Origin of the sequence: Rothia sp. 27098_8_29 (assembly GCF_041432785.1) — a bacterium.
Classification (GTDB): Bacteria; Actinomycetota; Actinomycetes; order Actinomycetales; family Micrococcaceae; genus Rothia; species Rothia mucilaginosa.
Map to the genome: position 1 here is coordinate 57,672 of NZ_JAPWAI010000005.1, position 57,671 is coordinate 115,342.

46 protein-coding genes (2 of these 46 cut by a window edge) are annotated in these 57,671 nt (G+C 58.9%); 30 read left to right on the plus strand and 16 right to left on the minus strand.

Annotation, left to right across the window (positions count from 1 at the left end; translation table 11 throughout):
• The 6 genes from O3649_RS07505 to O3649_RS07530 all read left to right on the plus strand — a co-directional run.
• Positions 1–927 carry the 3' portion of a cell wall metabolism sensor histidine kinase WalK gene (locus tag O3649_RS07505; protein ID WP_303970027.1) on the plus strand. It extends 738 nt beyond the left edge of the window, so 927 of the gene's 1,665 nt are visible here — the last part of the coding sequence; its start codon lies beyond the left edge, outside the window; its stop codon occupies positions 925–927.
• Between the two features lie 279 nt (positions 928–1,206).
• Positions 1,207–1,908, plus strand: coding sequence for a TetR/AcrR family transcriptional regulator (locus O3649_RS07510; protein WP_005507988.1), 702 nt, complete (start codon positions 1,207–1,209; stop codon positions 1,906–1,908).
• A gap of 183 nt (positions 1,909–2,091) precedes the next feature.
• Positions 2,092–4,905 carry an MMPL family transporter gene (locus O3649_RS07515; protein ID WP_371573569.1) on the plus strand — a complete coding sequence of 938 codons (2,814 nt, stop codon included), beginning with the start codon at positions 2,092–2,094 and terminating at the stop codon, positions 4,903–4,905.
• Between the two features lie 124 nt (positions 4,906–5,029).
• Positions 5,030–5,434 carry a CrcB family protein gene (locus tag O3649_RS07520; RefSeq protein ID WP_294603003.1) on the plus strand — a complete coding sequence of 135 codons (405 nt, stop codon included), beginning with the start codon at positions 5,030–5,032 and terminating at the stop codon, positions 5,432–5,434.
• Entirely contained in the window at positions 5,434–5,886 is a 453-nt protein-coding gene (locus O3649_RS07525; RefSeq protein WP_012902665.1) for a CrcB family protein, read from the plus strand. The genes O3649_RS07520 and O3649_RS07525 overlap by 1 nt, the downstream gene beginning before the upstream one ends.
• A gap of 225 nt (positions 5,887–6,111) precedes the next feature.
• The gene (locus O3649_RS07530; protein ID WP_371573571.1) at positions 6,112–6,753 is read left to right on the plus strand and encodes a VanZ family protein; all 642 of its coding nucleotides are present in this window, start codon (positions 6,112–6,114) and stop codon (positions 6,751–6,753) included.
• Positions 6,754–6,947: 194 nt separating this feature from the next.
• Here the strand turns inward: O3649_RS07530 and O3649_RS07535 are convergent, their stop codons facing one another.
• The 3 genes from O3649_RS07535 to O3649_RS07545 form a co-directional block, all read right to left on the minus strand.
• Positions 6,948–7,955, minus strand: a complete 1,008-nt coding sequence (locus tag O3649_RS07535; protein ID WP_070507461.1) for an MIP/aquaporin family protein — start codon at positions 7,953–7,955, stop codon at positions 6,948–6,950.
• Positions 7,956–8,472: 517 nt separating this feature from the next.
• Positions 8,473–9,702 carry an acetylornithine deacetylase gene (argE, locus tag O3649_RS07540; protein WP_315354726.1) on the minus strand — a complete coding sequence of 410 codons (1,230 nt, stop codon included), beginning with the start codon at positions 9,700–9,702 and terminating at the stop codon, positions 8,473–8,475.
• 131 nt (positions 9,703–9,833) lie between these two features.
• A complete protein-coding gene (locus O3649_RS07545; protein WP_049338626.1) occupies positions 9,834–10,376 on the minus strand; it encodes a flavin reductase family protein in 543 nt (180 codons plus the stop codon).
• Positions 10,377–10,771: 395 nt separating this feature from the next.
• Between O3649_RS07545 and O3649_RS07550 the strand changes: the two genes are divergently transcribed.
• The 5 genes from O3649_RS07550 to O3649_RS07570 all read left to right on the plus strand — a co-directional run bounded on the left by O3649_RS07550 (position 10,772) and on the right by O3649_RS07570 (position 16,349).
• A complete protein-coding gene (locus O3649_RS07550; RefSeq protein ID WP_315354728.1) occupies positions 10,772–12,775 on the plus strand; it encodes a DUF6541 family protein in 2,004 nt (667 codons plus the stop codon).
• Between the two features lie 176 nt (positions 12,776–12,951).
• Positions 12,952–13,689, plus strand: coding sequence for a glycosyltransferase family 2 protein (locus O3649_RS07555; protein WP_070678822.1), 738 nt, complete (start codon positions 12,952–12,954; stop codon positions 13,687–13,689).
• On the plus strand, positions 13,690–14,067 hold the full coding sequence (locus O3649_RS07560) for a DUF2304 domain-containing protein (protein WP_070674230.1): 378 nt from the start codon (positions 13,690–13,692) through the stop codon (positions 14,065–14,067).
• Between the two features lie 51 nt (positions 14,068–14,118).
• Complete coding sequence (locus O3649_RS07565) at positions 14,119–14,994, plus strand: glycosyltransferase (protein WP_070678820.1); 876 nt, start codon at positions 14,119–14,121, stop codon at positions 14,992–14,994.
• 155 nt (positions 14,995–15,149) lie between these two features.
• Complete coding sequence (locus O3649_RS07570; RefSeq protein ID WP_314360745.1) at positions 15,150–16,349, plus strand: hypothetical protein; 1,200 nt, start codon at positions 15,150–15,152, stop codon at positions 16,347–16,349.
• Between the two features lie 317 nt (positions 16,350–16,666).
• On the opposite strand, the gene O3649_RS07575 is transcribed toward O3649_RS07570, so the two are convergent.
• The 3 genes from O3649_RS07575 to O3649_RS07585 form a co-directional block, all read right to left on the minus strand.
• The gene (locus tag O3649_RS07575) at positions 16,667–16,891 is read right to left on the minus strand and encodes a hypothetical protein (protein ID WP_005504194.1); all 225 of its coding nucleotides are present in this window, start codon (positions 16,889–16,891) and stop codon (positions 16,667–16,669) included.
• A 194-nt stretch (positions 16,892–17,085) separates the two neighbouring features.
• On the minus strand, positions 17,086–17,685 hold the full coding sequence (locus tag O3649_RS07580) for a hypothetical protein (RefSeq protein ID WP_141754931.1): 600 nt from the start codon (positions 17,683–17,685) through the stop codon (positions 17,086–17,088).
• Positions 17,686–18,710: 1,025 nt separating this feature from the next.
• Positions 18,711–19,361 carry a peptidoglycan amidohydrolase family protein gene (locus O3649_RS07585; RefSeq protein ID WP_070687028.1) on the minus strand — a complete coding sequence of 217 codons (651 nt, stop codon included), beginning with the start codon at positions 19,359–19,361 and terminating at the stop codon, positions 18,711–18,713.
• A 396-nt stretch (positions 19,362–19,757) separates the two neighbouring features.
• Between O3649_RS07585 and O3649_RS07590 the strand changes: the two genes are divergently transcribed.
• Positions 19,758–21,050 carry an MFS transporter gene (locus O3649_RS07590; protein ID WP_070615771.1) on the plus strand — a complete coding sequence of 431 codons (1,293 nt, stop codon included), beginning with the start codon at positions 19,758–19,760 and terminating at the stop codon, positions 21,048–21,050.
• 84 nt (positions 21,051–21,134) lie between these two features.
• Here the strand turns inward: O3649_RS07590 and O3649_RS07595 are convergent, their stop codons facing one another.
• Positions 21,135–22,049, minus strand: coding sequence for a shikimate dehydrogenase (locus O3649_RS07595; RefSeq protein ID WP_070615773.1), 915 nt, complete (start codon positions 22,047–22,049; stop codon positions 21,135–21,137).
• A 240-nt stretch (positions 22,050–22,289) separates the two neighbouring features.
• On the opposite strand from O3649_RS07595, the gene O3649_RS07600 reads away from it, so the two are divergent.
• From O3649_RS07600 to O3649_RS07620, 5 genes are all read left to right on the plus strand, one after another.
• On the plus strand, positions 22,290–27,179 hold the full coding sequence (locus O3649_RS07600; protein ID WP_303966819.1) for an NAD-glutamate dehydrogenase: 4,890 nt from the start codon (positions 22,290–22,292) through the stop codon (positions 27,177–27,179).
• 476 nt (positions 27,180–27,655) lie between these two features.
• Complete coding sequence (locus tag O3649_RS07605; protein WP_070507430.1) at positions 27,656–29,011, plus strand: hypothetical protein; 1,356 nt, start codon at positions 27,656–27,658, stop codon at positions 29,009–29,011.
• Between the two features lie 33 nt (positions 29,012–29,044).
• Positions 29,045–30,760, plus strand: coding sequence for a GT4 family glycosyltransferase PelF (gene pelF, locus O3649_RS07610; RefSeq protein ID WP_371573578.1), 1,716 nt, complete (start codon positions 29,045–29,047; stop codon positions 30,758–30,760).
• Positions 30,750–31,946: a putative glycoside hydrolase family 15 protein gene (locus tag O3649_RS07615; RefSeq protein WP_371573580.1), complete on the plus strand. Its 1,197-nt coding sequence runs from the start codon at positions 30,750–30,752 to the stop codon at positions 31,944–31,946. The genes pelF and O3649_RS07615 overlap by 11 nt, the downstream gene beginning before the upstream one ends.
• A gap of 119 nt (positions 31,947–32,065) precedes the next feature.
• A complete protein-coding gene (locus O3649_RS07620; RefSeq protein WP_005504206.1) occupies positions 32,066–32,650 on the plus strand; it encodes an NAD(P)H-dependent oxidoreductase in 585 nt (194 codons plus the stop codon).
• A gap of 266 nt (positions 32,651–32,916) precedes the next feature.
• On the opposite strand, the gene O3649_RS07625 is transcribed toward O3649_RS07620, so the two are convergent.
• Positions 32,917–34,353, minus strand: a complete 1,437-nt coding sequence (locus O3649_RS07625) for a glyceraldehyde-3-phosphate dehydrogenase (protein ID WP_049345935.1) — start codon at positions 34,351–34,353, stop codon at positions 32,917–32,919.
• A gap of 287 nt (positions 34,354–34,640) precedes the next feature.
• Here O3649_RS07625 and O3649_RS07630 point away from each other — a divergent pair, with 287 nt between their 5' ends.
• The 3 genes from O3649_RS07630 to O3649_RS07640 all read left to right on the plus strand — a co-directional run bounded on the left by O3649_RS07630 (position 34,641) and on the right by O3649_RS07640 (position 37,094).
• Positions 34,641–35,576 carry a carbohydrate kinase gene (locus O3649_RS07630; RefSeq protein WP_314928723.1) on the plus strand — a complete coding sequence of 312 codons (936 nt, stop codon included), beginning with the start codon at positions 34,641–34,643 and terminating at the stop codon, positions 35,574–35,576.
• Positions 35,577–35,659: 83 nt separating this feature from the next.
• Positions 35,660–36,205, plus strand: a complete 546-nt coding sequence (locus O3649_RS07635; protein WP_294603462.1) for a YbhB/YbcL family Raf kinase inhibitor-like protein — start codon at positions 35,660–35,662, stop codon at positions 36,203–36,205.
• 76 nt (positions 36,206–36,281) lie between these two features.
• Positions 36,282–37,094: an HAD family hydrolase gene (locus tag O3649_RS07640; protein ID WP_005507952.1), complete on the plus strand. Its 813-nt coding sequence runs from the start codon at positions 36,282–36,284 to the stop codon at positions 37,092–37,094.
• A 291-nt stretch (positions 37,095–37,385) separates the two neighbouring features.
• On the opposite strand, the gene O3649_RS07645 is transcribed toward O3649_RS07640, so the two are convergent.
• From O3649_RS07645 to O3649_RS07660, 4 genes are all read right to left on the minus strand, one after another.
• Complete coding sequence (locus O3649_RS07645; protein ID WP_005507942.1) at positions 37,386–38,720, minus strand: uracil-xanthine permease family protein; 1,335 nt, start codon at positions 38,718–38,720, stop codon at positions 37,386–37,388.
• A 256-nt stretch (positions 38,721–38,976) separates the two neighbouring features.
• Positions 38,977–40,062, minus strand: coding sequence for an acyl-CoA dehydrogenase family protein (locus O3649_RS07650; protein WP_314364432.1), 1,086 nt, complete (start codon positions 40,060–40,062; stop codon positions 38,977–38,979).
• Between the two features lie 30 nt (positions 40,063–40,092).
• Positions 40,093–40,617 (minus strand): DUF4242 domain-containing protein, encoded by a 525-nt coding sequence (locus O3649_RS07655; RefSeq protein ID WP_005507939.1) that lies wholly within the window; start codon positions 40,615–40,617, stop codon positions 40,093–40,095.
• Between the two features lie 470 nt (positions 40,618–41,087).
• Entirely contained in the window at positions 41,088–42,548 is a 1,461-nt protein-coding gene (locus tag O3649_RS07660) for an oligopeptide:H+ symporter (RefSeq protein ID WP_314364434.1), read from the minus strand.
• Positions 42,549–42,858: 310 nt separating this feature from the next.
• On the opposite strand from O3649_RS07660, the gene O3649_RS07665 reads away from it, so the two are divergent.
• From O3649_RS07665 to O3649_RS07690, 6 genes are all read left to right on the plus strand, one after another.
• Positions 42,859–43,191 carry a rhodanese-like domain-containing protein gene (locus O3649_RS07665; RefSeq protein ID WP_005504230.1) on the plus strand — a complete coding sequence of 111 codons (333 nt, stop codon included), beginning with the start codon at positions 42,859–42,861 and terminating at the stop codon, positions 43,189–43,191.
• Between the two features lie 27 nt (positions 43,192–43,218).
• The gene (locus O3649_RS07670) at positions 43,219–44,799 is read left to right on the plus strand and encodes an anthranilate synthase component I family protein (protein ID WP_371573586.1); all 1,581 of its coding nucleotides are present in this window, start codon (positions 43,219–43,221) and stop codon (positions 44,797–44,799) included.
• 65 nt (positions 44,800–44,864) lie between these two features.
• Positions 44,865–45,446, plus strand: coding sequence for an orotate phosphoribosyltransferase (pyrE, locus tag O3649_RS07675; protein WP_005504234.1), 582 nt, complete (start codon positions 44,865–44,867; stop codon positions 45,444–45,446).
• Between the two features lie 123 nt (positions 45,447–45,569).
• The gene (locus tag O3649_RS07680; RefSeq protein WP_371573588.1) at positions 45,570–46,331 is read left to right on the plus strand and encodes a TrmH family RNA methyltransferase; all 762 of its coding nucleotides are present in this window, start codon (positions 45,570–45,572) and stop codon (positions 46,329–46,331) included.
• 262 nt (positions 46,332–46,593) lie between these two features.
• Positions 46,594–47,409 carry a hypothetical protein gene (locus O3649_RS07685; RefSeq protein WP_371573590.1) on the plus strand — a complete coding sequence of 272 codons (816 nt, stop codon included), beginning with the start codon at positions 46,594–46,596 and terminating at the stop codon, positions 47,407–47,409.
• Between the two features lie 87 nt (positions 47,410–47,496).
• Positions 47,497–48,312, plus strand: a complete 816-nt coding sequence (locus tag O3649_RS07690) for a hypothetical protein (RefSeq protein ID WP_049346186.1) — start codon at positions 47,497–47,499, stop codon at positions 48,310–48,312.
• Positions 48,313–48,502: 190 nt separating this feature from the next.
• Here O3649_RS07690 and O3649_RS07695 read toward each other — a convergent pair whose 3' ends face one another.
• The 3 genes from O3649_RS07695 to O3649_RS07705 all read right to left on the minus strand — a co-directional run bounded on the left by O3649_RS07695 (position 48,503) and on the right by O3649_RS07705 (position 52,154).
• Entirely contained in the window at positions 48,503–49,555 is a 1,053-nt protein-coding gene (locus O3649_RS07695; RefSeq protein ID WP_005504242.1) for an ornithine cyclodeaminase, read from the minus strand.
• Positions 49,556–49,859: 304 nt separating this feature from the next.
• Positions 49,860–51,461 carry an amino acid permease gene (locus O3649_RS07700; protein ID WP_371573592.1) on the minus strand — a complete coding sequence of 534 codons (1,602 nt, stop codon included), beginning with the start codon at positions 51,459–51,461 and terminating at the stop codon, positions 49,860–49,862.
• A 306-nt stretch (positions 51,462–51,767) separates the two neighbouring features.
• Positions 51,768–52,154, minus strand: coding sequence for a cobalamin ABC transporter ATPase (locus O3649_RS07705; RefSeq protein ID WP_311655860.1), 387 nt, complete (start codon positions 52,152–52,154; stop codon positions 51,768–51,770).
• Between the two features lie 263 nt (positions 52,155–52,417).
• Here O3649_RS07705 and fbaA point away from each other — a divergent pair, with 263 nt between their 5' ends.
• Positions 52,418–53,443 (plus strand): class II fructose-bisphosphate aldolase, encoded by a 1,026-nt coding sequence (gene fbaA, locus O3649_RS07710; RefSeq protein ID WP_070483145.1) that lies wholly within the window; start codon positions 52,418–52,420, stop codon positions 53,441–53,443.
• A 166-nt stretch (positions 53,444–53,609) separates the two neighbouring features.
• Here fbaA and O3649_RS07715 read toward each other — a convergent pair whose 3' ends face one another.
• The gene (locus tag O3649_RS07715; RefSeq protein ID WP_070616255.1) at positions 53,610–54,197 is read right to left on the minus strand and encodes an arsenic metallochaperone ArsD family protein; all 588 of its coding nucleotides are present in this window, start codon (positions 54,195–54,197) and stop codon (positions 53,610–53,612) included.
• Positions 54,198–54,535: 338 nt separating this feature from the next.
• Here O3649_RS07715 and O3649_RS07720 point away from each other — a divergent pair, with 338 nt between their 5' ends.
• From O3649_RS07720 to O3649_RS07730, 3 genes are all read left to right on the plus strand, one after another.
• Positions 54,536–55,048, plus strand: a complete 513-nt coding sequence (locus O3649_RS07720; RefSeq protein WP_049326797.1) for a PTS glucose transporter subunit IIA — start codon at positions 54,536–54,538, stop codon at positions 55,046–55,048.
• 392 nt (positions 55,049–55,440) lie between these two features.
• A complete protein-coding gene (locus O3649_RS07725; protein ID WP_102033609.1) occupies positions 55,441–57,045 on the plus strand; it encodes a glycerophosphodiester phosphodiesterase in 1,605 nt (534 codons plus the stop codon).
• 350 nt (positions 57,046–57,395) lie between these two features.
• Positions 57,396–57,671, plus strand: the beginning of a protein-coding gene (locus tag O3649_RS07730; protein WP_371573595.1) for an NAD-dependent succinate-semialdehyde dehydrogenase. 1,392 nt of this gene lie beyond the right edge of the window; 276 of the gene's 1,668 nt are visible here — the first part of the coding sequence; it begins with the start codon at positions 57,396–57,398; its stop codon lies beyond the right edge, outside the window.

The window sequence follows — 57,671 nt, forward strand, 5'->3', positions numbered from 1 at the left end:
GCCGGCGTGGCGGGCTCCTACATTATTCGTGGCACCATGAAGCCCCTGGAGCGAGTCTCCGCGGTGGCAACCGATGTGGCGCACCTGGACCTGGAAGAGCACACCATCTCCTCGGCGGTGCGCGTGGATCCGAAAGATTCCGACCCGCGCACTGAAGTCGGTGCCGTAGGCTACGCCCTCAATCAGCTGCTCGATAACGTGAACTCCGCCCTGGAGGTGCGCGAACGCACCGAACACCAGATTCGCGCCTTTATTGCGGACGCCTCCCACGAGCTGCGCACGCCCCTTGCCGCCATTAAGGGGTACTCCGATATGCTCCGCTGGACCGAGCCGCTCAGCGAATCCGGCCAGTCCTCCCTGGCGCGTATTGATTCGCAGACCGAACGTATGTCACGCCTCGTGGAGGATCTTCTGACCCTTGCCCGCCTGGACGAGGGTCGCGAACCCAAGCTGGAGCAGGTTGACCTGACCGAGCTGGTGCTTGAATGCACCTCCGACATGCAGGCGGCAGCGCGCACCCACGAATGGCACCTGAACCTGCCCGACGAGCCGGTTGAGGTTGTTGCCGATCGCTCCCAGATTCAGCGCGTGATTCTGAACTTGCTCTCGAATGCTCGCAAGCACACCGATGAGGGTACGCGCGTGACCGCGGGCCTGTCGGTGGATGCTGCACGCCGTGAAGCTGTGGTGACCGTGGCCGATAATGGTCCGGGTATTGCCCCGGACTTCTTGCCGAAGATTTTTGACCGCTTCACCCGTGCCGATAAGGCGCGTTCCGGTTCGGATGGAACGACTGGTCTGGGTCTGGCGATTGTGCAGGCGATTGTGCAGGCGCACGGCGGTTCGATTCAGGTGCAGAGCCAGCCTGGACATACGGTCTTTACGGTGCGCTTGCCCCTGGATGCGCGTCTTCAGCCTGTCGCCTAGTTCCGTTGTCACCTAGTTCAGTACTTGGTCTACCGCCTGAGTTGCGCGTGTCCATTCTGTGAATGGCTGCTTGAGGGGGTGGGGTGTGCTGTGTGCGCATTCTGCTCCCCCGCGGTGTTTTTGAGGGTTTATAGCGCCTTGAGGTGCTAAAACGCTTAATTACTTGTTGAGTAAACATTAAATCTGCACTTCAAGTTTATTACCTAGAGTGCAAATATGTGGTGAATCTAACCCCCAAATAGTTACCCCCAGTGAAACAATGCGCGTATTGTAAAAAGCATGGCTAATCTTGTTGAATCCCCCGCAAACATCGCGGACAAGCGTTCCGCCCGCAAGGCAGAGAACCGTATCGCAATCGTTGAGGCAGCAGAATCCCTCATCCTCGAGGGCGGCTACGGCGCCCTCAACGCAGAAGCACTCGCAGAACGCGCAGGCGTCTCCCGCCGCACCATCTTCAACCACTTCGCCTCCGTAGATGACGTACTGGTCACCCGCATGAACCAGTACTTCAACCGCATCTTCGAAGAATGCGACTTCACCGTCTCCGGTGAAAACGCAAGCATGGAAGCCGAAATGCTCTCCATCGCCCGCAAGGTCTTCAAGAGCAACACCCTCGAAGAGTACATCGCACCCTTCGCGCACCTGCTCTACGCCCTCGAAATGGACAGCCCCGCGAAGTTCGAAGAATACTCGCACGTCATCCTCGAGCGCACCTACGACATCTTCCTCGAACGGTACCTCGCGGCATACCCCGACCTGCCCTACCTGCGCGTGGCAGTCTTCGCCTCCAACCTCGCCGAAACCATCGGTGAAGGCGTCTACTACTACCTCACCCGCGCCGAAGAAATGACGGTCAAGGTTGCAGCAGAAGCCCCCGAGGGCACCCACCCCGAAGCACTCGCCATTGAAGCAATGCGCCAGTGTGTCCTCGAAGCACTCGACTACCTGGGCCGTCTGGTTCAGGGCGAATTCGCAAGCTAAGCCCCCATAGCGTCAACGCTCAAACACTCTCGCTTCGGGCACCTCATCTGCAGGTGCCCGGGGCGGGGTGTTTTTTGCCCAAAAACAGGACACAGCGTTCGCCGTACAGGGCAAACCACACGCCGTATTCACACGCACCCAACACCCAAACTCTTCACTCACTTAACTTCAAAGGACTGAATCATGGCTACATGGCTCTACCGCATCGGTGAAGCTGCCGCCCGCCGCGCAGGGGCTGTCATCCTCACCTGGGTACTCATCGTCGCCGGTGTAGCGGGTGCCTACACCGCGTTCCACGGCAAGCTCAGCAACACCTTCACCATGCCCGGAACGCAGACCCAGCAGCTCTCCGACGAGCTCGCCCAACGCTTCCCCAGTGCCAACCGCGGCTCCGGCCAGATCATTCTCACCACCGGTGACGGCACCGCCCTCACCGAAGAGCAGAAGCAGGCATTCTCCGCCGCACTGAGCGCACTGCCCAGCGAGGTGCCCTCCGTGGATGCGGTCACCGACCCGTTCACCACCACCTCCAAGCTTGCAGAAGCGAAAACCCAGCTCGACGAGGCGCACGCCAAGATTGACGCCGCCCCCTCCCAGATCGAGGACGGCAAAAAGCAACTGAACGCCGCCACCTCGCAGCTTGAGGACGGCAGGAAGCAGATTGCCGACAACGAGAAGAAGCTTGACGACTCGCAGGCACAGATTAGTGCTGGTCAGGAGCAGCTCGCATCCGCGCAGAAGCAGCTGGATGACGCGCAGGAACAGCTGAAGGACGGCTACGCCCAGGCGGAGGCGGCAGGCTCACCCGCTGCCATGATGGAGCAGCTCAACGCCCAGCAGGCGCAGCTGACCGAGCAGCAGAACGCGCTCAATCAGCAGCGCGATACCCTGACCGAGAGCCAGAAGCAGGTTGACGCGGGTCGCGCAGAAATCGCCTCCAAGAAGGATGAGCTGGCTGAGGGCAAGAAGAAGCTGGACGAGCAGCGCAACCAGCTTCAGAAGACTGAGAGTGAGCTGCCGGCACAGCGTGAGCAGCTGGAGCGTCAGCAGAAGCTCTACGACTTCACCTCCGGCTACCGTATGGTCTCTGAGGACCAGTCCACGGTGATTGCGACTGTCTCGTTTAAGAAGAAGATTTACGAGGTGCCGTCCGCCGAATTGCAGAAGGTCATGTCCGACATTGAGTCGGCGAACCTGCACGGGGCGACCGTCCAGTTCGACGCGAACCTGAGTGAATCCGCGCTTGGCGGCGGCTCGCACACCGGTGAGGTTGCGGGTATGGCCATCGCCTTCATCGTGCTCATGGTTATGCTCGGCACCCTCGTGGCTGCCGGCCTGCCGATTCTGATGTCTCTGGTGGGCGTGGTGGTGGGTGTGCTCGGCACGCTCTCCCTCTCGTCCGTCGTGGAGATGAGCTCCACCGCCTACACCCTGGGTCTGATGCTTGGTCTGGCGGTCGGTATCGACTATTCGCTGTTCATTCTGAACCGCTACCGCATGAACCTGCTGGACGGCATGCCGAAGGTCCAGGCGATTGCCCTGGCGAATGGCACGAGCGGTAACGCCGTGATTTTTGCGGCGAGCACCGTGATTATTGCGCTTGTGGCGCTGAACGTGACCGGTATTCCCTTCCTGGGCGTGATGGGTAATGCCGCCGCGTTCTGCGTGGTTGTTGCCGCCCTGATTGCGGTGACTCTCACCCCGGCGGTGCTGTCCCTGGCGGGTACCAAGATCATGTCGAAAAAGCTGTGGGCTTCCATCGATACCCCGCAGAAGATTGCGGAACGCCGCGCGCAGGATGCCGAACGCACCGAGAAGCCGAACGGCTGGTTGCGCCTCGTGCTGGCGCGTCCGCTACTGACCCTGGTGGCCGGTACGCTGGCGCTGCTGGCGGTTGCCGCCCCCATGTCTCAGATGCGCCTGGGCCTGCCGGACGCTTCGAACTACCCCTCCGATAGCGCCGCGTACAAATCGTATGCGCTGGTCAAGGACAAGTTCGGTGAGGGCATGAGCGCCCCGCTGGTCGCGGTCGCGCACACGCCTGCGAACATGAGCGAGGAGCAGGCTCAGCAGGCACAGATTGATATCGTCTCTGCGGTGAAGGAGCGCGGCGGCGCGAACGTGCAGGCTGTGGTTCCCGGCGGTATGACCGATGACCGTACCCTGATGATTTTCCAGGTGATTCCTGCCCACAGTGCAAGTTCTGTGGAGACTGAAGAGCTCGTCCACGAGCTGCGAGCCGTGACCGTTCCGGTTCAGGGCTCTGAGGTGTCTCTCGGCATTGCGGGTCAGACCAGCGGCAATATTGACGTCTCCGAGGTGCTCGCGCAGAAGCTACCCCTGTACCTGGGCGTGGTGATGGGCCTGTCCTTCCTGGTGCTGATTCTGGTGTTCCGTTCGATTATGGTTCCGCTGGTTGCCTCGGTGGGCTTCCTCTTCTCGGTGCTGGCGAGCTTCGGTGCCGTGGTGTCGATTTACCAGTTGGGCTTCATGAGCTCCCTCTTCGGCGTGGACCACCCGGGTCCGGTGCTGTCCTTCTTGCCGACCCTGCTCATCGGTATTCTTTTCGGTCTTGCGATGGATTACCAGATGTTCTTGGTGACCGGCATGCGTGAAGCGTACGTGCACGGCAAGGATGCGGCGACCGCCATTGTGAGCGGTTACAACCATGCGGTGCGTGTGGTGGTGGCTGCCGCGATCATTATGATTTCGGTGTTTGGTGGCTTCATCTTTGCTGATTCGACGATGATCCGCCCGATGGGCTTTGGTTTGGCGTTCGGCGTGCTCGTGGATGCGTTCATTGTGCGCATGACGCTGACCCCGGCGATTATGGCTCTGCTGGGCGATAAGGCGTGGTGGATGCCGAAGTGGCTGGATCGTCTCACTCCGAATATGGATGTTGAGGGCGCCGCCCTGAGTGAGAAGATGAGCGAGAATATTCAGCACGAGCGTGAGTCTGCTGCCGCCGAATCGGGTAGCAAGCTCGGGTCAGAGTAAAGTATTAGTGTGCGTTTGTGCGCTACGGCGCACTCTGAAGACTAGTACGAGACGAAAGGGCAGGTGTACGGCGATGAAGAACCGCGCGAGTATCCGACAGTGGATAGGAGGCGTTCTGAGCCGTGTGCCTGCCCCTTTTCTTGTCTTTTTGGGAGGCGGTACGGGGGCGCTGTGCCGCGTGCACACTCCCGGCGGCGTGCTGGTGGCGAACCTGCTGGGTTCGTTCACGCTGGGCCTGCTGACGATGGTGTGGAACGCCTACGCGCGCCGTGACGGCGAGGATCGGATTCATTCGTTCCGTCTGCTCTTTGGTGCCGGCATGATGGGCGGCTATACGACGTATTCGTCGATTGCGGCGGTTTTGGCGCAGACGATTTTTCTGCCGTATACGGTGCATGCTCAATATATGGTGCTGGCTGTGGCGGTGCTGCTGGTGGGTGGTTTGGTTGCCGCCGCGGCTGGCATGCTGACGGGTCGTTTTGTGGCGTCCCGCTTGGTGCCCGCCCGTGATGTTGAGGAGGGCCGCTAATGTTTTTCGCTCTGATGGTTTTTCTGTGCGGCGGTTTGGGTGCGATGACCCGTTTCTTCTTGGATAAGGCGATGTCGCCTCGCCTGCGTACGGAGTCGTCGATTATTAGCCCGGTGTTCGTGATTAACCTGGTGGGCTCGTTCCTGTACGGCCTGCTGATTATGCCGGTGTCTAATCCTCGCGCGCTGGGGGTGCACTATAACGCCACGGATCAGGTGGCGTTCTGGTGCACGGTGATTACGACCGGTCTGCTGGGTGGTTTTACGACCTTCTCGACCGCCATGGTGGAGGCGCTGACCGCCCGCTCTGAGGGCAAGATGGTGAAGTTCCTGATGCTGTGGCTGGTGCAGGTTGTGGGTGCGATGGTGGCAGCGATTGCGGGTGCGCTCTTGTTTGTGCTGCTGTTTGGTCGGTATATTGCGCCGGTGTTCCCGCCAGATGTTCTGTACTGACGGCGCCGGCTGTGGTGGTTCTCACGGTGTGTTTGGGTGCGTGTACAGCTTTTTCACAGTTTCGCCTAGGGTGAGCCATAGAGCGGTCTTTTACACTGGTGGTGAACGATATGCGGCGGGTATGAACGGTAACCCGCTATATACCACCGGGAATATATATTAGAACAGGCATATATGCAGGTGGAGTTCATATAACTCACTCTCACGACCTAAGGAACACACGGCATGCAGGAACTACTGAATAAACACATGATTGGCACCTTCGCCATCGAGATTGCGGCGCTTACTGTCGCGCTCTCCATCATCGGATTTATTGGTATGCGCCTGCGCACCAAGAAGACCGGTCGAGCGCACAGCATCCGCCAGTACCTGTTGACCGCGTCCTTTGCGCTGTTCCTTGCTTCTATTCTTTCTCTGACGCTGACCCCGATTGGCTCTTCCAATAGCGTCACGAACCCCGAGCTGTACTACCCGCGTTTCTATGTGGGCTGGAGCTGGCAGCAGGCGTGGGATCTGACTGCCGGCATGGGTCTGCGCCGCTTCGCAACGACCGTGTATGCGCAGCTCTTCTTCAATATCGCCATGTTTATCCCCTTGGGCTTCTTTACTGCGGGCTGCCTGCGCTGGGGTCTGCGCGCCACGGCGCTGAGTGGCTTCGCGCTGTCGAGCTTCATTGAGTTGAGCCAGTTGACCGGTAACTGGGGCCTGGCGGGCTTCACCTACCGCACTTTCGATGTGGATGACATTGTGAATAACACTGCTGGCGCGGTTCTCGGTGCGGTCTGCATCTGGGTGGTGCGCGCGATTCAGAAGCGTCGCGCGGCTAAGCATGACCGGGCGCTGGCAATGGCTACCGCCGCCGCGTAGGAGCCTCTGAAAGTCCCCATGTGCCTTCCGTGAGGTAGACGCAACGAACCCCTCATTTTCATAACCTGACCGATATTGTGCAGGTTATGAAAATGAGGGGTTCGCTGTTTTTAGATGAAACCTCGCCGGATAAATCTATTCAGATAAACCCGGCTCGATGAAACCCTAGACAGGGAAGTTCTCGGGTGGGAAGACTACTCGTCCTCGGTCAGCCGGTTCACGACGCGGGTGCTACGGTTGCCCTTCACCTCTTCGGGGAGCAGAATCGGCATGGAGCCGGTCGGCGTGTAGGTTGCCGCGCGTGCCGCCGCGGTAGCGTGGGTATCCTCAAACTCGGGGATAACCTCGGAGCTGGGTGCACGGTACAGGTGGCTATTAGCCCACCACGCGAAGAGCAGAACCGCAATCGCCAGGGCGCTGGAGACGAACAGCCACGGGCTGACCTGACCCTCGTAGTAGAGCTTGAAGAATGCGCCACCCATGAAACCGCCGGCAATCGGGCCGCAGATCGGAACCCACGCGTAGAACCAGCGCGAGGAGCCCTTATCGTGGATGGGCAGCAGGGCGTGCATGAGGCGCGGACCGAAGTCACGGGCGGGGTTCAGAGCGTAGCCGGTCTGACCGCCCAGACCGATCACGAGTACGGTGACCATGAAGCCGAAGGCGAGGGGCTTGAGCACGTCGTTGAGGTTGAGAGAGAGTTCCACACCGCCGCTGATGGACGGCTTGAAGTTCACGCCGGTGTACAGTGCCGAGAAGACCAGCATGAACGTGCCGATCATTTCGGAGAGGGCGTTGGTGAAGTAGTTGTGAATAGCGGGGACGGTGCCGAAAACGCCGAGCTTAATCTTCTTGTCGGCGGTTGCTTTCCAGTGCGGCAGGTAGTTGAGGTAGACCAGTCCGGCGCCGACCATTGCGCCGAGTACCTGGGCGATGATGTAGCCGGGGACCTTCTCCCAGGAGAACTCGCCGAACGCTGCCAGGCCGATAGACACGGCGGGGTTGAGGTGGCCGCCGGAGTAGGCGTGGGAGGCGTAGACGCCGAAGGTGACGGCGAAGCCCCAACCGAAGGCGATGGTGAAGAAGTTGTCGCCGTGGCCTTTGGATCGGCGAAGTTCGACGTTGGCGATGACGCCGCAGCCGATGGTGCACATGATGAGCGTGCCGAGGAATTCGGCGAGGTAGGGGCTGATGGTGTACACGGGGTGTCCTTCAGGTAGTGAACTGCGGGTGGTAAACCGGGATTCGGTCGGGTGCGCAGTGCCGAGCGTGAGGGAGGTGTGGTTTTGTGTGGGGTTATGCCGCCCGAGTGGCGTGTTTAAACCTTTGGCATCTATGGAACCCTGAATGCCCTAGAAGGGCAATACTTTTGTGTTATTTCACCCTTAGACATAAGCGGTTTTTCGGGTTTTTCGTTTAAAAATAAATGTGGCGAATGAGGGGAAAATCGGTCATAGTCCACACCTTGGACTCATTCCATAAACTCGCGGTTGAACCCATGGAGAAACTCACGAATAAACCCGCGATCAAACCAACACTCACCCCCGCCATCAGCACCCGCCCACACCACTTGCCATCAGCATAAAAATGCCCGGGCACCTCACGGGGTACCCGGGCAGTTTCTGTAATTTTTATGCGGCTCTAACTGCGGCTCTTGCGAACCGCGGTGGACTGGCTGTTACGCCGCTACACGGTTGTTACATGGCCGCTACACGGCTTCTACTTGGCGCTCGCCCAGTCGAGAATCGCCTCGAAGAAGCGCTCGCATTCGCTCAGCTGCTCCAGCTCAATCCACTCGTTCGGGGAGTGCGCCTGGGCAATATCGCCGGGACCGCAAATGATGCTCTGCACGCCGGCGCGCTGGAACTGGCCCGCCTCGGTGCCATAGGTGACCTTCTGTGGTGCGTCATTGGTGCCCAGCCACTCGTGGGCGAGGTGCACGATGGGTGCGTCGTCCTCGGTACCCAGACCCGGCACGGCTGCGAGCAGTTCGTGCTTCACACCCACGCGGGAGGTGAGGCTACCGGGCTCTGCACCGGTCAGCTTTTCGGCGCGTGCGGCGCGTGCCTGCAGGTTGGGCAGGATCACCTCCGAAAGCTCGCGGTCAATACGCTCCACGAAGGACTCGGTGGTCACCTGCGGCAGGGTGCGCACATCGTACTCTACGACCGCCTGCTCAGCGACGATGTTGTACTGCAGGCCGCCGGTTGCCAGGTTCACGCTACCGGTGGAGTGGGGAATGATGAACGACTCGTCGAACGGGCCTTCTTCTTCCCACTGGTCCGCCATGTCGGTGAAGAAGGTGATGAACTCGCCTGCTGCGGCAACCGCGTTCACGCCGTGGGTGGCGAGGGAGCCGTGCTTGGGCACGCCGGTGAAGGTGACGCGGCCGCGGTGTGCGCCCTTGTGCGCGTCGATAATGCGCATGCTGGAGGGCTCACCAACAATCGCGTAGTTGGGGGCGAGGTCGCGCGCCACGAACTCCTCGATAAGGGAGGGTGCACCAATGCAACCGATTTCCTCATCGTAGGAGAACGCGAAGTGCAGGGGAGTGCGCAGCTTCGCTTCAGCCACGCGCGGCAGCAGCCAGAGCGCGACGGCGAGGAACCCCTTCATATCGCAGACACCGCGGCCGTAGGCGCGGGTACCCTCCACACGCAGGGTGAAGGGGTCGGCGTCCCACGCCTGACCGGCGACGGGTACGACGTCCGTGTGGCCGGAGAGAATGAGGCCGCCTCGGGTGGTGCCGTCAGCGGCAGGGACGGTGACCAGCAGGTTGGCGCGGGTGCCGTCCTCGTTGTAGGTGCGCACGCCGCTGTAGCCGTAGCGGGCAAATTCGGCTTCGATGAGCTCAATAAGTTCCAGGTTGGAGGTTCCGGAGATGGTGGGGAACGCGATGAGCTTTTCGAGCCAGGGGAGGGATGCGGGCTGGGTGGTTTGAGCCGTCATAACTATTCCTTCTGCAATGTAATGCTGTGCGCTGTCATGTGCTGCGTGCGCTTTTATGTTCAGGGTACGCCGCGGGGCGGTATTCGTCGCCTCATGGTCGTCGAATACCGCCCCGTGACCCCTGTGCGGGGTTAGATGCTGTAGTTGTTCACGTTCGAGTGGTCGCCCAGCGCGTGGAAGTTACGCGAGTGGTAGACCAGCGGGGTGCCTTCGCAGTCGTTGCGGATGAACTCTTCAACCTGTGCGGTGAAGACGAGTGCGGGGCCTGCCTCAACGCGGCTGAGCGGGGTTGCACGCAGTACGCGGCGTACGCCGTGGACGAGGGGCTCGCCGGTGTGGACGAATTCCCAGGTGCTGGGGTCGTCGAAGCGGGGGTAGTCGTGGGTTGCGAAGTTCTTCGCGAGGGTCACATTCTCAGCGTCGAGCATGTGCACGAGGAAGGAGGACGCAGCCGCGATCTTTGCTGCGGAGCCGCTGTTTGCCTTGAGGGAGAAGGCGATAATCGGCGGTTCTGCGGCGACGGAGGTCAGCGAGGAGGCGGTGAAGCCTGCGGGTTCGCCGTTTTCGTCGGTTGCGGTGATGATGGCGACGCCGGCGGGCTGGTGTCCGAAGGCGAGCTTGAACTGCTCGGAGGTGTCGGCGATGGGTGCCTGTGCTGCAATGGTTTCGGTCATGATCGACCCTTTCTTCTGCGGCTGCGTTTGAGGGTTCGTCCAGATGTGTATGCGTTGGGCGACCCTTTGTTAAGGGGAGATATGTTTCAGGGTAAAGCTAAAGGGTGGTGAACACCTTATTTATTGCCCTATGTTTCTTAGGTGCACCTTTCATGACGTAGGGTGTGAAATATTACGTCATATTCTTCGCCGTTTGGGGGTGTGCCGGTGGTGTCCCATAGGGTTCCCGGTGAAAGGTTCCGAACGGCGGGTTGTGGGTGCTGTCCCTCTCTCTTCTGCGGGGTTTCGCCGGGTTAAAGAAGCCTCTGGGGTATCCTTGCTAGGTACTCGAAAGCGCGCCGCGCCCCGTATTTGAGGGGTTTTTCGGTGCGTGAACTGTGGGGAGAAGAGGGTTAATGAGCTGGTTGGCAACTATTCCGCTGCTACTTTTTGCGGTCGTGTTGGCTTTCGGCCCCGGCTATGCGATGGGCTGGGCGTTGCGTGTTCCTGCACGTCTGCGCGTTTTTTATGCGCCGCTGCTGACTTTTGCCCTGGTGGCTGTCTCTGCGATTGTGCTGGGTAAGACCGGCATTCCGTGGAGCCTGATTTCTTTTGTGCCGGTCGCTGCCGTGATGGTGGCTGCGGCTGCTGGTCTCATGTGGCTGGTGGGTCGCCGTTGGCCTGCTCTGGCGTCTGCCTCGTGGCCGGGTAATGATGTTCCTGTGGCATGGCCGGTGGTGGGTGCTGTGTTAGGCGGATTCCTGGTGCTGCACATGACCGAGGACATGGTCTACGGGCCTGAGGCGTTCTCGCAGAGCCTGGATAACTCATTCCATATGAATGCAATCCGCTGGATTCAGGAGCACGGCGACGCTTCCAGCCTGACGATGGGTGCTGTGAGTGCAGCGGACCAGGAGCCTACCTTCTACCCGGCGGGCTGGCACGACTTTGTATCGCTGATTTACAGTACGACTGGCACTAGCATTGCGACGGCAACGATTGTGACGGTGCTTCTGACAGCAAGTTTCGTGTGGCCTTGCTCGCTGGTAGCGTTCAGCTTGAGCATTCCGAAGCTTCGCCGCCTCCAGGCGCTTGCCATCCCTGCAATAATTGGTGGTTTTGCAGCGTTTCCCGGTCTCCTCCTGCGTTGGGGTGTTCTCTTCCCGAACCTTCTAGGGTACGCTCTGCTACCTACGTTTGTGGCATTAATGGCGCATTTGGTTCAAGCTCTGTTACGTCGCGAGTTCTCGGTTCTACTCTCTCTGGGGCTATCAGCCCTGGTGAGCATCGCGGGTCTAGCGCTCGTACATCCGAATGCTGTGGTGTCCGCCGTGGTCTTTGCTCTACCGATGTTGCTAGCTGGTGTGGTACAAGTAGTGCGCTCGCACGAGTTGACCTCGCGGCAGAAGCAAATGGGTAGCCTTCTGCTGGTAGGTATATCAATCGGATGCGTGGGTGCTTGGGTAGTGCTACGCCCCGATAACGCGGCTAGTAGTTCGTGGTTCCCCATCTTGAGCGAAGGTGATGCTCTTTATCAGTTCCTTTTCCTGGGCCTGGAGAATGGTAATCAGCTGGGTGATACTTTCAATCCTTCTCATGTAGTGGGTTTCCTGGCGTTATGGGGTGTCGGGTATCTGCTATACAAGCGCCGTAACCTGTGGCTGATTGCTAGCTGGGCACTGATTGGTTACCTGTGGATTATTGCGGCTACTGTGCCGCGCGGTGACTTCCGTTTGCTGATGGTGGGCCCCTGGTACACTGACCACTTCCGCTTGGCGGCGCTAATCGTATTCCCCTCAGCAGTTCTGGCTGGTATTGGATTGGGTGGTTTCGTGGAGGGGCTGCTCACCTGGATAGTCCGTCGCGTTCCACGTACGGCGCGTCTGAATGTGGCGACGGCCGGAATGGGTGTTGCCGCGGTGTTGGTTTTGGTTCTTGCCGGTCTGACTTCGCGTGTTCCTTCGGTGCAGGAGACAACGTTGGCTGTGTCGAAGGAATATCGGGTAACGCCGTCTTCTGTGGTTGTGACCCAGGATGAGTTGAACGTCATTAATGAGATTCCGAAGATTGTTCCCAAGAGTGACACTATTGTGAATAATCCCTGGGACGGAAGCCCCTTTATATACGCACTGGCTGATCGTCACTTGACCAGTTACCACTTTGAGTTCCAGACCTCTCCGAAGTACGCGGCAATCATCAATGATTTGAAGGATGCCGCCACGAACCCCGAGGTGTGTCGTGAGGTAAAGCAATACCGTGCTTATTGGTACGTACATATGGAGAACCAGCTGAACTTCGGCCCTGGTGCCCAGAAGAATTACGATGCTCTGGTGGAGGCTAGCGCCACTGATTTGATGACACCGGTATATTCTTCGGGCCCTATTGTTCTGTACCGTATCACCGCGTGTGATAACTCTTAGCATAGGATTTCTATCCTCGCGGGTGTAGGTTTAAATAATTGGGGGGCGGCGTGTATGGCGTCGCCCCTTCGTTATCCTTTAAACCTGTACCGTCTGTACTGATAAGATGGAATTTGGTATGCCCGCAGTGTATGCCGACATACACATACACGAAAGCAGGAAGGTATAAGCACTGCATGAACTCTGAGGTACTTTCGCAGACTCCTCGAACACTCATTATCATGCCAGCATGGAACGAGGAGGAGGTGATTGGCGGGACGATTGAGGAACTTTTCCGCATGATGCCTGAGGTCGACCTGGTGGTCGTCAATGATGGGTCCACCGACCGCACCTCTGAGATTGCGCGCGCTGCTGGCGCTTTCGTGATTGATCTTCCCTACAACATGGGTATCGGTGGCGCTTTGCGGACCGGTTACAAGTATGCTCGCCAGGCCGGTTATGATCGCGCAATTCAGGTTGATGCCGATGGTCAGCATGATCCGAAGGGTATCCGCACTGTGCTTGCTGGCCTGGAGGATGTCAACATCTCGATCGGTTCCCGCTTTGCTGAGGCGACGAACTATAAGGTGTCTGGTCCGCGTAAGTGGGCGATGGTGGTTCTGGCCCGTATGTTTACGATGATTTCAGGCGAGAAGTTCACCGACGCCACCTCCGGCTTCCGTGCGGCAGACCGCAAGGCGATTGAGCAGTATTGCGAGCATCTACCTGCTGAGTATCTGGGTGACTGTATTGATGCCTGCGTGATGGCGATTCGTTCTGGCTTGACTGTTAAGCAGGTGCCGGTTGAGATGCGTGAGCGTCAGGGTGGTACTCCTTCTTCGAGCCCGTGGAAGTCTGCGGTGTACCTGGTTCGTTCTTTCTTCTCGTTTGGCATGTCGATGACTCGCCAGAAAACGAATGTGGGGTCTAAGTAAATGAGCGCAAATATTTTTTTCCTTCTCATCGTGGTGGTGATGGAGGTTCTCGTTCTGGCACAGGTACGCAACCAGAAGATGAAGGAAAAGTACGCTGCACTGTGGCTTATTGTTGGCGTCATCATGATTGTGCTAGCGCTTTTCCCGAAGCTTTTGGATGCCCTCTCGCGTCTGGTGGGTATTGAGACCCCGGTCAACCTGCTGTTCCTACTGGCGATTATTATGCTGATGGGTATTAGCTTGCACTTGACCCTGGCTATCTCGAAGATTACGGATGATATGCGTACCCTCGCTGAAGAAGTTGCGATTTTGAAGGCTCTTCAGCGTCAGCCGCAGGGCGCTTCCCGCGCTACGGAGCGAGAGCAGAAGAAGCCCTAAAGCCCCTGATTTTTATACGTTTCTACACGTTTGAGCTTGGAGTAATACCTCATGACCGTTGATATTCTGTTCCCCTACTACGGCGACGTCGCCATGATGAAGCAGGCTGTGCTGTCTGTGGTCGGTCAGACCAACCCGGACTGGCGCATGATTGTTGTTGATGACGGCTACCCGGACGACTCGATTCCCGGCTGGTTCGAGTCGCTGAAGGATGAGCGCATCACCTACATGCGTAATGAAACCAACCTGGGTGCGAACGCGAACTACCGCAAGTGCCTGACCTTCGTGGAGAACGAGCTGGTCACCGTCATGGGTGCTGATGACGTCATGCTCCCCAACTATGTGCAGTGGCTCGTGGATGCGGCGGCTAAGCACCCCGAGGCGTCCATTTTCCAGCCCGGCGTGGTCGTCATTGATGAGAACAACGGCCTGTCGAACACTCTGGTGGAGCAGACTAAGGCGTTCTACCGTCCCAAGGGTGAGGCTGTTCTGCAGGGTGAGGAGCTGGCTACCTCCCTGCTGCGCGGCGCGTGGTTCTACTTCCCGTCCTTGGGTTGGCGTAAGGACGCTATCGTGGGCACCGGCTTCCGTGAGGGCCTGAACGTTGTGCAGGATATGGCGCTGATCCTCGACATTACGATGCGTGGCGGCTCCCTGTACTACGACCCGCAGGTTGCGTTCATGTACCGCCGTCACGGTGGTTCTGACTCGTCTTGGCGTGCCCTGGAGGGTACCCGCTTTGATGAGGAGCGCCGTTACATGAACACCATTGCTGATGAGATGACTGCCCTGGGTTGGACGAAGGCTGCCCGCGTGGCTCGTATTCGCTTCTCTTCGCGTGCTCACGCGCTCACTCTGCTGCCGAAGGCAGCCCTGGCGAAGAAGTGGCAGGGTGTTAAGAACCTTGCCGAGCACATCGTAAAGTAAAGACTTCAATCTTATAGGTGCGACCAGTAGAGAACGGAGATAGCGTGGAATCATCGGCAGAGTCCCAGCCGAAGAAAATGACTCGTGGTCATTCGATGGCAATTTTGGGATCGTCCGGTTTAGCTGCACTATCTTCTCTAGGAATTACCGTTGTAGTGAAACGGTTTCTGGAGGGCGAAAGCCTGACGGAGTTCCTTCTCTTCTGGTCGCTTCTTTTTGCCCTCTACGGTGTGGTGGTAGGTATCCAGCAGGAAGCTACCCGCGCTGTGGGCACTGCACGCCGCGACGGTAAAACTGGTGCACGTATTGCCCCCGTGGGTGCTCTGGTGGGTCTTATTGTGGGCGGGTTGACCTTAGTGACGAGCCCTCTGTGGGCTCCTGCCCAGATTCCTTTGAGCGGGTTTAGCGGTGTGCTGCTCCTGAGCGCCGGTGTGGCCCTCTACGCCATGCACATGACTCTCTATGGTGCGTCTGCTGGCCAGGAAAGCTGGTACCTCTTCGCGAGTGTGTCGGGGTTCGACGCTATTTGGCGTATCGTAGCTATCTGTGCGGTCGGTCTGGTCTCTGCACATCTAATCGGTCTTGAAGCCGCAACGGTTTCTCCGGTACTTCTGTGGCTGCTGATGGTGCTTCTGCTTCCAGAAGCTCGGCGAGTTTTTAGCTCTCGTGCGGATGTTTCCTCGGGCCGTCTGCTGTATAACTACACGCTGTCGATGGGGTCGTCGACTGCTAACGCGGTTCTTATGATGGGCTTGCCGCTTCTGCTGAACGTTAGCATCGATTCAAACGACCCGCTACAGCAGGTTATTTTGGCGGTTCTGATTCTGGCGATTTCGATTACGCGCTCGCCGATTATGATTCCTTTGCAGGCTTTTCAGGGCGTGGCGGTGTCTGCTTTCTTGAAGCAACAGAACCATCCGTTGCGTGCTTTTGCGAAGCCTGCTGGTGCGCTGTTGGGCGTGGGTCTTGTGGGCGCTGCGGCGGCTTATGTGCTTGGCCCGTGGCTGTTTGGTCTGCTTTACCCGCCGAAGCCTTCAGAGGTTGGAGCGTACGTCCATGTGGTGACTTCTCCGGTGCTTGCGCTTTTGGTGTTTGCTTCTGCTTTCCTGGCGCTTCTGGTGTTGTCGGGGTCGCTGGTGATTGCGTTGAATATGCACCGGTCGTATGTGGCTGGTTGGGTGCTGGCGGCTGTAGTTGCTTGTGTGGTGGCGGTGTCGCCGTTGCCTCTTCTGACTCGCACTCTTCTTGCCCTGTATGTGGGGCCGATTCTTGGCCTGCTAGTACATTTGGGTGCGATGGTGTGGCAGGCGCGTTCTGTGTCGAATAGCGGCAATGCTGAGCTGGAGAATATTTAATAAATAAATGATGAGGGGTTGAGCAAACGAGTAGTTATGCTCAACCCCTCATTTCTAGTAGAGTGAAGAACCTCTAGGTCTCCGGGTTATACAAAGTAACCTTATGCTGTGGTGAATCGGCTGGATGCTTCATCCGTCGCGTAGGAGGGCATCTACTGTGGTCAGTATTCACCCATGCCATCCACAACCCCCAAAGGGCTATCGCGAGACCAGCCCACACACTAGCCTGCTCCTGCGATAGAATGCCGTAGGTTTGTAGAACAGCAGTGGCTGCTGGAATCACTGCATAGAGTTGCTTACGCCACCCCGGACGATGCCTAAGCACGACGCTTCGACTTCACAAGGTTCTCCAAATCTGCAATTTGCTTGTGAAGACGTAGCATATTCTCATCGAACCATTCCACGATAGCTCGAGTGCTGACTTTTGCCTGGCCGAAGCGCTGTACGGCAGGGTCGCCTTCACGCACAAAAGGCGCATCATACACATCAGTCAGAGCTCGATGAGCTGCCTGGTATGCAGTATTTTCAGAAATAGGTGCCATGATAATCTCCTTGGCGGTTGGGCAGCTATGATAGCTGCGGTTTAACAGAAAACCCCGCCAGGATAAACCTGACGGGGTGAACTACAGCAGATAAAGAACAGCTTCCTGCGGTAGCTTTATCTGCCTGGGAAAATGATGTAATCCTACTGGAACGGTTACCTATTTTCACAGGCAGAAGTTTAATACGGACGGTATCAGTCCTGGCTATGAAGTAATAGGGCTAAGGCCTTCATACCTTCTAACCCTTCCCACATAGCAGAGCAAGAACGACAAGATGCCCTTTCAGCGGTGTAATACAGTGCAGATCGGCGTATTGATGTTGAGCCGTCGCAGCTTGTTTTCATGACTTCCTGCTCCCCGCAGTTAGGACAAAATCCCTGCAAATCATGACTGGGATGGCGCAACGCGACGATGGCCCGAATCCAACTGGTCGTCGTTGCTAACGCCTCATCATGAAGCTCCTGATGTAGGTGATTGCGAATCCACGCAGAAACCTGATTTTTCAGCGGTGCACCTGGGAATGAGGACATTACAACGGAACGAATAGACTCTTGAATTTCTAATGCATTAGCAGAAATAGGTATACGACATCCAAAACGGCTGGTGCTGGATGCTCCTCCGGTACGTGAACCACCGGCTACATAATCTGCCAGCTCATCCAGTAATGCCTGATGGCGTGGAATACGGAACTTTGTGCGATGTAGACACTGACGGTCTGCGTCCTTCACTGGCGTGCCCACAGTTAGAGCGATTAGATGCTGCTGCAGTTGCTCGCCAGACGAAATGGTAGCCATATGATGTAGCCTCTCTGCTAAATGAGTGAATTATTGATATCCGCTACAGTGCGGAAGGTGTGTGAACCATAGTGTTGGCTCTACAAAGGGTTGCTCTGCTTCTGCTTCTTGGCAGGGAAGTTGAAGCATGTGACAGGCGTTTTCTCCGTGCGCGTAGGAATGATGCTAAACCAGCATCATGAACGGCCCATTCATCCTGTCCGCTCTTCTTGCCGATTGGAGCTTCAGTATCCTGGTGCGCATTCTGTTGCTTCATTTGCCGGTAGTGCTTGCGGCATAAGGGATGCCCGGCATGTCGAGAATCCGCATCTATTGGTTTCTCGCAACGCGTGCAATGAGAAAGCGCAAGAAAAAGAACCGGATTTGCTCGCGAAGGGTAAATTCGCTGCTTTGAAGTTCGTCGAGCTCGAGGGTTGACAGGAAGATAGACCCGCGGTGAATCAAGAGGTACGGTACCCTCTGGTGCGTGGATACATGCACGGCAGATGGAATATATGGGATTCCACTGATTCTCTATTGCGATGCGTTGTCCGTAATTTTCAGGTTGGATACTACAGGCTGGAAGAGAGATGCCAGCGGTTCTCCAACATCTAGGACAAATAGGTTGCCCTGATGATATGCGGGGATTCTTGTGGAGGCGTATCGCCCTATGCCGCGCTTGGCATGTGCGGCAACCAGTGCGATATGTGTCTGTCGGCTCGTGGCATCCTTTGCATAGCCGAGATGGGTACTTCATGAGTCCTCCTTGGAATCAAAACCTAGCAGAAGATTAATCCGATGTTTATAAAAGACGTAAATTAGTCTTTAATATTCATCATGGGGGGGGGGTAACATTTAATAAATATTTTTTGTATTTAATTGAAAGTCAACTCATAGAAGTTTATTTTTGCTCAAATAATTCACTAAGTGAAAATATGCTGATAGTTGAGTGTGTTATATATGGGAATTTAACTTGTTTTGGGTAGGGTCCATAGACCCTACCCAAAACAAGTTTTGATAGTTATATATCTATGAGGCTCTATGCATTAGAGAGCTCGGATTGCATTCTCCAGCTCCTTCAGACTGGTCTCCAGGCGGATCATAGAAGTATCAAACCAATAAACTACGGCACGTAGGCCAATGGTTGAATTACCGTATCGCGCTTTAGCGAGGTCGCCCTGGCGAACAAAAGGCTCATCAAAAATTGCATTCATTGCATTCTTAACTGCTCGATAGATAACCTCTTCTTCGTTTACTTCTGCCGGGGGACGATAAATCGTGATTGCGGGACCACCGTTGTACGACCAAATCGTGTCGTGTGGATTGATGGAAATACCATTATGGCCAGCGTTGCAGTGGATAATCGTGTCGTGGTCATCATAGAAAATGCCAGTATGACCGGCAGCGCCATAACTCTGTCCGCGCTTACCCCAAATAAACACGTCGCCACGTCGTGCCGGGTAATTACCCGATGCATCCGGTCGAACCTGAGTCCAACCGTACTTCTCCAAATCATTAAACAGAGACTCTGTACTACCAAGTCCCGTACTCTTCGGAAGAAGTCCCGCCTCATGTAGGGCCGAATAGACAGCCGAAGAACAATCGTAAGAATGCGGGCCAGTTCGATAATTCATCGAATAGGTCACCTTGCCCTTACGCTGCTCCATCCATGCAATCGCCTGATCAATCTTGGACATAATAAAATCCTTTCGGAAAGGCAGTAGCCCCGCACTATGAACCTCCCGGGAAGTCAATAGTTCGGGGCTACCGCAAATGAATTGGACACTAAAAACGCCGACCAGCTTTATCTTGGTCGGCGTGACTGCTCGGTAGGCACACTCCTGCCGAGGTGATATTCACTTTACGTGGGTTGGGGTGCGAAAGTCCTGTCGCGTATTTTTGAAATTACAAATTTCTTTATTGTTCACTCGGTCTCCGTGTTTCTACCTACTTCAAACCCTGGGAACTTAGGTAACCCTATGGAAAACAGGCGGGGTGCTCCCTACACTGGAAGGACACAATGACAAACCGCACGGGCCGCCCACACCGCGGCCCCGCCCCTCCCAACGGGTATAGCACCGAAGGAGCCACCCATGAGCCGACGCACCGACGCGCCCGCCCGATCACCACGACGAGCCGCCCTCGCCAGCTGGATAGGCTCCGCCCTCGAATACTACGACTTCGCCGTCTACGGCACCGCCGCCGCAATCGTGCTCAACCGCATCTTCTTCCCCGAAGACACCGCCGCCATCGGCATCCTCAAGTCCATGGTGGTTGTGGGCGTTGCCTACGTTGTGCGTCCCTTCGGCGCCATGATCGTTGGACCCCTCGGTGACCGCTACGGCCGCCGATTCGTCCTGATGCTCACGCTCTTCCTGATGGGCTTTGCCACCTTCGCAATCGGTTGCCTGCCGACCTACAGCGAGGCGGGTATCCTCGCCCCCACCCTGCTGGTCATCTGCCGCATGATTCAGGGCCTCTCCGCCGCCGGTGAGCAGGCAAGCTCCATCTCCATCTCCCTGGAGCACGCCAACGAGCATCAGCGCGCTTTCACGACCAGCTGGACCCTGCAGGGCACCCAGTTCGGCTCGCTGCTGGCAACCGCCGTGTTCATTCCCTTCGCCGCTCTGCCGGACGAGCACCTGCTCAGTTGGGGCTGGCGCGTACCCTTCTGGCTCTCCGCCTTCGTGGTGGTGACCGCCTGGCTGATTCGCCGCACCCTCTCCGAGCCGCCCGCATACCTGCAGCGCGAAAAGCTCACCGAATCCCCGCTCATGCTGGTCTTCAAGCACCACAAGCGCGCCGTGCTCACCATTGCCGTATGCGCCATGGTCAACACCGTGAACATGGTCTTCACGACCTTCGCGCTTTCCTTCGCCACCAAGGGTTACGGCCTTGACCGCAGCACTATGCTGCTGGTGCCGGTCGCCTCCAACACCCTCGGCCTGATTGCGATTCCGCTCGCCGCCATGCTTGCCGACCGGATCGGTCGTAAGCCCGTGTTCATTACCGGTGCGGTTGCATCGTCCCTGGTGATGTTCCCGTACCTCGGCGCGATTACCGAGGGCAACTGGGTGGGTATCTTCACCTACGGCGTGCTCATGCACGGTGCGCTGTACTCCATGGCGAACGGCGTGTGGCCCGCCTTCTATGCGGAGATGTTCCCGACCCGCGTGCGCGTGACCGGCCTGGCGCTGGGTACCCAGATTGGCTTCGCAATTTCTGGAGGCGTGGCGCCCGCCGTGGCGACGAGCCTCGCCGGTGCCGACCTGCATAACGCGGTGCTGCCCGCCATGTTCACGGTTGCCATGTGTGTGCTCGTGGCGTTGGGTGCGCTGACGGCTCGTGAAGGGTACAAGAAGTCCCTGGCTGAGCTGGATGCATAGCCCACAGAATATATTCCGAATATAGAATAAATACAGGTGGGGTTGGATAGATATCTATCCAACCCCACCTGCGTGTTTAACCTTCTAAGCCCCCTGCTGAGCTGCAATCAGCGCCTCAAAATGCGCCGCCATACGCTCAGCGTTCGGTTCCAATCCGGTGAAGAGACGGAACGCATCCACTGCCTGACCCACCGCCATGTAGCCGCCCGTCAGCACCTCGCACCCGGCGGCACGCGCCGCGCGCACCAGCTGCGTCTGTTGCGGCAGGTAGATGACATCCGCAACCCATAGGCCCTCACGCAACACCCCGGCGTTCAGCGCCGACTCGCTCAACGGCATACCCGGATGCACGTGCATACCCACCGGGGTTGCGTTCACTAAACCCTGAGCTTGTAGTAGAGCTTCAATCAAGCGCTCATCGTCGCTCAGCACCTCGACCCGGGTCTGCGGGAAGAGCCCGCCCAGCTGCTCCGCAAGCTCCTGCGCCTTCGCCGCGTCACGCTCAAAGAGACTCAGACGGCGCACCCCCAGGCGGCACAGCGCGTACGCCGTGGCGCTACCGGCACCGCCAGCACCCAGCTGCACCACGTGCTCCAGGCGCGCCGGGTTCTCCGCCACCTGCGGCAGGCCGCGCTTCAATCCCGCAATGAACCCGGAGTAGTCCGTGTTGTCGCCGTAGAAGCTGCCGTCCTCGCCAATCACTACGCAATTGACCGCGCCCAGGGCGCGTGCCGCATCCGAAAGCTCGTGCAGGTGCTCCATGACCGACTGCTTGCACGGGTGCGTGATGTTGAAAGCGTTGAAGCCGAGTAGCGCCGCCGCATCCAGAAGCGCCGGGGCGGAGGCGCCATCCAGGTTCAGGGCGTCCAGGTCGACGGGGCGGTACAGGTAGCGCACCCCGTGCGCGTCCGCCTCCGCCTCATGCATGGGAGGGGTCAGGGAGGAGGTGATGCCGTCACCAATGAGGCCCACCAGGAAAGATTCAGTACGCAAACTCATAGTTTCACTGTACGTGTCCGCCTCGTAAGATGCACCTACTTTCTTGAACCCGTACCAAATGCGCGCTGGAGTTGGGAAGAAGATAAAAATAATTTCTACGCCCACAAGAGCGATATGTCTGACAGAAACACCTCGAAGGTATAAGCTTGGTATAAGTGCTCGCGCGCCACGGCGCGCACATGAGACCACACAGACACCGTCACAGTGAAGTGATACCGATATTCGGAGGATAGATTGTCAATGACTGACAAGGCTATGGCACACTTCGCTGGCGCCGATGCATGGGTCGAGCAGTATTTCCTGAACAGCCCCGAAGATGAGCGTGAAGAGTTCACCCCGGCAGAGTTAGAGGATTTGGCTCGCACCCACCGTGCGCTGGCTCAAATCCGCCTGCCCAAGACCCCTGTCGTTGCCGCACGCAACGACGAGTACAACACCACCCTGTACGTCGCGACCGACGACATGCCGCACATCGTCAGCTCCCTGACCGCATGCCTTGCCACGCACTTTGGTGGTTTCGTCACCATTCTTCACCCTACCTTCCTCGCTGAACGCGGCCCGGACGGTACCCTCCTGAGCCTGCGCGGCACCGGCATGCGCGGCAACCTTGCCAGCGGTGATACCGCCACCCTTGGCGTGCCCTCCCTCAAGCTCAGCGAGAACGCCCCGGCGGGTACCACTGTCGCTATTGAATCCTGGATTGCGGTTCGCCTGACCCGCTACCTCACTGAGGAAGAGCAGCGCCGCTGCGAGAAGGAAGTTGAGCGCGTCCTCGCTGACGTTCGCGCCTGCCACACCGACCTGGATGCCATGGTCGCCCGCGTTTTCGACCTGGCGCAGTCCATGTACGACCTGCGCGGCGCAACCCTGGGTCATGGTGAGGAATCCTACGCCGCCAACCCGCGCGGTGTGGAGCCTGCATCCCGTGTGGAGGTGGCACAGGACTTCCTGCGCTGGCTGGCCCGCGGCAACTTCGTGTTCATGGGTGTTAAGGAGCGTGTGCTGGACGGCACCTCCGGCGCTATTTCTCTGGTGGACCGCCCCGGTTCGGCGCTCGGTATTCTGCGCACCACGGAGGGTAGGAGCCGCATCCCCCTTTCGGGTGAGACCCTGGAGCGTGCCCTGTTCCCGCGCCCCCTGTACATCACGAAGGCGAATTCCCGCTCCACTGTCGCACGGAACGACTACCTGGACTACATTGGTGTGCGCCGCTTCGACCTGAACGGCCGCGTGATTGGTGAGTACGTCATTCTGGGTCTGTTCACCCGCCAGGCGTACGCACTGCCCGCTATTGAGACTCCGCTGGTGCGTGAGCGTATCGCGATGGTGCGCCGCCGCCTTGGCTACCACCCCGGTTCTTACTCTGACAAGGCGCTTCTGGGTGCCTTGGAGGATTACCCGCGCCTGGAGCTGCTGCACGCTTCCGCTAATGATCTGACCGATACGTTCGGCGGCATCATGGGCCTGGAGGAGCGCCGCAAGACCCGCCTGTTCCTGCGCGCTGACCGGTTCAACCGGTTTATTTCCGCCGTGGTGTACCTGCCTCGGGATCGTTACAACACGAACGTGTGCTCCCGTATCCAGAGGGTGTTCCAACAGGAATTTGATCTTAGTGCCATCGACCATGAGGTGTACCTGTCCTCCTCATCGTTGGCGCGTCTATTTTTCCGCATTCGGCTCACCAACCCCAACGATGTGCCGAAGACGGATCATCAAGCTCTCGAAAAGCGACTGCAAGAAGCCGCCCGCTCCTGGGTGGAAGCAACCGCAGCTGCTATTGAGGCATGGAAACCCGGAGCGGCAGGCCGCCGACTCGCATCAGCCTGGGCAGATGCGACTAGCGCAGCCTACCGAGCCGATTACACAGTAGAACAAGCAATCGAGGATATCGTGATTCTTGAATCTCTCTCGGGCCAGAAGCCCGCCGCAATCAAGGTTGAAGCCGGCGAAGCCAACACCACCCGACTGAAGACCTACCTGTCCGCACCTCACACCCTCACCGAGCTTCTGCCGGTTATGCAGAATATGGGTCTGGTCGTTGTTGATCAGAAGCCCTACGAGTTCAAGCCTGAGGACGGCGAAGACTACGGCTACCTCTACGACTTCGGAGTTGAATTCCCCGAGGGCGTGGACGCAAACGCTGTGGCTTCCCTGTACGAGGATGCCCTGAACGCCTACCTGCTCGGTGAGCGCGAGTCCGATACCCTGGACCGCCTGATCCTGGCTGAGGGCCTGACCTGGCAGGAAGTACGTCTGTTCCGTGCCCTGAACCACTACCTGATTCAGCTGGGCCTGGGCTACACCCCGTCCTTCATGTCGAACACCCTGCTCGCTAACCCGGCCATCACCAAGCACCTGGTCGAGTTCTTCGAGGTCAGCTTCGACCCGAACAACGGTCTCAACGATGAGCAGCGCAATGCACGCCGTGACGAAATCGAAGCAGCCCTGGTTGAGGAACTGAACCAGATCCCCACCCTGGACGCTGACCGCTACCTGCGCTCCCTCGGCAAGGTTATCCGCGCTATCCTGCGCACCAACGCATACCTTGCTGACCGCCCCGCACTCGCGTTCAAGGTGGCACCGCAGGAGATCGACTTCGCACCCCTGCCCCGCCCCAAGTTCGAGATTTTCGTCTACTCCCCGCGCGTTGAGGGTGTTCACCTGCGCTTCGGTAGCGTTGCACGTGGTGGCCTGCGCTGGTCGGATCGCCGTGACGACTTCCGCACCGAGGTGCTCGGCCTGGTCAAGGCCCAGATGGTGAAGAACGCCGTCATTATCCCCACCGGCGCGAAGGGTGGCTTCTACCCCAAGCAGCTGCCCGACCCCGCAGTGGATCGTGACGCATGGATCACCGAGGGCCGCGAGTCCTACAAGGTCTTCATCGGCTCCCTGCTGGATGTCACCGACAACCTCGCAGTGGGCACCGACGGCTCCGAGACCGTTGTCCGCCCCGAAGGTGTTGTAGCACGCGACGCTGACGACTACTACCTGGTGGTTGCAGCGGATAAGGGCACCGCAGCATTCTCCGACACCGCAAACGCAATCAGCCTGGAGCGCGGCTTCTGGCTGGGCGACGCCTTCGCATCCGGCGGCTCCGTCGGTTACGACCACAAGGCTATGGGCATCACCGCACGTGGTGCATGGGAGTCCGTCAAGCGTCACTTCGCTGAGCTCGGCCACGACGCTCAGACCGAAGAGTTCACCGCAGTCGGCATTGGCGACATGTCCGGTGACGTGTTCGGTAACGGTCTGCTCCGCTCCAAGGCAACCCGCCTGGTCGCAGCATTCGACCACCGCGACATCTTCCTGGACCCGAACCCGAACGCGGCAGTGTCCTTCGACGAGCGTCAGCGCCTGTACAACCTGCCCCGTTCCTCCTGGCAGGACTACAACCGCGACCTGATTTCCGCCGGTGGTGGCGTGTACTCTCGCGGTCTGAAGTCCATCGAGATCACCCCCGAGGTGCGCGAGGTTCTGGGCCTGGATGAGTCCGTCACCGAGCTGGCACCGACCGAGCTGATTTCCGCAATCCTCAAGGCACCGGTCGACCTGATCTACAACGGCGGTATCGGTACCTACGTGAAGGCATCCACCGAGACCAACGCACAGGTAGGCGACAAGGCTAACGACGCACTGCGCGTCAACGGCAAGGACCTGCGCGCCAAGATTGTTGGCGAAGGCGGTAACCTCGGCTTCACCCAGCTGGGTCGTATTGAGGCTGCGCTCAACGGCGTTATCCTCAACACCGACGCAATCGACAACTCCGCAGGTGTGGAAACCAGTGACCGTGAGGTCAACATCAAGATTCTGGTGGACCGCCTCGTGGCACGCGGCGAACTGCCCGTTGAAGAGCGTGCTTCCTTCATCGAGTCCCTGCAGGACGAGGTCGGCGGCAAGGTCCTCGAGACCAACGTTGAGCAGAACGTTCTGCTGCAGGGTGAGTTCCACGGCTCCTTCCTGGGCACCAACCTGTACAAGCGCCTCATGCACGACCTGGAAGAGCACGCCGGCCTGAACCGCGCCGTCGAGTTCCTGCCCACCGACGAGGAGCTGGACGAGCGTCTGGAGACCACTGGCGACCGCCTGACCCGCCCCGAGCTGTCCGTCCTGGCTGCGTACGTGAAGATTTACCTCACCCACGCACTGGAGCAGACCGACTTCGCGGACGACCCCTACCTGGAAGGCGTTCTGCGCAGCTACTTCCCGGCAGCACTGGTCGAGCGTTTCGGTCAGCACCTGGACTCGCACCCGCTGCGTAAGGAGATCATCTGCACCCGCGTCGCTAACGAGCTGGTCAACATCGGCGGTATCACCTTCGCATACCGCGTGATGGAGGAGTTCAACGTCGGTATCGATTCCGTCGCACGCGCCTTCATCGTCGCTCGCGAGCTCTTCGAGCTGGGCACCGCAGCTAAGCTGCACCGCGAACTGCCCCCGAAGACCCCGCTGGATGCATGGTTCACCGTTCTGCGCGACAACCAGCGCGTTCTGGATCGTGCTGTCCGCTGGTTCATCACCGAGCGTGGCGTGGTTGCTGGCACCAGCATCTCTGAGCTGCTGGAGACCTTCGGCTCCGTCGTCGAGATGCGCCACAACCTGCCCGAGTACCTCTCCGGTACCTCCCGCGAGCGTGTTCGTGCAAAGCGCGACGCAGGCGAGGCATGGGGCCTGCCCGAGGAACTCATCGTCATCTGGATTCGCGGTTTCGAGGGCTACGCCCTGCTGGACGTCATCCGTTCGGCACGCGACCACGACTTCGAGGCAACCTCGCTGGCACCGGTCTACTTCGCAACCTACGACCGCTTCAAGGTGGACGAACTGCTCGGCCTCATCTCCGACCTGCCCCGCAGCGACCGCTGGGAGATTCTGGCACGTCAGGCACTGCGCGGCAGCCTCTACGAGACCGCTGCAGGTCTGGCACTGTCCGTGGCAGAGGGCGCGAAGGGTGACTTCTCCACCGTGGACGGTGCGCAGAAGGCACTGGCTACCTGGATTGAAGAGCACCCGACCCGCGTGGGTAACATCGACCGCATCCTGAAGGAGATTGGCGAGGCCGCTCTGGACGTCACCGGTCACCCGCGTCTGGCTGTAGTGTCCGTGGCACTGCGTACTCTCTCGAGTGCATCCTAAATAGCTAAGGCCCGTTAGGGTCGCTTAGAGCATCCCGGTTTCCTCCCGGTGGGAGGGGCCGGGATGCTTTTGCGCAGGGACACATGGTGCGTGCACAGGTAGTGCGGGGGATCCTTGGTTGGGTGAACCTTGTGCCGGTGTGCCAGCGCGTCAGCACCTCGCGTGGAGCACCCAAATCAAGGTTGTTGCACCCCGCGTATATTGCATAGAATATTGCTCTCACTAGATGTTTTGCATTCTTGTGTGACGCGCATTATGTGGGTGTGTCCTAAATCCCTCCAAATATCAAGTAGAGGGTTAAGGAAACCAAAGGTTTTAGTTGATATATGCCGTATATTGATTCACGGCGGCATCAGCGCAAGCCATGGGGACCCGGCACTTCTCGGTACGACGACTCTTTCCCCTGGCGCGTCACACGGTGCTGTTCAAACACACTGCCCCTAATCTTTACGATTATCGACTGAAAGTCTGCAAGATTGTCTACCAACCACGGTACTGAGGAAAAAAGCAACAGCGCATGGCGCCTCCTCATTAACTTTCTGCTTTACGTCTCTCCGGTCGCCCTGCTGACCACCGTCTTCCCCATGGTCACCCCGACCATTAACCGGTACAACCTCGATGGTGTACCCCTGATCCAGGTGATTCTGGCGGCGTCCATTACCGTTCCTTGGCTCAGCCAGGCAGCCTGCCTGCCCCTTTACCGTGCTATCCAGATGGAGCACAAGAAGATTGCAGACGCCCGCGAAGGCCTGCGTATTCACGCTGAAACCCTTGAACACCAGCTCAAGCGTGCCGAAGCACGAGCCGTACGCGCACGCATGTCCGAGCCGCAGTTCCAGGACATTACCGACCTGACCGCGTTCACCCGCAACTGGCTCTACCTCTTCTTCATGACCATGCCGCTGGTGCTGCTCTTCGCAATTCCGGTCGCCCTCGTTCTTCACTGGAGCCCGACTGCATTCGGTGCGTTCTTCGTCCTGGGCGTTCTCAACATTGCGTTCGCGCAGCTGCTGGTCATCCCGAACCTCGCGAAGAACCGCATCATCTGGTTCATCGCGTGGCTTGGCTACACTCTTGCCCTGTACTGCTACCCCGTCATCTGGTTCCTGCCGCCGCTGGTTGGTTCGCTCATCCTGCTTGTGAGCCTCGGTAAGGACCTGGTGCACCTGCTGCACTTCGCGCGCATCCCGCTCAAGGACATTGCGCTCGACGCCCTGCGCGGCTTCTTCACCGGCTCCATCATCTGGGCTGATAAGTACATGCTCTTCCTGGTCACCGGCGGTGAAATCAACGTTGTGGCAATCTACCTGAGCCTGATCCCCTGCGTTATCGCCTACAACTACTTCTTCGTGGTGGAGGCAGACCGCGTCAACGCAAGCATCCAGCACCTGTGGACCATCTTCGACCGCCTGCCCTACAAGGGTGTTCAGGCGGAGTCATCCAAGGCTCTGCGCACCTCCAACCACGCTATCCGCAACTCCCTGCTGATTTACATCGCCAGTGCTATCGTCACCGGCATCCTGATGTTCATCTTCCTGCCGCAGTCCTACCCGCTGGCGCTCTCCGGCCTGGTCGTGGCGTTCCTCTTCGTTGCAGTGGCACTGCTGATTTACCAGATCGAGTACATGACCATGTACGTCACCGTGCAGCTGCTCTCCGCAGCGCACCTGGTGCTGCTCTTCATCTCCTTCATGATCCTGCCCAACGAGACCGGCTACCTGCCCATCATCGTGGGCGAGACAGTGCTCGCCTTCGCATGCTACCGCGTCTACCGTCAGGCGTGGGCAGCACCCGAGTACTCCCTCTTCTGGCGTCGAGCCCTCGCCTGGTAAGAACCGCACGGTCCGCGAAAGATACACACGACAATGACTGAACAGATGTACCGAAACCACTACGCGCCGCTGCAGCTTCCGGCTCCCGGCCCCCACTACAACGACCCCGAATACCCGGACGTTGACGTCGCCATCATCATGGAATCCACCTACCCCTACCTCAAGGGTGGTGTGTCCGCGGTGGTGCACGATATCGTCTGCGAAAACCCGGATCTGACCTACGGCATTATTCACATCGCCTGGGATAAGAACTCCCCCCACGAAGACCTCTACGGCATGCCCGAGAACGTCAAGTGGGTCAAGGTGCTGTACCTGAGCCTGGAAGTTAACCGCGACGCCTTCGCGGAAGCCTGCGACCCCTCCGCACTGCGCATGAACTTTGCGGAGCGTCAGGCACTCACCCAGCGCCTCATGGACGGCTTCAGCGCCCTCATTGCAGGCGACGTGAACCCCCTCTGGAAGCTTTACGACGAGGGCATCAACCCCGCAACCCGCAGCTACAACCTCTTCGGTCTCTTCGGAACCCGTGAGTTCATGCAGGCGATTGCGGGTCTGGGCTTCTTCTCCGAGGTGCCCTTCGGTGAGCTCTTCTGGAAGGTGCGCGACTTCGTCTCCATCCTCTTTGCAATCCTGCACGAGCGGATGCCGCACGCCCGCGTCTACCACGCCCACACCACCGGCTACGCGGCACTCATCGCCGCCGCAGCCGCACGTGACCACGGCACCAGCTTCCTGCTGACCGAGCACAACCTGTACATTCGCGATACCGTGAACACCAAGCTCGAACGCAACATGGCGAAGCCCGTCGCCACCGACTACGCCTTCCTCAATGAGGAGCGTGAGCACCCCGGCCTGGGCCCGGTCACCCTCGACGAGCGTGCCTGGTCCGTCTGGTTCGTTGAAATGGGACGCTTCTGCTACCCCAGCGCCGACATGGCAACCTACCTGTACCCCAAGGCTCTGGAAGAGGCACGCGGTATTGGTGCGCCCATCGACCAGATGAACGAGGGTGAGAAGGACCGCGCAATCATTCTGCCCAACGGTATGCTCATCGAGTCCGTGGCGGAAGCCTACTACGCCCGCCAGGCGGCGCGTGCCCGCATCCTCGCTGAGGGCCGCGGCCACGTGTGGCGCTTCGTGTTCATCGCCCGCGTGGTGCCCATTAAGGGCCTGACCGACCTGATTCGCTCCCTCGCGGTGCTGCGCGATCAGGGTCTGGTGAACTTCCACCTGGACGTGCTCGGCCCCAAGGACCACCTGCCCGAGTACTACGAACTGTGCCTGCGCACCATCGAAGAGCTCAACATGGGCGAGTACATCACCTTCCACGGCACCGTGAACGTGCGTGCGATGCTCGACCGCTTCGACCTGCTGCTCATGCCCAGCTACAATGAGGGTCAGCCGATTGTGGCGCTCGAGGCGATGGCTGCGTCCATCCCGCTGGTCAGCACCGACGTGGGCGGTATGTCCCAGCTCATCGACGATGTGCTGGTCGCCCCCGATGGCCACGAAATCGGTAACTGCGGTATCTTGACTATCCCCGGCGATATTCATGGCTTCGCGGCGGCGCTGCGCACCCTCATGGAGGAGCCCAGTATCTACGAACGCTACTGTGTGAACGCCTACGACCGTATCGTCAGCTTCTTCCAGCTGCGACTGGTCATGGACCGCTACAACACAATCTACCGCGAGCTGGGCAAGTTGCCTCCTCGCGCCCCCGAATTCGACCCGGAGTACGATGGCGAATAAACTCACCCGTTTGGGCGGACCCGGCAAGTTTGGTGCCTGGGTCCGCTACGGTGGTAAGCCCATTACCCAGCAGCAGCTCGATTTTGCGGTCAAGAACTACTCTGTCGCAATCCTGCAGCCCTGGGAACTGGACGCGGCACGCTACCTGAAGAAGCGTGCACCTCAAATGGTGGTGCTGGCGTATAAGTGCCTGTCCTCCACCCGCTCTTATGAGCCCGGCCCGATCTATTCTTCGGGTGTGTCTTACCCGCTGGCGCAGTCGATGGCGAACTCCGGTAAGGATTTCTTCGCCCACCGCCTCAACGGCGACCGTATCGAGTGGAAGGGCTACCCCAAGCACTTCCAGATGCAGGTGTGGAACGCCGACTACCGTTGGCACTGGGTGGACGCTGTGGTGCGCGAAATGCGTAACTCACCCTTCGACGGGGTCATGGCGGATAACGACGTGGAGAACGACTACTACGGCCTGGACCTGCCCATCCAGGGCGTGGAGTCCATGACGAAGATTCGTGAGCACCTGGATTTTCTGGTCGCATATGCCGGTATTGAGCTGAATAAGATCGGCAAGATTCTGGTGCCCAATATTGCTGAGTCGCGTCTGCGTTACGGCAAATGGGAGCGTCACAGCGCCTACGGTGGCGGCTTCGAAGAAGTGTGGCTCGGCTGGGGTCCGAACGACTATCTAGCCTCGCCGTACGCCGTGATGCAGGGCCGTGAGATTGCGAACGGCTCGGCGGGCGATGTGAACCTGGGTACTACTTTTGCGGGTTTGGGTGGCCGTAGTGCCGCCTCGCAGAAGAAGGTGACGATTCTGCGCACCCCGCTCAGTGACCGCAAGGCTCCGATTACCGGCACAGATGAGAATTTCCTCTACGGTTTGGCGGGCTTCTGGGTGTTCGGTGGAGGCGCCTTCACCGGCATCAGCGCAACCCACCACGATGCCTACGACGAGATTCCGCACGCCCCGGAGCTTTCCTATGATCTGGGCGATTCGGTCGGCGGTATTATTGCTCAGCAGACCGCTCAGACTCGTGCCTTTACGCGCGGTTGGGCTGCCCTGAACGCCGGCTCGAAGGATGTGACCGTGAAGGTTCCCTCCGGTCTGGTGGATGCGGCAAACCGCCCGGTGCCCTCGAGCTTCACGCTACGGGCGCATCAGGGTGTGGTGTACCGCCGTAAGGCGTAATTTACCGTAAGCGGTAATTTTAAGGGCTGATTCACAGCGTAGTAGCCCTGTACTATGAAACAAGCGGCTGGAATATAGCCAACCGTTCTCGCGGTGTTGAGTTTAAGGAGTGAACTACAGTGAATATTCTTTTGATTGACGGCGGTAAAGCATTCGCCCACTCGGCGGGTCGCCTGAACCACACCCTGCATCAAGTAGCCCGTGATACGTTATCGGCGCTCGGTCATCATGTGCGAGAAACTGTGATTGACGACGGGTACGATATTCACCAGGAAGTAGAAAAATTCCAGTGGATGGATGCGGTCATCTGGCAGATGCCCGGTTGGTGGATGCACGAGCCGTGGACCGTGAAAAAATATATGGACGAGGTGTTTACCGCGGGCGCGGGTACCCTGTACGCTAATGATGGTCGCCACAGGGTCAGCCCCACTGAAGGATACGGCACGGGCGGTCTTCTTCAGGGTCGTCGGCATATGCTGTCGCTGACGTGGAACGCGCCTCGCGAAGCTTTTACCCGGGAGGGCGACTTCTTTGAGGGACTCGGGGTAGATGCCCTCTATATGCACTTTCATAAGGCCCATGAGTTCATGGGTACTACCCAGTTGCCCACCTTTATTTGCTATGACGTGATTAAAAATCCGCAGGTCGAACAGTATCTCGCTGACTATACTGCCCACCTCAACGAGGTCTTCGGTCAGGCGTAAGGGTTTTAAGCCTGCATGCCTTCATAAGCATGTCTGAGGTGGATGCGGCAAACCGCCCGGTGCCCTCGAGCTTCATGCTACGGGCGCATCAGGGTGTGGTGTACCGCCGTAAGGCGTAATTTACCGCTCACGTAGTTCTTCGGAGCCTCTGTGCGGCACCGCTTATTTGCGTATATAACCTCATAAACAAACCCACCGGCAATATAACCAATTGGCTATATGTACCGGTGGGTTTGTTATATGTGTGCTAGATGAGCTGGGGTAGCTTACTTAGCAGGGTAGGAGGGGACGTCGTAGCCGCCCATACGCTCCAGAACGCGAATCACCTGGCAGGAGTAACCGAACTCGTTGTCGTACCAGACGTAGACAATTGCGGAGTCATCGGTCACCACGGTAGCCAGCGAGTCCACAACACCTGCGGTGCGGGAACCCACGAAGTCGGTGGAAACAGCCTCGGGGGAATCCGAGTAGCCCACCTGGCGGCGCAGCTCGCCGTCGATGGACTCGCGGCGGAACAGCTCGTTCAGCTCCTCAGCGGAACCTGCGGGCTTGGTCAGCTTCACGTTCAGGATTGCCATGGAGACGTCCGGGGTGGGAACGCGGATAGCGTTACCGGTCAGCTTGCCTTCCAGCTGCGGCAGAGCCTTCGAAACAGCCTTTGCAGCACCGGTCTCGGTGATGACCATGTTCAGCACAGCGGAGCGACCGCGGCGGTCACCCTTGTGGAAGTTGTCGATCAGGTTCTGATCGTTGGTGAATGCGTGAACGGTCTCAACGTGGCCGCGCTCAACACCGTATGCGTCATCCAGAACCTTCAGTGCCGGAGTAATCGCGTTGGTGGTGCAGGATGCTGCGGATAGGATCTTGTCCTCATCGGTGATGACGTTGTCGTTCACACCGAACACGATGTTCTTCATGTCGCCCTTACCGGGAGCGGTCAGCAGAACACGAGAAATACCGGGGCAGTTCAGGTGCTGCTCGAGGCCCGGAACGTCGCGCCAGCGGCCGGTGTTGTCCACCAGCAGAGCGTCCTTGATGCCGTACTCGGTGTAGTCGACAGTGGTCGGGTCGGAGGAGTAAATGAAGCGAACCGGAACACCGTTAGCGATGATGGTGCTGTTCTCTTCGTCCACCTCAATAACGCCCTTGAACGGGCCGTGAACAGAGTCGCGCTCCAGCAGGGATGCACGCTTGACCAGGTCCTTATCGCCGTTCTTACGGACCACAACAGCGCGCAGGTTCAGGCCAGAACCCAGCGGCGAGGAGGAGCGCTCCAGCAGAATACGAGCCAGCAGGCGACCAATACGACCAAAGCCGTACAGCACAACGTCCTGCTCCTTCGGCTGGTCACCCTGGTGGTTCACGGAGGAACCCAGCTGCTCGGGCAGCCACATGGACAGCTCGGGGGAGCCCGCCTCGTGGTGTGCCTTGTGCAGAGCAGCAATGTTAATCGAGCACGCGCCCAGGTTCAGCTCAACCAGGGCGCGAACCAGCTCGAGGGAGTGCGCGGGGTTCAGGGGCGCACCGTCGATGTGGGATACGAAATCGTGCAGCTTCAGCAGCTCAATGACAGACTTGTTGACCAGGCTGCGGCCGTGAATGCTCAGCACCACGCCGTTCTCGCGGTGCAGCTTACCGATGAGGGGGATCAGCTCCTCTGCGGTAGCCTCACGGTTAACCCAGGTAGCGGTTGCAGTCGTCACGTATGACCTTCTTCCTAACTTCGTCGTTGGAGGGTAGGCGCGACGATGCTGTCGCGTCAATACCGTGCCGGGCGTTAAGACCCGGCGTCGGTTTAAGTCTAACCCGTGCGAACCCCTCCGGAGCCTCAAAATTAGTGATATTGGGGCTAAAAGTCAGAAGAGACAGAAGGCAGTTTGTGAACCCACACGACAAGCCAACATAAGCCCTCAAAAGGAAAAGTAAAACCACTTTAAATACCCACAAAAACACACTCCACGGCCCGGAAAACATGAGTAGAATTGAAACCATGTTGACTGTAATCGGTGAAGCACTCGTAGACGTCGTCCACCAGCACGACGGAGAAACCCGCGCCTACCCCGGCGGATCGCCCATGAACGTAGCCGTCGGCGCACGCCGCCTCGGCCACCCCACCAACTTCGTCGGCCACTACGGCCCCGACGCCTACGGCAAGAGCATTGACGCACACCTGGAAGCATCCCAGGTAACTCTGCCCTTCGAGCACAGTGCTGAACGCACCTCCGTCGCCCAGGCAACCATCGGTGCCGACGGCGCGGCAGAGTACGAATTCGACATCACCTGGTCCCTCGACTCCATCGCTGAGAAGCTCACCGAACTGGCACGCACCTCCGATGCAGTGCACACCGGCTCCATTGCCGCCATGCTCGAACCCGGCGCGCACGTGGTCGCCGCGGCCTTCGAAGCTGCCCGCGACAGCGCCCTGCTCAGCTACGACCCGAACTGCCGCCCCACCCTCATCCACAACGTCGACGAGGGCCGCGCCTGGGCTGAAAAGTTCGTGTCCCTCTCCACCGTCGTGAAGGCATCCGACGAGGACCTGCAGTGGCTCTACCCCGACCGCTCCCTCGACGACACCGCACGCGCATGGCTTGACCTCGGCGCTGAGCTGATGGTCATCACTCGCGGCGAGGACGGCCCCATCGCCTTCACCAAGAAGTACCCCGAGGGCATCAGCCAGCCCGCACACCGCGTTGAGGTTGCGGACACCGTCGGTGCCGGTGACTCCCTCATGGCGGCACTCATCGCGGGCCTGCTCGACCGCGGTATCGTCGGTGCTGAGGCGCGTGCCAAGGTCGCTGCACTGACCGCCGAAGACATCGCCGACCTGCTGCGTTTCTCCGCAACCGCAGCCGGCATCACCGTCTCCCGCGCGGGCGCTAACCCGCCCACCCGCGAAGAACTTGACGCCGTACTCGACGGCTAAATAATCTACGCCTCGCCGGCGGATAGCTCACTCTGTCCGCCGGCGTCACCATATCCACCCGCACCCCAACGCTGAGGAGCACCATGACCAACATCGGCACCGCACCCCTGCCCCGCGAACCCTACGCGGGCTTGCCCGAACTGCCCGAATTCACCCTGACCTCCACCGACATTCAGGACGGCGGCACCGCCCCCGAATGGATGCGCTCCGCCCTCTTCGGCGTGGCGGGCGGTCAGGACCGCTCCCCGCAGCTGTCCTGGAGCGGATTCCCCGAGGGCACCAAGTCTTTCGTACTGACCTGCTTCGACCCGGATGCGCCCGTCCCCAGCGGCTTCTGGCACTGGACTGTCTCCAACATTCCCGCCAACGTGACCAGCATTGACACTGGCGCGGATGCACCCGCCGGCGCCCTGACGCACCGCAACGACGCCGGTGTGGCGGGCTTCCTGGGTGCTGCCCCTCCGGCTGGTCACGGCCCGCACCGCTACATCTTCTGCGTCACCGCCGTGGATGTGGAGAAGCTCGACATTGACGAGAACACCAGCCCCGCCGTCGTGAATTTTAACCTGCTCGGCCACGGTCTGGGTCGCGCGTTCCTGACCGTCACCTACGCGGAACCGGCGGCATAGCGGCACGCCGGCACAGTCTCACCAGACCTGCGCCCTGACCAGCACCGATACACCCCACCACTGAAGGCATATCTGCATGATTAAACTCATCGCCAGCGACCTGGACGGCACCCTCATCGGGCACGACTTCCGGTTCCGTCCGCGTACCTTGCGCGCCCTTGAGGCCGCCCGCGCCGCCGGGATCGATATCGTCTTCGTCACCGGCCGCCCGAGCCGCTGGCTCACGCCCCTGCGCGAGCAGACCGACTTCGACTCCTACGCCATCTGCTCCAACGGTGCCGTGGTGTACCACCTGGGTGCGAACGAGGTGGAAGAAGTCAATGGCGCTGATCCCGCGGTGATTGCCCGTACTCACGAGCTGCTGGAGCCCATGTTCCCCGACGCCACCTATACCCTCGAAACCGTGGACACCGTCTACATTCAGGGCCCGCACGAGGGCGGTGAGGTACTTGAGGGCGCCCGCGTGGTGGAGGCGAAAATCGCCGAGGCGCTCGAACGTATTGGTTCAACCCCGGTCATTAAGTACCTGATTCGTGTGCCCGGCATGGACCCGGATATTCTGCAGGCGCGCGTGCATCAGGCGGTGGGTTCGCTGGTGTCGGTGACCCGCGGTGTGGTTGGTGAGCCGCTCGTCGAGATGGGCTCTAAGACCGTGAATAAGGGGCGGATTCTGGAGAAGTTCGCGGCACGCCACGGCATTGAGGCGCACGAGGTGATGGCGTTTGGTGATATGCCGAATGACGCGGAGATGCTCTGCTGGGCGGGTGAGGGCTTCGCCATGGCGTCGGGGCAGCCGGCGCTCATTGCGAAGGTGGGGCGTACCTGCCCGCCCTTCCATGAGGACGGTGTGGCGCAGACGATTGAGGCGATGCTCGCCGAACGGTCCTAGCCGCCTAGCACTAGCTATCCAGCACGAGCCATCCGGTGCTAGCGGCTGGGTGAGCCTCCGCAGACATAACTCAGACATAAACTTTTATGTCTACACATAAAAAACATTTGAGTCTAGACTCAAATTTTTGTGTCTGATTTATATCTGATTTGTGTCTAAGTAGGGTGGTAGCTGTGTGTAACGTCCAGAAGACGCAAAAGCGGCCCGGATGGAAACCAATCCATCCGGGCCGCTTTTCTACAGCCTACGCCTCAGGAACATCACTCCCAACGGGCGTAAGCGTATGGAGCTCTAGTGTCCCTCAGTGCTCTTCTCAGGATCGAAGGGCTCCAGCGGGTCGCCAGCAGCCTTCGTGTACTTCGCGATGAAGGTCATCAGGTGGAAGATAATCAGGGTCGCAGCGGTACCCAGTGCAATACCGGCGAAGGACAGCTCACCGAAGGTCCAGGTGTAGTCCGCAATACCCACGATCAGCGCCACAGCGGCGGTGGTCAGGTTGATCTGGTTCGAGAAGTTCACGCGGTTCTCGCTCCAAATACGTGCACCGAGCATACCGATCATGCCGTACAGCACGGTTGCGGCACCGCCCAGAACACCCGCGGGAACGGTCGCAATTGCCGCACCGAATGCGGGGAACATGGACAGCGCAATCGCGAAGATAGCCGCCACCCAGTACGCCGCGGTGGAGTACACCTTGGTCGCAGCCATAACGCCGATGTTCTCAGCGTAGGTGGTGGTACCCGAACCGCCGCCGAAACCGGCGATGGTGGTTGCCAGGCCGTCCGCCATGAGGGCACGACCCGAGTAGTCGTCCAGGTTCTTGCCGCTCATCAGCGCAACAGACTTCACGTGGCCGATGTTCTCAGCTACCAGCACCAGAATCACGGGGATGAACAGGCCGGCGAGCTCCCAGTGGAACTCGGGGGTCTGGAACTGCGGCAGACCAACGATGCCCTGAGTCTCAACTGCCTTGTCAATCTTGGAGAAGTCCACCTCGCCGCGAATCACGGCGGTGATGTAGCCGATACCCACACCCAGCAGAATGGACAGGCGACCAATGATGCCCTTGAACAGGACCGAAATCAGGATGATGGAGCACAGGGTCACCAGCGCGGTTACCGGTGCCACCATGAAGTTGTCCTTAGCGCTCTTCGCCAGGTTGAAGCCAATCAGCGCCACAATCGAACCGGTTACGACCGGGGGCATGAGCTTGGTCAGCCAGCCGGTGCCAGCGAACTGAACAATCAGACCGACCAGGAACAGCGCCACACCCGCCATGACGATACCGCCGAGGGCACCAGCGGGGCCGTGCGAGTTCATGGCAGCCGCCAGGGGCGCAATGAACGCGAAGGAGGAGCCCAGGTAGGAGGGGACGCGTCCGCGGGTAATCAGCAGGAACAGGATCGTGCCGATACCCGAGAAGAACAGGGTGGTTGCCGGCGGGAATCCGGTAATGATCGGCACGAGGAAGGTTGCACCGAACATTGCGACCACGTGCTGCGCGCCGATGCCGATGGTAATCGGCCATGCGAGGCGCTCGTTCGGGGCAACAAAGGAACCGGGCTTGATGCTGCGGCCGTCGCCGTGGATCGACCAGTCAAAGCCGAGAAGCTTAGAGATGCTCAAAGGGAGCTCCTGAGGTGAATGTGGTGGTGTATAAAATTCCACATAATTCTACGCGCATATGGGTTTAGGTCTCAGCTAAACGGGTGTAAATATGAGCAGGGATACGTTGAACAGGGCATATATTCTCTTATCGTGGGCTCTGTATCCCGTTATATAGCCCAGAAAGCATCAATACCCCGTATATGCAGTTCAAGGCATATACGGGGTATTGATGCAAAGAGCGAATAAAAACACTCGCTACACACAGCTCAATGGTTTAGAGAGCGTCACGCAGGTTCTCCAGGTGATCGTAACGCGCCAGCTCATAACGCAGGTGACCCTCGGTCGGGGACTGAACCGGCAGGAACGACGCCTCACGCAGGCGACGAGCGGTCGGGGAATCAGCCACGTAACCGGCGCCTCCAACGACCTGCAGCTCAAAGTGAGTAGCAATGGTCGCAAAGTGAGACACACCCAGACGCAGGCTCAGCAGGTCACGACGCTCAGCACGCTCCGGCTCAGAAGCCAGGCGAACCAGTTCCTCACGCAGGCTCTGGTACTCCGTCAGAATCAGCGGGAACTCAGGGCGGAACACGCCCTGCGAGACGTCCAGGTGCTTAGCAGCCTCCTGTAGAGCACCAGCAGCAAGACCCAGGCAGAACGACGACTGAACCAACAGGAACGGCGCGGTCACATCGTGCAGGAACGCCTCAATGTTGTCGCTGAGAACGTCCTCGCTCGGAACGAACACGTCCTCGAACTTCAGGGTGCCGGACTCGGTGCCGTTGAGCGCCAGCAGGTTGCGGTGGTAGTCAACACTCAGGCCCTCGACGTCCTGGCGGACCGTCACAATGTAGCGGTTCGGGTGGCTTTCCGGGGCGTTCTGCACAGCCACCGGAAGAACAATCACGCCGCCCGGGTACAGGTTCGATGCCCACGACACAGAACCGTTCAGCTTCAGACCGCCCTCAACGAGGGTACCCTCCACCTTGATCGGTGCCAGACCCGAAGCCTCCTTGTACGCCGCCGCCATGGCGGTAGTGCCGCTGACGGTCGCATCCGCCAGACCGGCGGGCAGCTCGCGGCCCACAGCGTCAAAGAACGCAATGGTCGAGCGGTGAGCCCACAGGGAGAACGCCGTGGAGGCGTCCTCGGTGGCAAGGTCGAAAGCCACCGAAACCTGGGGTACCAGGGAACCGCCGTCGCGGCCCAGGGTAATCAGACCGTCCTTAGCGATTTCGCGCAGGTTTTCGAAGGGGGAACGCTCGCCGCGGTCAACAGCATCTGCGTGGGTTCGGGCGAGTGCGAGCACCTGCTCGCGCTGGGGGTAATCGTAGAGGGGTTCGAGAGTGAACTCGGACATGGGGTTTCTCCTAAGCGGGGAGCATCGCGTCTATGCGTGCAGCTTGAACAGTCGGTCAATGGGGGTGCTGACGGCCTTACGGGCGCGAACAACAGCTTCTTCGTCGGGTGCGTCGTAGAAGCAGAGGCACTTTGCGGTGTCTTCGCGAACGTAGGTGCGCAGGAAGGAAACCTCGGGTACTTCAGCGTACTTGGGGGCGTTTGCCTTCTTGCGGGTCAGGTACTGTTCCATAGTAATCTCTGCGGGGATGTCCCACTCAACCAGGTAGTCTGCGTCCTTCTTGAGCTTCTTGATGTCTTCGAGCTCTGCGCCAACCAGGCGGACTGCGTCGGGGCCTGCGACGGCTGCGCGCTCACCGATTGCTGCGGCGAGGTCGGGGCCGAATGCGGTGTTCTCGGATTCGACGATGACGAAGACGATCTTGTGGTCTGCGGAGACCTGGGTTTCGATGAGCTCGGCGCCGTTGGTCAGGGACGAGTTGACGGTCTCGATGAGTGCGGTTGCTTCGTCCTTGGACGGCTGTGCGGGGGTCAGTTCTACCAGGTAAAGTGCCATGATTTTCTCCTCGGCTAAGGGTTGAAGGGTCGTGCCGGAAGGTTTTCCGGCTCGTTCTGGAATCACCTTAGACCTGTGGTTGAGGGCTGTCTAGTAGATTTCTGTTCGTGGCTTAATGCGTCCCTTTTTGACCCTGTGTTTCGTCACGCGCGTTCACGGGGAGACATAAATCGTCACAGTTCCGCGTGCGGCAACCCGCCTGTCACAGAAGGGATGCTTATTGAGACAATTGCCCTCGATTTTCTTATTAAGGCGCTTAATAAGAAAATCTGCGCGGATTGTCTCATTAAGGAAAACGCCCCTGAACCTGTCGTTACTTCGGCTGCCGGGAGCATACACCAGGGCGTACAGCAAGGGCCCCGAGCCCTTGATAATTCAAGGATTCGGGGCCCTAACCTATATGCGCTCGCCTATACACGCTCACGCCACCTGAAACAGCGAGTCAGCAGTGCAGGCAAGTAACTTTGTGGCTACTTCACGCCGCGCATGAGCTTCTGAACCGGCTTGTGCACCAGGAACAGCAGCACACCGGTCGCGATGGTGATAATACCCATCCAGGTGAAGTAGGGAACCTCAGTCTCCATGCTGTAGAACGGAGCCAGCCAACCGGAGAGCACGGTACCCATTGCCACGGAGGTGAAGTACAGCGCCATCATGTTCACGCGGTGCGCTTTCGGTGCGAGCTTGGTCGCCAGCGAAATACCCACCGGCGAAATAATCAGCTCAGCGATGGTGCAGACGAACAGAATTAGCACGATCCAGCCGACGTTCACGCTCTGGACGCCCGCCTGAGCGAGGAAGATCCAGAACGCAAGACCAATAATGATCAGCGCTGCGGAGAACTTCAGGGTGGTGACCGGCTGGCGGTCACCCCACTTGGTCCACAGGGCGGAGAACATCATGCCGAAGACGATGATGAAAATCGGGTTGATGGAGTTGACCAGGTTCGGGCTCAGCTCCATGCCCAGGATGTTCCAGTTGAGGCGCTCATCCGAGTACACCGCCATGACGGTGAACTGCTGCTGGTACAGTGCCCAGAACACGGCGTTTGCAATCCACAGGGGGATGAATGCGGTGACGCGGGAACGCTCATCGGAGGTTACGTCCTTGGCGCTCAGCAGCTGAGCGAACAGGGCGATAGCGCCGATGAAGATGAAGCCCATGACCCAGTTCTTGAGGTTGTCTGCGGTCATCAGACCGGTCGCCAGCAGGATGCCGAGAACGACGACGATACCGACCAGTGCCAGGAAGAAGTTACGCTTCTGGGCGCCGGTGAAGGGGGTACCCACGTGGTGCACGGAGGCGGGCAGGTTCTTGCGGGTCAGCGAGTACTGAATCAGGCCGGCAGCCATACCGATTGCAGCAAAACCGAAGCCCATGTGGAAGCCCCAGGTGCTCCAGCCCCAACCGGTCAGGATCGGGCCGATCAGTGCACCGGTGTTCACGCCGATGTAGAAGATGGTGAAGCCTGCGTCACGGCGTGAGTCGTTGTCGCTGTAGAGCGAACCGACCAGCACGGATGCGTTACTCTTCAGACCGCCGGAGCCGATAGCGACCAGCAGCAGACCAATCACCACGCCGGGGATGCCGGGGATGAGGGAGAGGGAGATGTGACCCGCCATAATGCCGATGGCGGAGTAGAAGAGGGTACGCTCGGGGCCGAGGATGCGGTCACCGAGGATACCGCCGAGGATTGCCATGAGGTACACGACTGCACCGTACGCACCGATAACGCCGGTGGCGAGGTCCTTGTCGAGGCCCAGGCCGCCCTTGTTGGCGGTGTAGTACAGGTAGTAAATCATGATGCCCTGCATACCGTAGAAGGAGAAGCGCTCCCACATTTCTACGGTGAACAGGTTCGCGAGCATGCGCGGGTGGCCGAAGAAGGTCTTGGTGTCCTTGGGTTCGGCACCTGTGATGGTGTGAGACATGGTGGTAATTCTTTTCTGTGCAAGCCCGGGGTTCTATGTGACCCGGGCAATATGTGTTTAAGTCTATACCCTTATAGGTGCATATGTATACATGGTGTGTGCCTGTATTTCAAAGATTGAACTATCAATCAGTGCATGAAAAACCATTTCGATTTTTTCGTATGCATCATTTCCGAATCTCACAAACCCCCAAATACCGGGCTAGATGCGCCACACACCCCCAACGCGCTAGAGTGGAACCACGACTATGCCCACCCGGCACCCCACCGTGCCGACCGGCCCGTCCTCATTCAATTCAAAGGAGAACCCCATGACTGCTGTACCCCAGGTTGACCCCCGCGACGTTCCTGCCGGCGCAACCATCATCGACGTGCGTGAAGACTACGAGTGGGAGGGCGGCCACGCCACCGGCGCCAAGCACATCACCCTCGGCACCATCGCTGAGCGTCTGGAAGAACTGCCCGCACCCGGCGAGGACTTCTACGTCATCTGTCACGGTGGCGGCCGTTCGAACCGCGCGGCAACCTTCCTGCGCGAACACGGCTACGCCGCACACAACATTGCGGGCGGCACCAGCGCATGGTTCGCTGCCGGTCTGCCGATGACCAGCGAAAACGGCGAAGCACCCGCAGTCGTTCACTAAACCGCCAGTTCGCCTGTACGCCATACAATGGAGTCCGTGACTGAAACTTCCGCGGACCGTACTTTTTCTACCCCGAACGCTCCCGCTTCTGCGTCCCCTCATGCCCTGCCGAGTATTCTGCAGAGCATCCCGTGGGATGCGCAGACGCGGGAGCTTATCGTGCGCCCGCTTCCTTTCGCGGTGAACTGCGAGGAGGCGTACCCGCTGCTGAGCGGTGGCGCTGAGTATTCCTTCTGGCTGGATTCGGCGCGTGAGGAGTCGCCTATGTCGGTTGCCTCGTATGTGGGTGTGGTTCCGGCGCAGCTGTCGCCCTTGCGCGTAGATTCGGCGCGTGCGGCGGCTGAGTCTGGCAGGGAAGACCCCTTCGCCCAGCTGGAGGCGGCGCTCGCCTGCGCACCGCGCGTGCATCCGGATACCGCGGCGGCAACCGGTCTGCCTGTGGGTTTGCGTGGCGGTTACGTGGGCTATTTCGGCTATGAGGCGCGTGCCGCCATGGGCATGGAGCACGGCCACCCGGTGCCGGGCTACCTGCCGGCGCATGAGGCGCCGACCCCGGATTCTCTGTGGTTGCCGGCGGTCCGCTACCTGGTGCATGAGCATGCCCGCCCGGGGGTTGCGGCGCGTAGCTGGCTGGTGGGCGATGAGTCGTGGTGTGAGGCGGCGGAGCGGCTGCTGGCTCCGGTGCTGAGTGCGGCGCTGAATGCGGCGGGGAAGCGTGCCTCCGAGGGAACCCCCGTCAATGCCCCTGAGCTTGCCGAGCTCCTGCTCTTCCCGGCACCCGCTGCGGAAGCCTACATGGACTCCGTGCGCGCTAGTCAGCACGAAATTTACGAGGGTAACAGCTACGAGGTGTGCCTGACAGCGCAGACGGTCGCGCGCATCCAGAATCCGAGCCCGGAGCTTTTCTTTGAGCTATACCGCCGCCAGCGCGCCCACAATTCGGCGCCGTATGCGGCGTATTTGCGGTGCGGTGATTTTTCGGTGCTTTCTTCCTCGCCGGAGCGTTTTTTGAGTGTGGATACGCACCGCAACGCGCAAACCAAGCCAATTAAGGGCACGATTGCTCGTGGCGCCACCCCGGAGGAAGACGCCGCAGCAGCGGCATGGTTGCGTACCGATGAGAAGACCCGCGCTGAGAACCTCATGATCGTGGATTTGCTGCGTAATGACCTGTCTACGGTGTCTGACCCGGCGTCCGTGCGCGTGCCCGTGCTCATGGGCGTGGAGAGCTATTCGACGGTGCATCAGCTGGTGTCTACGGTTAGTTCGCGTCTGCGCGAGGGAATTTCCGCGGTGGCTGCCGCGCGGGCGTGCTTCCCGGGCGGTTCGATGACGGGTGCGCCGAAGCCCTCGACCATGCAGATTATTGAGGGTCTGGAGGGTCGCGCTCGCGGTGTGTATTCGGGTGCTCTGGGTTTTGTGTCGGTGGATGGTTCGGCGAACCTGTCGATTGTGATTCGCACGCTCGTGGCGCATGATGAGGGCACGGTGACTCTTGCCGCGGGTGGCGCTATCGTGGCTGATTCCGACCCGACCGCCGAGTATGAGGAGATGCTGACGAAGCTGCGTGCTGCGTTGCCGCCGTCGGTGGGCCGCGTGGTGGAATAACCTAGCGCTGGAATAGCACAGGGAATAGCCTGCGCCGCTTGTACGTGAGCCGCTACACTTGAACTATGACTAAGCTTTCTGAAAACCTCCCCATTGAAGAAGCCCGTGAACGCCTGCGCCAGCTGATTATGGAGCTGGCTGTGGTGCGCGGGCACGTGGTCCTCGCCTCCGGTAAGGAAGCCGACTACTACGTTGACCTGCGCCGCATCACCCTGCACCATGAGGCTTCTCGCCTGGTGGGTCAGGTCATGCTGGATCTGCTGGATAAGAACGGCATCGAGTTTGAGGCTGCTGGCGGCCTGACTATGGGTGCTGACCCGGTGGGTACCGCGATTATGCGTGCCGCTGGCGATCAGGACCGTGCGATTGACGCGTTTGTGGTGCGTAAGGCTCAGAAGTCTTACGGCATGGGCCGTCAGGTGGAGGGCCCGAGCGTTGAGGGTCGCCGCGTGGTTGCTGTTGAGGACACCTCCACCACCGGTGGTTCTGCGCTGACTGCTGTTGAGGCACTGCGTAAGGCTGGCGCTGAGGTTGTGGCGGTTGCTGTGATTGTTGACCGTGCGACCGGCGCTAAGGAGCATGTGGAAGAGGTTGCGGGCGTCCCGTGCCTGTACGCATACTCGAAGGATGAGCTGGGCCTGGACTAGTCTCTACTGGCTTGGACTAGGACCTCGTGAATTTTTAAGACGTTCCCGTTGCGGCGGGTGAACCCGTGCCGCTGGCTGCTGTGTGTGGCTGGTGGCGCGGGTTTTTGTCTGTAAGATGGCTCTGTGGGCGCCGGAGTGGCGCTGGTTGTTGGCGTGAAGGTGGTTGTGATGGTTGAGAATCGTGAGGCGGCTGAGGCTGTACCTGCTGAGGCTGTGCCTGCGGAGGCGACTGTAGCTGAGGCTGTTGAGGGTACTGAGCAGGGTACTGCCCGTTTTGAGGTGGGTGTGGGCCCGTGGGAGGGCCCGTGGCCTGAGGGTGACCATTGGGATGAGGAGCTGCTGCGTGAGGGCGACCGCCGTAACGTGGTGGATAAGTACCGTTACTGGTCGATGGACGCGATTATTGCTGACCTGGATACGCGCCGCCATGATTTTCATGTGGCGATTGAGAATTGGCAGCATGATTTGAATATTGGCACGGTGGTACGCACGGCGAATGCGATGTTGGCGAAGGAGGTCCATATTATTGGGCGTCGCCGTTGGAATCGTCGTGGTGCGATGGTGACGGATCGTTATCAGCATGTGCGTCATCATCCGACGATTGAGGATTTTGTGGCGTGGGCGCAGGCTGAGGGCCTGGAGATTATTGGTATTGATATTTTTCCGGATTCGGTGCCCCTGGAGACGTATGACCTGCCGAAGAAGTGTGTGCTGGTTTTTGGTCAGGAAGGCCCGGGCCTGTCGGAGGAGTTGCATGCGGCGGCTAGGGATACTCTGTCGATTGAGCAGTTTGGGTCGACGCGTTCGATGAATGCGGCGACGGCTGCGGGTATTGCGATGCATGCGTGGGTTCGCCGCCATGTGTTTGGCCAGATTCCGTCGTAGTTTGGCGGCTGTTTATGAGGTGTTTAAAGGTTCCGATGCGTTGTGTGCGTCGGAACCTTTTTCGTTGTGGTTTGGGCGGCTTAAACCACGCATGAAATTATCTAGGCGTGTTAGTGTTAACGCAAGTCACAGAGGATATGAGAATTGCACGCTCGATTTCTGCCGGAGCGTACGATGGATTTCCTGGCTTCGGCTCGCCAATGGTTGCGGGTTGTGGATATGAATGACCGCGGCGTCATTCCCCTGAAAGGAGTCGGTAACAATGAAGAAATCTGCTGCTCTGTTCGCCTGCTTTGCTTTAGCTTTAAGTTCCTGCGCCGCTGCGCCTAAAGACACTAGCCTCAAAGCCCAGCTGGATTTTGAAAATAACTATATTACTCTTCCGCTCGACGAATACGACATGAGTGACCAGGCCGAAGATATAACGGGTAGGGCGTATTTGTTGATTCTTAAAGAGTGCTATGCAAAAAAAGGATACGATTTTGAAATTCTAGAAAACGGCTGGGTTTCTGGCAACGCCTCCCAGTACGGCTCCTGGAATGTGAAGCATGCGGCGAATCATTTTACGTCCAGCAAAGTCAGAGATGAGCAGGAAAGGATTTATGAGAGCATCCCTGAAGACGTCAGGGCCAGCTGCCGCGAAGAGCATCGGGAAGAACTGGATATGCTCTATTTTGATGAGGATGATGAGAAAAAGTACCGCCCCGTCGAGCGTATCCGTGGCGAAGCGTACCAGCGTGCGCAGGGTGACCCTGAATGGAAGAAAGCCCGCTCAGATTGGTGGGACTGTCAGCGTCAGGAAGGGTTGACGCCTCGCACCGGGGACGGTGAATGGTCGAGCAAAGAAACGGCCAGTCTGAATGCTGATGATCCCAAAGTGTTGGAGGAGGTTATTCGCCTGGCGATCATTGAAGCTCAATGTAGCGAGAAGGTGAGGCTGGCTCAGCGTTTGGGTGATGTTGAGGCGTCCTATCAGGGGCCTCTCATTGAGAAGAATCAGGCGAAGCTCAACCAGCTGAAAGAGGAGAAAGAAAAGCATGTGGCGAGGGCGCGTGAAATTATCGCCACCCACCAGTAGATATCAGTAACAAGAAGATAGGAGCTCTTGGGATAATTGGGGTAACTCCGTTTAACGCTACAACGAGGTATGGAGGAGGAAAAGCCTATGCGTAAGGCTCTCTCTGCGGTAACAGTATTCTGCCTGCTGGGGGCGTGCGTATCCTGCTCCAACAGTGCCGAGCGGGACACCTCACGAAAAGCTGTTCTCGATTATTCAAAGAACTACATACACCTTCCACTGGACGAGTATGCCTTCGATGAACTAACAATCCGTACGGTGAGCACGGCATGGCACACGCTCATGTCCGAATGCTACGCGCACCACGGGCAGTCCTACGCCGTACCCTCAATAGACACCCCGCAACCGGGAGGCCTATACGGCACCTGGAACGTCGAGTACGCCAAAAAGTACGGGTATTCCCATAAGGAGGAATCCCGAGGCTCGGACGATTCAGCAGCGGACGACATCAATGCCCAGTGCCAAGAAGAGGTGAAAGCCGCATTCTCTGACGTCGAACTGGACGAAAAAGAATACCGGTTTGTAGGAGAGCTAAACTCACAGGCATACACCTACGCCTCCCAAACCGATGAGTGGAAAAATATCCGCTCAGAATGGTGGACCTGCCTGCGTGAACGTGGGCTAACCCCCAGAGAAGGAGAAAGCGACTGGATGTCCGAAGAAAGCGCACATTTCATGGCCTCCTCCCAAGGCAACGAAGAAACTAAGCCGGAAGAAATTCGCCTCGCAACCATCGAAGCTGAATGCAACCAGAAGGTGGGTATGGCTCAGCGTTTGGGTGATCTTGAGGCATCCTATCAGGGGCCTCTCATTGAGAAGAACCAGGCGAAGCTCAACCAGTTGAAAGCAGAAAAAGAAAAGCGTGTGGCGAAGGCGCGCGAAATTATCGCCACCCACCAGTAGCCACACCCGCTGAAGGGCAGAACGGGGTGAACCACCCGCAGAATGCCCACAAGCAAATTTCACAAGAAGGAGCCGGGGAGTGTCACCACTCCCCGGCCCTCACTTTATTCACTCTCAACCTCGCAGCCTACGCCGGCGCACCTACATGCCCGCCAGCTCAAGGCCACTCAGCGTCAGGTTGCTTAGCTCTTTAGCCCACCGGAACGTTAACGTTCACCAGCGAGTACAGATCCTTCGGATCATCCGGGCTAGCAACCAGGTCAATGAACTGCTGCAGGTCGGTGTCCTGCGTAGCCGCACGGGCATAACGCAGACCCGAGAAGTCAGCAATCGCGAAGCCCACCGAATCAAACAGGGTAATCTGCTCATCCGAAACGCGGCCCGGCTCCTCACCGGTCAGAACCTTCCAGAACTCCACCACCGGGAAGTCCGGGTCCTTCTGCTGAATCTCGCCCTCAATGCGGGTCTGCGGCGGGAACTCAACAAACACGGTGGAGCGGTCCAGAATTTCGCTTTCCAGCTCAGTCTTGCCGGGGCAGTCGCCACCAATAGCGTTCAGGTGCACGCCGGGCTTCACTTGGCGGTCCAGCAGAACCTTCGCCTGCTGCTTATCGGCGGTGCAGGTGGTAATAATGTCGGCGCCCTCAACAGCCTCGTCCACGTCCTTAGCCAGGTGGATGCGGAAGCCCAGCGGCTCCAGGTTACGGCGGAACTTCTCCATCGCGTGCGGATCAACGTCATAGACGGACAGGTCCTCAATGCCGAGCACAGCGCGCATACCCAGCGCCTGGAACTCAGACTGCGAGCCGGTACCAATCATCGCCATCTTCTTCGAATCCTTGCGTGCCAGGTGCTTAGCAACCATGGCGGACACGCCGGCGGTACGCAGCGCGGTCAGCAGGGTCATCTCAGCCAGGAACACCGGGTAGCCGTTATCCACGTCAGCGAGCAGACCGAACGCGGTCACGGTCTGGAAGCCGCGTGCCGGGTTGGAGGGGTGGCCGTTCACGTACTTGAAGGAGTAGGTGATGTTGTCGGAGGTGGGCATCAGCTCAATCACACCGAAGGGGGTGTGGGAGGCGACGCGCGGAATCTTGTCGAAGCTCTGCCACTTCTTGAAGTCTTCTTCGAGGAAGTCGACCATGCCGGCAATGATGTTGCCTACGCCGTCCTTCTGAATCCACTTCGCCATCGAGGCGACGTCAACAAATTCCACCGCGTGTGCGCTAGGACGTTCAGTCATGATTTTCTCCTTTGAATATCTGCACAAAACTTCTTTGTGCATCTGGTGGTCACTGCGGATATCTATTATCTCAAAATATATTGCAGGACACACTGTATTAGAAATGCTGTAAATATGTACTTTGCTTTATGTATTACACGGATGTAATACGGAAGCGAACACGGAAGACGTGTAGGGAGGGGGTTCTAGAGTCTAGAGCTCCTGGAACCTACGGGCTAGGGTTTAGGACTAGCGTCTAGAACCCCCTCATCGCCTTCACCGGGATTGCACTGGGATATCACGGGATTGGAGGCTGCCGGTCGGGTTAGTTGCCCTTCGGCTTGTCCTCGTCCTCAGCGTCCAGCTCACCCAGGTCAATGTGGGTACGAGGCTCCGAAACGAGCTTCTTCACCACGGGGCGGGCAGCAATCACAGGCACGGAACCGGTGTAGCCTTCACGGACGCGAGCAATCTCGTTGACGCGGTCACGAACCGTGTACCAGCCGATAATCAGCAGCGGGATAACCACCAGCAACGACGCCAGGGTGTAGGTACCCACCGGGTAATCCAGAGCCATCAGCACCAGCACAACAGCGAGGAACACCATCACAGCCCAGTCGCTGAAACGACCGCCGGGTGCGCGGTAGTTGGGGCGCTTGTACTTGCCCTCACCGACCATCTTCAGGTACTTCTGGTGCGACATTGCGATAGCCGCCCAGCTCGCCATGGTACCCACCGACGCGATGTTCAGCACGACCTCGAACGCCTGCTCGGGAACGAAGAAGTTCAGCACAACACCGAAGAGACCAACCACACCGGTCAGCAGAATACCTGCCACCGGAACACCGGAGCGGGACACCTTGGTGGTGAACTTCGGCGCCGAACCCGCAACACCCATCGAGTGGAGGATACGGCCGGTGGAGTACAGGCCAGCGTTCAGCGAGGAAGCAGCCGCGGTAATAACGACCAGCTGCATAATCGGTGCGGTACCGTCAATGCCAATCGAGTCGAAGAAGGTCACGAACGGCGACTCTGCATCCTTATATGCGGTGTAGGGCATGAGCAGGCACAGCAGAACCACGGAACCAACGTAGAAGATCGCAATACGCCAGATCACGGTGTTGATAGCGCGGGGGATAACCTTCTCAACGTTCTTAGTTTCACCACTGGTGGTGCCGACCAGCTCAATACCGGCGTAGGCGAACACAACGCCCTGAACCACGATAAGAGCGGGAAGAATACCGTTGGGGAAGAAGCCGTCATTGGCTGCGATGAGTTCAAGGCCGGGGCGGACGCCGTTGATGGGTTCACCGAAGACCAGGTACCAGATACCTACCGCCATGAAGGACAGCAGGGCAAGAATCTTAATGAGTGCGAACCAGAATTCCAGCTCACCGAAGAGCTTCACGGAGATGAGGTTCAGAGCCACAGTGATGACAACGACGATGAATGCGCTGAGCCACTGGGGAATATCTGCGAAGAACTGGTTGTATCGACCGAACCAGCTGATGTAGATAGCGATAGCGGTGGCGTCTGCAACGGCGGTCATTGCCCAGTTCAGCCAGTACAGCCATCCGGATACGAATGCGGCTTTTTCGCCGTAGAATTCGCGGGTGTAGGAGACGAAGGAGCCCGAGGAGGGGCGGTGAAGGATCAGCTCGCCGAGGGCTCGAAGGATCAGGTAGCCGAAGAAGCCGATGACGGCGTAGATGACGGCGAGCATGGGGCCTGCGTCCTGCAGGCGGCTACCGGTGCCCAGGAACAGGCCGGTACCAATAGCGGAACCGATGGCGATCATCTGGAGCTGACGTGCGCCAAGCCCCTTGTGGAAGCCTTCCTGTTCGTGTGCGAACGGGTCGTCTGTGGGGGGCTTAGTGTACTGATCCGCTGCAGAAGTCTGCGGGTTCTTGTTCGGTGAGGTGCTCACGCTATACCTCCTTGGATAGTTACGTCTAAAGCACGTGCTACACGAAATGTGGTTGGGAACACGTCTGCGGGTTGTTAATGACTATAGCACGGCAATTTAGGTAATATAACTCGCATCACGTAACAATTTATATACATATAATGCATATCTTATAAATATATTTGGTTCATGTTGTATTGTGTGGTTTTCATTGTTTTGTGAAATAGATTAATTGAACTCTGAGTCCAAAAAATCAATTACCCCACCACCGCACAGCACAAGAGCACCCACAGCGGGGTGCTCTCACAACCTATTCAAAACGGGGACTTAGCCCTCCATCAGCCGGTCAATCTTCGCCCGCAACGCGCGCTCACGACGATTCAACCACCACCAGCTCGGCCAACGCATCAACGACTTACGGCCCACCTGCACGACCGAGGGGAGCTTCGCATCCGCAAGCGCCACATCAATCTCGTGGTCACTCGCGCCCTCATCACGCATTTTCTCCATCAATTCAAGGGATTTCGCCATATCGCCATGCCCCAAAACATGCCGACTCTTACGCTCCAGAACCTCATCCAACTGCGCGCGCACCGGGGCAATAGCCGCCGCATTCGGATGCTCACGCTCAGCACGACGCTGCGCCTGGCGGGCACGCTTCTCACGCTTCGCGTCGAGCTGTTTCGGATTATTTTTAGCGCTCGCCTTGCTCATGGGAGGTTCCTTTCGTCGCGTCCGGGTGATGTGTACGCTGGCCTGCACGCACAGAAGACATCAAGTCATTAACACCTCTACTTTACCGCGGTATTTGGCGGAAATTTCGCTGCAGTAAACCCAAAAAAACCCACAAAAAATTAACGATAAATAAGTCGTATCTTGGTAAAATAGTGCGAGTAGGAGGCGTCTCGCGCGCCAACAAAATATGGTGAACCGGCCCAGCATCGGTAACCGGTCGCATCTATCCAAGGAGTCAGCATATGGCTATTGCAACCCCCGAAGTTTACGCAGAAATGCTGCAGACCGCGAAAGAAAAGGGCTTCGCGTACCCCGCAGTGAACGTGACCTCCTCCCAGACCCTGAACGCTGCAATCCGCGGCTTCGCAGAGGCTGGCTCGGACGGCATCATCCAGGCATCCACCGGTGGTGCAGCATACTGGTCCGGCGCTTCCAAGAAGGACATGGTCGTTGGCTCCTTGGCCTTCGCAGCATACGCACGCGAAGTTGCTAAGCAGTACGACGTGAACATTGCACTGCACACCGACCACTGCCCCAAGGACAAGCTGGAAGGCTTCGTCCTGCCCCTGCTGGCAGAGTCCGAGAAGGCTGTTGCTCGCGGTGAAGACCCCATCTTCAACTCCCACATGTGGGACGGCTCCGCAATCGACCTGGACGAGAACCTGAAGATCGCTGCTGAGCTGATCGAGCGTACCTCCAAGGCAAACATCGTGCTTGAGGTTGAGATCGGTGCCGTTGGTGGCGAGGAAGACGGCGTTGAAGGCGCTATCGACGACTCCCTGTACACCACCGTTGCAGACGCAATCAAGACCGTTGAGGCAATCGGCCTGGGCGAGAAGGGCACCTACATGGCTGCTCTGACCTTCGGTAACGTTCACGGCGTGTACAAGCCCGGTAACGTTCACCTGCGCCCCGAGCTGCTCAAGGAAATCCAGACCGAGGTCGGCGCTAAGTACGGCAAGGGCGACAAGCCCTTCTACCTGGTCTTCCACGGTGGCTCCGGCTCCACCGAGCAGGAGATTGCAGACGCAGTGTCCTACGGTGTTATCAAGATGAACATCGACACCGACACCCAGTACGCATTCACCCGCCCCGTTGCTGGCCACATGTTCAGCAACTACGACGGTGTGCTGAAGGTTGACGGCGAGGTCGGCAACAAGAAGACCTACGACCCCCGCGTTTGGGGTGCAGCTGCAGAGGCAGGCATGGCCGCACGCGTGGTCGAGGCTTGCCAGCAGCTCGGTTCCGTCGGTACCTCCATCAAGTAAGGTGCTGTTCGCCCGCCGCAGCTCCCGTAGGTGCTGCCGGGTGTGAACCTAAGCTTCGTTAAGCGAAAGCGGTGCCCGCTTCCTCATCACGAGGAGGCGGGCACCGCTCTTTGCTATGTAGTTTAGAACCGGGCGAGCCAGGCGCTCATTGCCGGCAGGGGCGGGTTTACTTGCCGCCGCAGCCGCAACCACCGCATCCGCAGCCGCCGGACTTCACAGCCACCGAACCGGAGGTGGGGATACCGTCGCCGGTGTCGCCACCCATGAGGTTCACGCGGTTACCAATCTCGGGGCCGCCGACCGGCTGGGGTGCCTTACCCGCCAGGGTCGCCGCGAAACCGGCGGGCTCCGCCAGAGGGCTCAGGTTCGGGATCATCGACGCCGCCGGGGAGCCGGAGGGGCCGCACGCAGCCGCTGCCGCGTTCGCCTTCGGCTGGGCGACCAGGTGGGCGCGCGCAAAACGCTTAATCTGCTCGGCGGTCGGGTACGCGAAGGACACCTTCACCTCACCGTTGACGAGCATGAGCGGCAGAACCTCGCGGCCGTTCATCTCAATCTGCTCGGCGACCGGTGCGCACTCTTCAAATGCGGAAGGGTAGGAGTCGGTGGAGTACACCTCAATGTCCACGCCCGAATCCAGCGCCTCCTGCGCGGCGCCCAGGAACTCAGAGCGCTCCATATCCTGCGGATCCTCCGGGTTCTCGCCGGGGCCCGGAATAAATACTTCAAGAACGGTTTCAGCCGCTTCAGTCATCAGTTTCAGCCTTTTCTCTCTTATGGGCACCGGCTCGGGGGAGGGGTGCCGCTCCTTCACTAAGTGTACTCGGGACCTCAAGAGTGCAGAAGTGTGAGTTGAAGTTCCAGATTTGCGGAATATTTGCAGAATTCGAGTCGAATGACCCTCAGCTCGTGAGCTACGGGTTTAGGTGTTGTATTCTGAGTGCATATGCACCGGAGTGTGCGAACCCTGCAATTCAGGCAGGCGCCGCCCGGTGTGAAACCAAGAAGGCAACGACGCCCGCATCCGACGCGGACGCATCAGCGCTACAAATACACGCTATTCATAGCGCCACACGACCAAAAGGAGCATATATGTTCGGTTTCGGCAAGAAGAAGAAGGAAGCTGCCGCACAGGAAGCATCGTCCGCAGACGTCTACGTCGCACCTGCTACCGGCGAGTACCTGCCGCTGAGCGAAGTCTCCGACCCCGTTTTCTCTCAGGGCGTTATGGGCGACGGCTACGCAGTGAACCCCACCGCAGGCACCATCGTCGCACCCGTTGCAGGCACCATCGCACTGATTCAGGACACCCTGCACGCATTCATGCTCCGCACCGAAAACGGCGGCGAGGTACTGGTCCATATCGGTATCGACACCGTTGAGCTCGGTGGCGACGGCTTCACCAAGATTGCTAACGTAGGTGACAAGGTCGAGGCAGGCGCACCCATCATCGAGGTCGACTGGGCAGCTATCGAGGGCCGCATCCCCTCCAAGGAAACCATGGTGATGATCACCAACACCGCAAAGTTCAACATCTCCAAGGACTCTGAGGCACGCCGCCCCGTCGCAGCCGGTGACCGCGTCGCTCAGGCATCCAAGAAGTAAGCTGAACCAGCGAAAATAGCTCAGCTTCAACAGCGGTGAAAAACCTGCGAAAAATGTTTTAACGCAAAAGGTCGCGTCCTGTAGGCTCAATCGGGCTGTAGGCGCGGCCTTTTTCGTTACACGAGAAATTTTTTAACGCCGCATGAAATGCCGCTATTAAAAGCGGCGGAAAAGGAGGAACACATTCACCCGCATTACACCGCGGGTAAGAATGAGGCGCACATAATACCCTATTTTCCTGTAAACGCAGTGAATCACCGATAAAAAATCGTTATCCTACTTAGAGTTGTAGTTTGAGTTGAGAGAATCCGGACCCTCAGCTATAAACCAAAAACTTCAATGAACAACCACACACATTACGCTCAACTCATAAAAGAAAAAGGACTACTACGGTGACTGCATTCCCGAAGACCTCTAAGAATCTGAGCCGCCGCGGCTTCATCGGTGCCTCCGCACTGGCACCCGCCGCCCTCATGCTCCAGGCAGGCGAAGCCCACGCCGCAGCCAGCACCCGCGCACAGCTCGCGGCAGTACACAGCGGCTCCCCCGCACATCAGCTGCTCTACAAGACCGATGAATTTTTCATCGCCCACCGCGGTGCCGGCAACATCAGCCCCGAGCACACCGCCTACGCCTACGCAGAGTCCGTACGCCGCGGCGCCCTCGCCGTCGAAATTTCCGTACGCACCACCAGCGACGGCCAGTTCGTCTGCATGCACGACACCAACATCAAGCGCACCACCGGTGCGTCCATGGACGTGCGCGGCCATACCCTCGCCGAACTGCGCCAGCACAAGGTTGACATGCGCCAAAACTTGGGCGAGAAGACCGGCCTGTACGACATCCCCACCCTCGAAGAAGCCATCGCCGCGGTTGACGCCGTACCCGCAGGCGGCGAATACGCCTCCGTCGGCGGCAAGAAGGTCGTACTGTTCCTCGAAGCGAAGGACGGCCCCGCACAGGCAGGCCTCGTCAAGTTCATCACCGAACGCGGCCTGCAGCGCCGCACCGTCATCAAGATGTACCGCGACGGCAGCGGCGGCTTCAAACCCACCTCCCGCTACCTGAAGCTTGCCAACTCCGCAGGCTGCGCTACCTGGTGCTACTTCGACGGTGGCGACCCCATCGACAAGATTTCCGCAATGGCACGCCACGAAAACGTGGACGCCATCGGCGTACCCTACTACGAGAAGCCGACCGGCGCTTCCCAGGGCTCCATGAGCGAGGAGAACGTACGCGCCCTCACCGGCCTCGGCAAGGCAGTCATCGTCTGGGAAATCCACCGCCGCTCCGCCTACGAAAAGTACAAGGCACTGGGCGTTAAGGGCTTCATGTGCCCCGACCCCTACTGGGTAATCGGTGACCCCTTCGACGCCAGCGTGAAGATTAAGACCGGCCAGCGTCCCCACGGCATGCTGCCCGCCGACCCCTCCGTCGCAGCGGACATGCCCGACCTGACCGGCGCAGCCATCGTGCACAACCAGCGCTACGACGAATCCGTGCTGCTCGGCCCTCTGGCGAACTACACCACTCGCGACAAGTACACTCTCGACTTCTCCATGAAGTGGACCAGTGCAGTGCCGAAGCAGGATGGTCACTACGGCTACATTGCGTTCGGTCGCGAACACGACGGCGCCTTCGGCATCGGCAAGAAGTTCGCTGCAAAGCAGGAAGACGGCACCTACGTGCTCGCCATCCGCCCCAACTACCGCGGCGGCTCCGTAGCGCAGATTCTCTGCTTCGAACCCAACCAGGCAAGCCCGCGCGTGCTGCACACCATGAAGCTACGCCAGAAGGTCACCACCGGCCAGGCACTGAACTGCAAGATCGTGCTGAACAAGAACAGCTTCTACTACACGGTCAACGGCCAGTACTCCAGCCCCATCAACCACAGCGCCTACCGCGGCCCGTACGTACACTTCGGCCGCTTCCACGGCACCAACGATGGCGGTCCTCTGGAGCTGACTCGAATCGAGGCACGCCAGTCCTGGATCTGAGAGAACCGGTGGGCCTAGTCCACCTGGGTGCCCGCCTCACCGCCGCTCAGCGGTGAGGGCGCGGGTATCGGGCAGAGCGGATGCAACACCGAGCATCCCTTCCGGGCAATGCCTTCCATAATCCTCAGCTAGGACTCTCGCGCGCTGAGCGAGAATCTATCCGAAGGGGGTCGTATCCAACGCGGATGCGACCCCCTTCGGCGTGCCCACGGTCTTTTTGGGTGGGGAGAGGGCGAGCGGGGCAGGGGAGAGAGCCGCTGGATCGGTTCGAGGAGCAGGGGAGCGCGCAGGACTAGAATTAAAAGCGTCAGAGTCGACCGCACCGGCCGCCCCAACCCGAAAGGCACGCCATGACCACCTCACCCGAAAGCTCCGCCGCCGAGAGCGCTACTTCCGCAAAGCCCGCCGCGAAATCCGCTCAGCTGCGAGGCCGCACCGAACCGCACATGCAAAGCATCAACATGCCGCAGCGCGAACCCATCGACCCCTACGAACGGCCCTCCTACCCCTTCTTCTACGTGCCCACCGACCTGCTCATCGGCGGCACCTGGGTCACCGGCGACAACGGCTCCTTCCCCGTGCACAACCCCTCCTGCGGCCAAATCCTCGCGCACGTCGCCGACGCC

Bases quoted from the DNA above. Each gene is read 5' to 3' on its own strand.
- O3649_RS07515 (WP_371573569.1), top strand. From the start codon at position 2,092: ATGGCTACATGGCTCTACCGCATCGGTGAAGCTGCCGCCCGCCGCGCA.
- O3649_RS07545 (WP_049338626.1), bottom strand. From the start codon at position 10,376: ATGACCGAAACCATTGCAGCACAGGCACCCATCGCCGACACCTCCGAG.
- argE (WP_315354726.1), bottom strand. From the start codon at position 9,702: ATGACGGCTCAAACCACCCAGCCCGCATCCCTCCCCTGGCTCGAAAAG.
- O3649_RS07660 (WP_314364434.1), bottom strand. From the start codon at position 42,548: ATGTCTCACACCATCACAGGTGCCGAACCCAAGGACACCAAGACCTTC.
- O3649_RS07640 (WP_005507952.1), top strand. From the start codon at position 36,282: ATGATTAAACTCATCGCCAGCGACCTGGACGGCACCCTCATCGGGCAC.
- O3649_RS07575 (WP_005504194.1), bottom strand. From the start codon at position 16,891: ATGGCACCTATTTCTGAAAATACTGCATACCAGGCAGCTCATCGAGCT.
- O3649_RS07585 (WP_070687028.1), bottom strand. From the start codon at position 19,361: ATGTCCAAGATTGATCAGGCGATTGCATGGATGGAGCAGCGTAAGGGC.
- O3649_RS07635 (WP_294603462.1), top strand. From the start codon at position 35,660: ATGACCAACATCGGCACCGCACCCCTGCCCCGCGAACCCTACGCGGGC.
- O3649_RS07600 (WP_303966819.1), top strand. From the start codon at position 22,290: ATGACTGACAAGGCTATGGCACACTTCGCTGGCGCCGATGCATGGGTC.
- fbaA (WP_070483145.1), top strand. From the start codon at position 52,418: ATGGCTATTGCAACCCCCGAAGTTTACGCAGAAATGCTGCAGACCGCG.
- O3649_RS07720 (WP_049326797.1), top strand. From the start codon at position 54,536: ATGTTCGGTTTCGGCAAGAAGAAGAAGGAAGCTGCCGCACAGGAAGCA.
- O3649_RS07510 (WP_005507988.1), top strand. From the start codon at position 1,207: ATGGCTAATCTTGTTGAATCCCCCGCAAACATCGCGGACAAGCGTTCC.
- O3649_RS07705 (WP_311655860.1), bottom strand. From the start codon at position 52,154: ATGAGCAAGGCGAGCGCTAAAAATAATCCGAAACAGCTCGACGCGAAG.
- O3649_RS07550 (WP_315354728.1), top strand. From the start codon at position 10,772: ATGAGCTGGTTGGCAACTATTCCGCTGCTACTTTTTGCGGTCGTGTTG.
- O3649_RS07655 (WP_005507939.1), bottom strand. From the start codon at position 40,617: ATGGCACTTTACCTGGTAGAACTGACCCCCGCACAGCCGTCCAAGGAC.
- O3649_RS07615 (WP_371573580.1), top strand. From the start codon at position 30,750: ATGGCGAATAAACTCACCCGTTTGGGCGGACCCGGCAAGTTTGGTGCC.
- O3649_RS07525 (WP_012902665.1), top strand. From the start codon at position 5,434: ATGTTTTTCGCTCTGATGGTTTTTCTGTGCGGCGGTTTGGGTGCGATG.
- O3649_RS07590 (WP_070615771.1), top strand. From the start codon at position 19,758: ATGAGCCGACGCACCGACGCGCCCGCCCGATCACCACGACGAGCCGCC.
- O3649_RS07630 (WP_314928723.1), top strand. From the start codon at position 34,641: ATGTTGACTGTAATCGGTGAAGCACTCGTAGACGTCGTCCACCAGCAC.
- O3649_RS07665 (WP_005504230.1), top strand. From the start codon at position 42,859: ATGACTGCTGTACCCCAGGTTGACCCCCGCGACGTTCCTGCCGGCGCA.
- O3649_RS07650 (WP_314364432.1), bottom strand. From the start codon at position 40,062: ATGTCCGAGTTCACTCTCGAACCCCTCTACGATTACCCCCAGCGCGAG.
- O3649_RS07690 (WP_049346186.1), top strand. From the start codon at position 47,497: ATGCGTAAGGCTCTCTCTGCGGTAACAGTATTCTGCCTGCTGGGGGCG.
- O3649_RS07580 (WP_141754931.1), bottom strand. From the start codon at position 17,685: ATGGCTACCATTTCGTCTGGCGAGCAACTGCAGCAGCATCTAATCGCT.
- O3649_RS07595 (WP_070615773.1), bottom strand. From the start codon at position 22,049: ATGAGTTTGCGTACTGAATCTTTCCTGGTGGGCCTCATTGGTGACGGC.
- O3649_RS07695 (WP_005504242.1), bottom strand. From the start codon at position 49,555: ATGACTGAACGTCCTAGCGCACACGCGGTGGAATTTGTTGACGTCGCC.
- O3649_RS07565 (WP_070678820.1), top strand. From the start codon at position 14,119: ATGACCGTTGATATTCTGTTCCCCTACTACGGCGACGTCGCCATGATG.
- O3649_RS07555 (WP_070678822.1), top strand. From the start codon at position 12,952: ATGAACTCTGAGGTACTTTCGCAGACTCCTCGAACACTCATTATCATG.
- pyrE (WP_005504234.1), top strand. From the start codon at position 44,865: ATGACTAAGCTTTCTGAAAACCTCCCCATTGAAGAAGCCCGTGAACGC.
- pelF (WP_371573578.1), top strand. From the start codon at position 29,045: ATGACTGAACAGATGTACCGAAACCACTACGCGCCGCTGCAGCTTCCG.
- O3649_RS07530 (WP_371573571.1), top strand. From the start codon at position 6,112: ATGCAGGAACTACTGAATAAACACATGATTGGCACCTTCGCCATCGAG.
- O3649_RS07685 (WP_371573590.1), top strand. From the start codon at position 46,594: ATGAAGAAATCTGCTGCTCTGTTCGCCTGCTTTGCTTTAGCTTTAAGT.
- O3649_RS07670 (WP_371573586.1), top strand. From the start codon at position 43,219: ATGGAGTCCGTGACTGAAACTTCCGCGGACCGTACTTTTTCTACCCCG.
- O3649_RS07715 (WP_070616255.1), bottom strand. From the start codon at position 54,197: ATGACTGAAGCGGCTGAAACCGTTCTTGAAGTATTTATTCCGGGCCCC.
- O3649_RS07560 (WP_070674230.1), top strand. From the start codon at position 13,690: ATGAGCGCAAATATTTTTTTCCTTCTCATCGTGGTGGTGATGGAGGTT.